The organism is Paraburkholderia sp. BR10954, assembly GCF_040965775.1.
GTDB lineage: Bacteria > Pseudomonadota > Gammaproteobacteria > Burkholderiales > Burkholderiaceae > Paraburkholderia > Paraburkholderia youngii.
The window spans coordinates 1-57,671 of the sequence record NZ_JBFRCK010000017.1 but is presented as its reverse complement, the minus strand read 5'-3'; the positions used below and the strand labels follow the sequence as shown (position 1 = coordinate 57,671).

The 57,671-nt window shown below is 65.4% G+C and carries 47 protein-coding genes and 1 pseudogene (1 of these 48 running past the window's edge); 21 read left to right on the top strand and 27 right to left on the bottom strand.

The window, feature by feature from the left end; genetic code table 11:
• From AB4Y34_RS22805 to AB4Y34_RS22775, 7 genes are all read left to right on the top strand, one after another.
• Positions 1-389: the end of a TetR/AcrR family transcriptional regulator gene (locus AB4Y34_RS22805; protein ID WP_368717267.1), read on the top strand. It extends 403 nt beyond the left edge of the window; the window shows 389 of its 792 coding nt (coding positions 404-792); its start codon lies beyond the left edge, outside the window; it ends in the stop codon at positions 387-389.
• A gap of 125 nt (positions 390-514) precedes the next feature.
• Positions 515-3,013, top strand: coding sequence for an acyl-CoA dehydrogenase (locus AB4Y34_RS22800; protein WP_368717266.1), 2,499 nt, complete (start codon positions 515-517; stop codon positions 3,011-3,013).
• A gap of 146 nt (positions 3,014-3,159) precedes the next feature.
• Positions 3,160-4,581, top strand: coding sequence for a 3-oxoacyl-ACP reductase (locus tag AB4Y34_RS22795; protein ID WP_368717265.1), 1,422 nt, complete (start codon positions 3,160-3,162; stop codon positions 4,579-4,581).
• A 14-nt stretch (positions 4,582-4,595) separates the two neighbouring features.
• The gene (locus AB4Y34_RS22790; RefSeq protein ID WP_368717264.1) at positions 4,596-5,531 is read left to right on the top strand and encodes a MaoC/PaaZ C-terminal domain-containing protein; all 936 of its coding nucleotides are present in this window, start codon (positions 4,596-4,598) and stop codon (positions 5,529-5,531) included.
• A 76-nt stretch (positions 5,532-5,607) separates the two neighbouring features.
• Positions 5,608-6,909, top strand: a complete 1,302-nt coding sequence (locus tag AB4Y34_RS22785; RefSeq protein WP_368717263.1) for an acetyl-CoA C-acetyltransferase — start codon at positions 5,608-5,610, stop codon at positions 6,907-6,909.
• A 35-nt stretch (positions 6,910-6,944) separates the two neighbouring features.
• A complete protein-coding gene (locus AB4Y34_RS22780) occupies positions 6,945-8,747 on the top strand; it encodes an AMP-binding protein (protein ID WP_368717262.1) in 1,803 nt (600 codons plus the stop codon).
• Between the two features lie 97 nt (positions 8,748-8,844).
• Entirely contained in the window at positions 8,845-9,798 is a 954-nt protein-coding gene (locus AB4Y34_RS22775; RefSeq protein ID WP_368717261.1) for a DUF1571 domain-containing protein, read from the top strand.
• A gap of 7 nt (positions 9,799-9,805) precedes the next feature.
• Here the strand turns inward: AB4Y34_RS22775 and AB4Y34_RS22770 are convergent, their stop codons facing one another.
• From AB4Y34_RS22770 to AB4Y34_RS22750, 5 genes are all read right to left on the bottom strand, one after another.
• Positions 9,806-10,237 carry a hypothetical protein gene (locus tag AB4Y34_RS22770; RefSeq protein WP_176377989.1) on the bottom strand — a complete coding sequence of 144 codons (432 nt, stop codon included), beginning with the start codon at positions 10,235-10,237 and terminating at the stop codon, positions 9,806-9,808.
• A 51-nt stretch (positions 10,238-10,288) separates the two neighbouring features.
• Positions 10,289-11,866 (bottom strand): FAD-binding protein, encoded by a 1,578-nt coding sequence (locus AB4Y34_RS22765; protein ID WP_368717260.1) that lies wholly within the window; start codon positions 11,864-11,866, stop codon positions 10,289-10,291.
• 100 nt (positions 11,867-11,966) lie between these two features.
• Positions 11,967-12,875, bottom strand: coding sequence for an anti-sigma factor (locus AB4Y34_RS22760; RefSeq protein WP_368717259.1), 909 nt, complete (start codon positions 12,873-12,875; stop codon positions 11,967-11,969).
• Positions 12,872-13,435: a sigma-70 family RNA polymerase sigma factor gene (locus AB4Y34_RS22755; protein WP_368717258.1), complete on the bottom strand. Its 564-nt coding sequence runs from the start codon at positions 13,433-13,435 to the stop codon at positions 12,872-12,874. The genes AB4Y34_RS22760 and AB4Y34_RS22755 overlap by 4 nt, the downstream gene beginning before the upstream one ends.
• A 26-nt stretch (positions 13,436-13,461) precedes the next feature.
• Entirely contained in the window at positions 13,462-13,599 is a 138-nt protein-coding gene (locus AB4Y34_RS22750) for a hypothetical protein (RefSeq protein ID WP_176108899.1), read from the bottom strand.
• A gap of 466 nt (positions 13,600-14,065) precedes the next feature.
• On the opposite strand from AB4Y34_RS22750, the gene hfq reads away from it, so the two are divergent.
• Positions 14,066-14,539 (top strand): RNA chaperone Hfq, encoded by a 474-nt coding sequence (gene hfq / locus AB4Y34_RS22745; protein ID WP_176108900.1) that lies wholly within the window; start codon positions 14,066-14,068, stop codon positions 14,537-14,539.
• A gap of 30 nt (positions 14,540-14,569) precedes the next feature.
• On the opposite strand, the pseudogene AB4Y34_RS22740 reads toward hfq, so the two are convergent.
• Positions 14,570-14,763: pseudogene (locus AB4Y34_RS22740) on the bottom strand (hypothetical protein).
• Positions 14,764-15,020: 257 nt separating this feature from the next.
• Here AB4Y34_RS22740 and AB4Y34_RS22735 point away from each other — a divergent pair.
• A complete protein-coding gene (locus AB4Y34_RS22735; protein WP_368717257.1) occupies positions 15,021-15,212 on the top strand; it encodes a hypothetical protein in 192 nt (63 codons plus the stop codon).
• 227 nt (positions 15,213-15,439) lie between these two features.
• On the opposite strand, the gene AB4Y34_RS22730 is transcribed toward AB4Y34_RS22735, so the two are convergent.
• Positions 15,440-16,156, bottom strand: a complete 717-nt coding sequence (locus AB4Y34_RS22730) for a DUF2968 domain-containing protein (RefSeq protein ID WP_176365766.1) — start codon at positions 16,154-16,156, stop codon at positions 15,440-15,442.
• Between the two features lie 415 nt (positions 16,157-16,571).
• On the opposite strand from AB4Y34_RS22730, the gene AB4Y34_RS22725 reads away from it, so the two are divergent.
• Entirely contained in the window at positions 16,572-17,057 is a 486-nt protein-coding gene (locus AB4Y34_RS22725) for a DUF2147 domain-containing protein (protein WP_368717256.1), read from the top strand.
• Positions 17,058-17,219: 162 nt separating this feature from the next.
• Here AB4Y34_RS22725 and AB4Y34_RS22720 read toward each other — a convergent pair whose 3' ends face one another.
• The 6 genes from AB4Y34_RS22720 to typA form a co-directional block, all read right to left on the bottom strand.
• On the bottom strand, positions 17,220-17,657 hold the full coding sequence (locus AB4Y34_RS22720) for a transposase (protein WP_368717255.1): 438 nt from the start codon (positions 17,655-17,657) through the stop codon (positions 17,220-17,222).
• A gap of 98 nt (positions 17,658-17,755) precedes the next feature.
• Positions 17,756-18,853, bottom strand: a complete 1,098-nt coding sequence (zapE, locus tag AB4Y34_RS22715) for a cell division protein ZapE (RefSeq protein ID WP_176108906.1) — start codon at positions 18,851-18,853, stop codon at positions 17,756-17,758.
• 88 nt (positions 18,854-18,941) lie between these two features.
• Positions 18,942-20,372, bottom strand: coding sequence for a dihydrolipoyl dehydrogenase (lpdA, locus tag AB4Y34_RS22710; protein WP_368717254.1), 1,431 nt, complete (start codon positions 20,370-20,372; stop codon positions 18,942-18,944).
• Positions 20,373-20,511: 139 nt separating this feature from the next.
• Complete coding sequence (gene odhB / locus AB4Y34_RS22705) at positions 20,512-21,792, bottom strand: 2-oxoglutarate dehydrogenase complex dihydrolipoyllysine-residue succinyltransferase (protein ID WP_176108908.1); 1,281 nt, start codon at positions 21,790-21,792, stop codon at positions 20,512-20,514.
• A 141-nt stretch (positions 21,793-21,933) separates the two neighbouring features.
• Complete coding sequence (locus AB4Y34_RS22700; protein WP_368717253.1) at positions 21,934-24,795, bottom strand: 2-oxoglutarate dehydrogenase E1 component; 2,862 nt, start codon at positions 24,793-24,795, stop codon at positions 21,934-21,936.
• A 405-nt stretch (positions 24,796-25,200) separates the two neighbouring features.
• On the bottom strand, positions 25,201-27,030 hold the full coding sequence (typA, locus tag AB4Y34_RS22695) for a translational GTPase TypA (RefSeq protein WP_176108910.1): 1,830 nt from the start codon (positions 27,028-27,030) through the stop codon (positions 25,201-25,203).
• Positions 27,031-27,355: 325 nt separating this feature from the next.
• On the opposite strand from typA, the gene AB4Y34_RS22690 reads away from it, so the two are divergent.
• The 4 genes from AB4Y34_RS22690 to AB4Y34_RS22675 all read left to right on the top strand — a co-directional run bounded on the left by AB4Y34_RS22690 (position 27,356) and on the right by AB4Y34_RS22675 (position 32,366).
• Positions 27,356-27,871, top strand: a complete 516-nt coding sequence (locus tag AB4Y34_RS22690) for a MarR family winged helix-turn-helix transcriptional regulator (RefSeq protein WP_176377999.1) — start codon at positions 27,356-27,358, stop codon at positions 27,869-27,871.
• Between the two features lie 52 nt (positions 27,872-27,923).
• Entirely contained in the window at positions 27,924-29,444 is a 1,521-nt protein-coding gene (locus AB4Y34_RS22685) for an efflux transporter outer membrane subunit (RefSeq protein WP_368717252.1), read from the top strand.
• Positions 29,445-29,527: 83 nt separating this feature from the next.
• Entirely contained in the window at positions 29,528-30,769 is a 1,242-nt protein-coding gene (locus AB4Y34_RS22680; protein ID WP_176378001.1) for an EmrA/EmrK family multidrug efflux transporter periplasmic adaptor subunit, read from the top strand.
• A 34-nt stretch (positions 30,770-30,803) separates the two neighbouring features.
• On the top strand, positions 30,804-32,366 hold the full coding sequence (locus AB4Y34_RS22675; RefSeq protein WP_368717251.1) for a DHA2 family efflux MFS transporter permease subunit: 1,563 nt from the start codon (positions 30,804-30,806) through the stop codon (positions 32,364-32,366).
• Between the two features lie 122 nt (positions 32,367-32,488).
• Here AB4Y34_RS22675 and truB read toward each other — a convergent pair whose 3' ends face one another.
• The 9 genes from truB to AB4Y34_RS22630 form a co-directional block, all read right to left on the bottom strand.
• Entirely contained in the window at positions 32,489-33,424 is a 936-nt protein-coding gene (gene truB / locus AB4Y34_RS22670) for a tRNA pseudouridine(55) synthase TruB (protein ID WP_176108915.1), read from the bottom strand.
• A gap of 78 nt (positions 33,425-33,502) precedes the next feature.
• Positions 33,503-33,868, bottom strand: coding sequence for a 30S ribosome-binding factor RbfA (gene rbfA / locus AB4Y34_RS22665; protein ID WP_008922231.1), 366 nt, complete (start codon positions 33,866-33,868; stop codon positions 33,503-33,505).
• 220 nt (positions 33,869-34,088) lie between these two features.
• The gene (gene infB, locus AB4Y34_RS22660; protein ID WP_368717250.1) at positions 34,089-37,016 is read right to left on the bottom strand and encodes a translation initiation factor IF-2; all 2,928 of its coding nucleotides are present in this window, start codon (positions 37,014-37,016) and stop codon (positions 34,089-34,091) included.
• A gap of 94 nt (positions 37,017-37,110) precedes the next feature.
• Positions 37,111-38,586 (bottom strand): transcription termination factor NusA, encoded by a 1,476-nt coding sequence (gene nusA, locus AB4Y34_RS22655; protein ID WP_176378004.1) that lies wholly within the window; start codon positions 38,584-38,586, stop codon positions 37,111-37,113.
• Positions 38,583-39,041 carry a ribosome maturation factor RimP gene (gene rimP, locus AB4Y34_RS22650; protein ID WP_006052964.1) on the bottom strand — a complete coding sequence of 153 codons (459 nt, stop codon included), beginning with the start codon at positions 39,039-39,041 and terminating at the stop codon, positions 38,583-38,585. The genes nusA and rimP overlap by 4 nt, the downstream gene beginning before the upstream one ends.
• A gap of 624 nt (positions 39,042-39,665) precedes the next feature.
• A complete protein-coding gene (gene rluB, locus AB4Y34_RS22645; RefSeq protein ID WP_368717249.1) occupies positions 39,666-41,435 on the bottom strand; it encodes a 23S rRNA pseudouridine(2605) synthase RluB in 1,770 nt (589 codons plus the stop codon).
• A gap of 63 nt (positions 41,436-41,498) precedes the next feature.
• Positions 41,499-42,551 (bottom strand): SMC-Scp complex subunit ScpB, encoded by a 1,053-nt coding sequence (gene scpB / locus AB4Y34_RS22640; RefSeq protein WP_176378006.1) that lies wholly within the window; start codon positions 42,549-42,551, stop codon positions 41,499-41,501.
• A 376-nt stretch (positions 42,552-42,927) separates the two neighbouring features.
• A complete protein-coding gene (locus AB4Y34_RS22635; protein ID WP_368717248.1) occupies positions 42,928-44,148 on the bottom strand; it encodes a pyridoxal phosphate-dependent aminotransferase in 1,221 nt (406 codons plus the stop codon).
• Positions 44,149-44,346: 198 nt separating this feature from the next.
• Positions 44,347-45,249, bottom strand: a complete 903-nt coding sequence (locus AB4Y34_RS22630; RefSeq protein ID WP_176378008.1) for a LysR family transcriptional regulator — start codon at positions 45,247-45,249, stop codon at positions 44,347-44,349.
• A 406-nt stretch (positions 45,250-45,655) separates the two neighbouring features.
• On the opposite strand from AB4Y34_RS22630, the gene AB4Y34_RS22625 reads away from it, so the two are divergent.
• Together AB4Y34_RS22625 and AB4Y34_RS22620 are read left to right on the top strand one after the other, a co-directional pair.
• On the top strand, positions 45,656-46,057 hold the full coding sequence (locus tag AB4Y34_RS22625; RefSeq protein WP_013089147.1) for a transposase: 402 nt from the start codon (positions 45,656-45,658) through the stop codon (positions 46,055-46,057).
• A 317-nt stretch (positions 46,058-46,374) separates the two neighbouring features.
• Positions 46,375-46,626 carry a hypothetical protein gene (locus tag AB4Y34_RS22620; protein ID WP_176108922.1) on the top strand — a complete coding sequence of 84 codons (252 nt, stop codon included), beginning with the start codon at positions 46,375-46,377 and terminating at the stop codon, positions 46,624-46,626.
• Between the two features lie 369 nt (positions 46,627-46,995).
• Here AB4Y34_RS22620 and AB4Y34_RS22615 read toward each other — a convergent pair whose 3' ends face one another.
• Positions 46,996-47,319, bottom strand: coding sequence for a hypothetical protein (locus tag AB4Y34_RS22615; RefSeq protein WP_176378009.1), 324 nt, complete (start codon positions 47,317-47,319; stop codon positions 46,996-46,998).
• 346 nt (positions 47,320-47,665) lie between these two features.
• Between AB4Y34_RS22615 and AB4Y34_RS22610 the strand changes: the two genes are divergently transcribed.
• From AB4Y34_RS22610 to AB4Y34_RS22600, 3 genes are all read left to right on the top strand, one after another.
• Positions 47,666-48,304, top strand: a complete 639-nt coding sequence (locus AB4Y34_RS22610) for a YdcF family protein (RefSeq protein WP_368717334.1) — start codon at positions 47,666-47,668, stop codon at positions 48,302-48,304.
• A gap of 173 nt (positions 48,305-48,477) precedes the next feature.
• A complete protein-coding gene (locus AB4Y34_RS22605; protein ID WP_018432260.1) occupies positions 48,478-48,717 on the top strand; it encodes a hypothetical protein in 240 nt (79 codons plus the stop codon).
• 235 nt (positions 48,718-48,952) lie between these two features.
• The gene (locus AB4Y34_RS22600) at positions 48,953-49,210 is read left to right on the top strand and encodes a hypothetical protein (protein WP_008923870.1); all 258 of its coding nucleotides are present in this window, start codon (positions 48,953-48,955) and stop codon (positions 49,208-49,210) included.
• An 83-nt stretch (positions 49,211-49,293) separates the two neighbouring features.
• Here the strand turns inward: AB4Y34_RS22600 and AB4Y34_RS22595 are convergent, their stop codons facing one another.
• Positions 49,294-49,584, bottom strand: coding sequence for a putative quinol monooxygenase (locus AB4Y34_RS22595; RefSeq protein WP_176108925.1), 291 nt, complete (start codon positions 49,582-49,584; stop codon positions 49,294-49,296).
• Positions 49,585-50,184: 600 nt separating this feature from the next.
• Between AB4Y34_RS22595 and AB4Y34_RS22590 the strand changes: the two genes are divergently transcribed.
• Positions 50,185-51,504 (top strand): EAL domain-containing protein, encoded by a 1,320-nt coding sequence (locus AB4Y34_RS22590; protein WP_255208657.1) that lies wholly within the window; start codon positions 50,185-50,187, stop codon positions 51,502-51,504.
• 12 nt (positions 51,505-51,516) lie between these two features.
• On the opposite strand, the gene arfB is transcribed toward AB4Y34_RS22590, so the two are convergent.
• Positions 51,517-51,921 (bottom strand): alternative ribosome rescue aminoacyl-tRNA hydrolase ArfB, encoded by a 405-nt coding sequence (arfB, locus tag AB4Y34_RS22585; protein ID WP_013089140.1) that lies wholly within the window; start codon positions 51,919-51,921, stop codon positions 51,517-51,519.
• Between the two features lie 191 nt (positions 51,922-52,112).
• Between arfB and AB4Y34_RS22580 the strand changes: the two genes are divergently transcribed.
• Positions 52,113-52,754, top strand: a complete 642-nt coding sequence (locus AB4Y34_RS22580) for a VC0807 family protein (RefSeq protein ID WP_176378010.1) — start codon at positions 52,113-52,115, stop codon at positions 52,752-52,754.
• Between the two features lie 54 nt (positions 52,755-52,808).
• Here the strand turns inward: AB4Y34_RS22580 and AB4Y34_RS22575 are convergent, their stop codons facing one another.
• Together AB4Y34_RS22575 and AB4Y34_RS22570 are read right to left on the bottom strand one after the other, a co-directional pair.
• Complete coding sequence (locus tag AB4Y34_RS22575; protein ID WP_368717247.1) at positions 52,809-54,899, bottom strand: AAA family ATPase; 2,091 nt, start codon at positions 54,897-54,899, stop codon at positions 52,809-52,811.
• A partial coding sequence (locus tag AB4Y34_RS22570) for a UvrD-helicase domain-containing protein (protein WP_368717246.1) occupies positions 54,896-57,671 on the bottom strand: 2,776 nt, incomplete at its 5' end. The genes AB4Y34_RS22570 and AB4Y34_RS22575, both read right to left, overlap by 4 nt.

Genomic DNA, 57,671 nt, shown 5'->3' with positions numbered 1-57,671 from the left:
TTCTGAACGCGCATTACGAGTCGGTGGCGATGCGCTTCTTCGACGCGTTCCAGCGCGCGCTGCCACATTTGCCGCGCGAGGAGCTCGGCTGGCGGCTGCATTTCGCGATCGGCGCGCTGTCGGGCGTGCTCGCCGGCACCGATACCGACAGCCTGATTGGCGAGTTCTCGCAAGGCAAGCCGATGAACGATCTGCGGCTGATCGCACGCCTCGCGTCGCTGATCGTCGCCGCGCTGAAGGCGCCGCTGCCGGACGGCACGCAACTGGCCGCATTCGCGGCGGTACTCGGCGATGCGACCGACGACCGCGGCGCGCTCGGCACGTTAGCTAGTGCGCACCGAGACACCAGCGGCGAGGCGGCTGCGTGCGCCGCGGCATGTGACGCATAGCGCGGCTCACAGGTGGCCCGGCGATTGCATCACCACGGAAAAGGCAGCGAGGAAATCAGCAGAGCGCGAGCGGTCCGCGCCCGTGGGACGCACTCGCCCGCAGCATCGACAGAGGAGGAAGCATCATGCCGTGGTTCATCCTGGCGCTCGTCGTCGCCGCATTCGCTCTCGTCTACGTACAGGCGCGCGCCTCGTGGTGGCTCGCGGCGCTAATCGTCTGGGTCGCGGCCGCGCACCTGAGCGGCGCGGCCGGCCCGCTGCTGACGACCCTGCTCGCGCTCGTGTTCGTGATCCCCGCCCTCGTGCTGACGATCAAGCCGCTGCGCCGCGCATGGCTCGCGAAACCGGTGCTCGACACGTTCCGCAAGATCCTGCCCGAGATGTCGCCGACCGAGCGCGACGCGATCGAAGCCGGCACGGTGTGGTGGGACGCCGAGCTGTTCTCGGGCCGCCCGCACTGGGACACGCTGCTCGGCTACGGCCCGGCCACGCTCAGCGCCGAAGAACAGGCGTTTCTCGACGTCGAATGCGAGCAGCTGTGCGAGCTCGCGAACGACTGGGAAACCACGATGGTCTGGCAGGACCTGTCGCCGCAAACGTGGCAGTTCATCAAGCAGCACGGCTTTCTCGGCATGATCATTCCGAAGCAGTACGGCGGCAAACAGTTCTCCGCGTACGCGCATTCGCAGGTGATCATGAAGCTCGCGACGCGCTGCACGGCCGCCGCCGTCTCGGTGATGGTGCCGAACTCGCTCGGCCCCGCCGAGCTGCTGATGCGCTACGGCACCGACGCGCAGAAGAACCACTATCTGCCGCGTCTCGCGCGCGGCGACGAAATCCCCTGCTTCGCGCTGACGAGCCCGTATGCCGGTTCCGACGCCGCTGCGATTCCCGATGTCGGCATCGTCTGCAACGGCATGCACGAGGGTCGCGAGACGCTCGGCTTTCGCGTCACGTGGGACAAGCGCTACATCACGCTCGGACCGATCGCGACCGTGCTCGGCCTCGCGTTCCGCGCGCTCGATCCCGACCATCTGCTCGGCGCGAACGACGAACCCGGCATCACCTGCGCGCTGATTCCGACCAACCACCCTGGCGTGAATATCGGCCGCCGTCACTGGCCGTTGAACGCGGTGTTCCAGAACGGCCCGAACTCGGGCAAGGACGTGTTCATTCCGCTCGACTGGGTGATCGGCGGACGCGCGCAGGTCGGCAACGGCTGGCGCATGCTGATGGAGTGTCTGGCGGCGGGCCGCGCGATCTCGCTGCCGTCGTCGAATGTCGGGATGGCGAAGGTCGCGGTCCGCAGCACCGGCGCATACGCGGCGATTCGCCGCCAGTTCCGCGCCGCCGTCGGCAAGTTCGAGGGCGTGCAGGAAGCGCTCGGCCGCATGGGCGGCAACCTGTACGTGATGGACGCCGCGCGCCGCCTGTCCGCGCTGGCGGTCGACCTCGGCGAAAAGCCGTCGGTCATTTCGGCGATCGCCAAATATCACATCACCGAGCGAGCGCGCAGCGTCATCAACGACGGCATGGACGTCGTCGCCGGCAAGGGTATTTGCATGGGGCCGTCGAATTTTCTGGCGCGCGCGTATCAGCAGATGCCGATCTCGATCACCGTCGAAGGCGCGAACATTCTGACGCGCTGCCTGATCATCTTCGGCCAGGGCGCGATCCGCTGCCACCCGTACGTGCTGAAGGAAATGACGGCGACGCGCGAGCCCGATCGCGCGAAGGCCTTGCGCGAATTCGACGCGGCCTTCTTCGGTCACGTGAACTTCACGGTATCGACCGTGCTACGCAGCGCCGTGTATGGGCTGACCGGCGGCGCGCTGATCGCGAAGCCGCGCCGCGCGTATGCGCCGCTGCAGGCGTACTACCGCGCGGCGACCCGTCTGTCGACCGTATTCGCGCTGCTCGCCGACGTGTCGATGCTGGTGCTCGGCAGCGATCTGAAGCGCCGTGAACGCATCTCGGGACGTCTCGGCGACGTGCTGTCGCAACTGTTGCTGATCTCGGCCACGCTGAAGCGTTTCGAGGACGACGGCCGTCAGCGGGACGACCTGCCGCTCGTGCGCTGGGGCGTCGAGGATGCGCTGTACAAGGCGCAGCATGCGCTCGACGGCGTGCTCGCGAACTATCCGAACCGGCTCGCCGCGACGCTCGTGCGCGTGCTTGCGTTCCCGCTCGGCCTGCCGCATCGCGAGCCGTCGGACCGCCTCGGCAGCGAGATCGCCGAACTGATGCAGACGCCCGGCGCCGCGCGCGAGCGGCTCGTCGCGGATTCTTACGTGCCGCATCCCGACGTCGACGCGCTCGGCTACGGCGAGCTCGCGTTCGCGCTGAATCCGCAGTTCACGCTAATCGAGCACAAGCTGCGCGACGCGGTCGAACAGGGCCTGCTCGAACCGCTGCCGCAAAGCCTGCCGCAGCTCGCCGCATGGACCGATGCGGCGCAACGCCAAGGCCTGATCGACGCCGACGAGCGGCGCGTGCTCGACGACTACGCGCGCTACGGCGCGCAGGTCGTCAAGGTCGACGATTTCCCGGCCGATTTCGACCTGCTCGCGAGCTTGCAACAGCGCAAGCAGGCGCTGGAAAAGGCGCTGGATCTGGCGGCCTGACGCGCGCGCTCACGCAGAAAAAACTACCGATGCGGCGCGGCAAACCGTACCCGAGTCACGCAACTCAAGGCACACTGACACACGTCCGGCGCCCCTGAAACATCGATGGGGCTGCCCGCGGCGCGTCCAGCGGAGCAACCGATAACATGAACGACTCCTACCTGAAGTTCGTCAACTCGCCGTTCGGCGGCCGCCTCGCGCGCTCGCTCGGCCTGCCGAAGCCCGAGGTGCTGCGACGCTACCGCGCGGACCGGCCCGAGTTCGACGGTCTGATCGCGATCGGCGCGGGCCGCGAGCCGCGCCTGTTCGACGCGCTCGCGAGTCTGATCGCCAGCATCGGCATGACGAGCGTCGCGCACGAAAGCGCCGGGCTGTGGGTGCCGCTCGCCACTCGCCACGGCCTGATGACCGGCCGCTTCGAGCCGGCCGAAGCCGGTGCGCCGGGCAAGCTCGCCGCGCTGCTGTTCGACGCGAGCGGTATCGACGACAGCAGCCAGTTCCAACCGCTGCACGGCTTTTTCCACGACACGCTGCGCTCGCTCGGCAAGTGCGGGCGCATCGTCGTGCTGGGGCGGCCGCCCGAGGCCTGCGCGCGCCCGCGTCAGTGGACCGCCCAGCGCGCGCTCGAAGGGCTCGTGCGCTCGCTCGGCAAGGAAGCGCGTCGCGGCATCACCGCGAACCTCGTGTACGTCGAGGACGGCTCGGAAAGCGCCCTCGACGCGACGCTGCGTTTCTTCCTGTCGCCGCGCTCGGCCTATGTGTCGGGTCAGGTGGTGCGGATCGCGGGCAGCCGCAACGAAGCGCCGCCGCCCCACGCGCCCGCGTTCGACTGGCGCCAGCCGCTCGCCGGGAAGCGTGCGCTCGTCACGGGCGCCGCGCGCGGCATCGGCGCTGCTATCGCGAGCGTGCTTGCGGCCGAGGGCGCGCATGTGATCGGCGTCGACGTTCCGTCCGCGCGCGACGCGCTCGATGCGACGACGCGTCAGCTGAACGGCAGCGCGCTCGCGTTCGACATCGCCGCGCCCGAAGCACCCGCGCAGATCGCAGCGGCGCTCGATGAGCTCGGCGTCGACATCGTCGTGCACAACGCCGGCATCACGAAGGACAAGACCATCGCGAGGATGACCGACGCCGCATGGCAAAGCGTGATCGACATCAATCTGAGCGCGCAGGAGCGCATCGACGACGCGCTGCTCGCGGGCGGCATCCTGTGTGATGGCGGGCGCATCGTCGCGGTGTCGTCGATCAGCGGCATCGCGGGCAATGCCGGCCAGACCAACTATGCGACCTCGAAGGCCGGCGTGATCGGCCGCGTAGAGAGTATGGCGCCGCAACTGCGCGCGCGCGGCATCACGATCAACGCGGTCGCGCCCGGCTTCATCGAAACGCAGATGACCGCGAAGATTCCGCTCGCGATCCGCGAGGCCGGCCGCCGCATGAACTCGATGAGCCAGGGCGGCCAGCCGGTCGACGTCGCGCAAACCATCGCGTGGCTCGCGCATCCGGGCTCGGCCGGCGTGACGGGCCAGGTCGTGCGCGTGTGCGGTCAAAGCCTGATCGGCGCCTGAACGGGAGCATGGGCATGGACGAACCGCGTGATCCGTTCGGCAGCCGTCATCTCGCACCCGCGCCGGGCGGCGACGGCGCGCGGCCGAAAACCGTCGTGATCGAAACGCTGCCCGCGCCGGCGAAACTGTACGGGCGCGCGCTGACGGGCATCGTCAAGCGCGGCCGCGAAGCGCGGCTGCCGCCGTTGCGGCTCGTGCGCCCCGCCGTCGTGCTCGAGCCCGGCCCCGCGTGGCGCTATGCGCGCGTGTGCGGCTTCATTCCCGAGCACGGCGTGCCGCTCACCTACCCGCATCTGCTGGCGTTTCCGCTGCATCTGCTGATGCTGACCGACCCCGCGTTTCCGTGGCCCGCGCTCGGTCTCGTGCATCTGGCCAATCACGTGCGGCTGCGCCGGCCGCTCGCCTACAAGGATCTGTTGCGCATCGAGGTCGAATTCGGCGCGCTGTTGCGTCACGACAAGGGCCAGGCGTTCGTCGTGCATACGCGCATCTATCGACGCGGCGAGGCGGTGTGGGACGGCGACAGCATCTATCTGAAGCGCGCGGTGCCGGCGCTCGGCCATCCGCTCGAAGCGCTGACGCTCGGCCCCGACGCGCTGCAACGGATCGCGCGCTGGCAGCTCGCGCCGCAACTGGGCCGCGACTACGCGAGCGTGTCCGGCGACTACAACCCGATCCACCTCAGCGCGTTGTCGGCGAAGGCGTTCGGCTTTCCGCGCGCGATCGCGCATGGCATGTGGACGCTTGCGCGCGCCGCGTCGTCGCTGCAGCCGCCGAAGCCGCTCGCCGAAGCGACGCTCGCCGCCGAGTTCAAGCTGCCGATGCTGCTGCCCGGCGAAGCGTCGCTGTGGAGCGCCTCGCCTTCGCTGATCGAGCGCGATCTCGAGGTGCGCGATCTCGCCGGGGTCAAGCCGCATTTGCGCGCGCGCATGCAGTGGCGGCTGCTGTGAGCCGCGAGCGCGCCGTTCGTGGCGTTTGCATCGTTTGCTTCCACCAATAATCTGGGTACGACCCAAGGAGCCGAGCATGTCCCACCCGCAACCCGCCGTGCGCCGTGTCGCCGTCATCGGGGGCAACCGGATTCCGTTTGCGCGCTCGAACACCGCGTACGCGAGCGCATCGAATCAGGACATGCTGACCTTCACGCTGCAAGGGCTGGTCGATCGCTACGACCTGCACGGCGTGCGTCTTGGCGAAGTCGCGGCGGGCGCGGTGATCAAGCATTCGCGCGACTTCAACCTGACGCGCGAGTCCGTGCTGTCCACCACGCTCGCGAAGGAAACCCCCGCCTACGACGTGCAGCAGGCCTGCGGCACCGGCCTCGAAGCCGCGATCCTCGTCGCCAATAAGATCGCGCTCGGGCAGATCGACGCGGGCATCGCGGGCGGCGTCGATACCGCGTCCGATGCGCCGATCGGCGTCAACGAGCGGATGCGCAAGATCCTGCTCGAAGCGAATCGCGGCGAGAGCACCGGGCAACGTGTTGCCGCGCTCAGCAGGCTGCGGCCCGGCATGTTCTTCAAGCCGCTGTTGCCGCGCAACGTCGAGCCGCGCACGGGGCTGTCGATGGGCGAGCATTGCGAGCTGATGGCCAAGCGCTGGAACATCTCGCGCGAGGCGCAGGACGTGCTCGCGTACGAGAGCCATCGCAAGCTCGCCGAGGCGTATGCGCGCGGCTTCGTCAACGATCTGATGACGCCGTACAAAGGCCTCGCGCGCGACAACAACCTGCGCGCCGACCTGTCGCTCGAAAAGCTGTCGAACCTGAAGCCGGTGTTCGACCGCGACGCCGGCACGCTGACCGCCGGCAACTCGACGCCGCTGACCGACGGCGCATCCGCGGTACTGCTCGCGAGCGAAGCATGGGCGGCCGAGCGCGGCTTGCCGGTGCTCGCGTATCTGAGCTGGTCGGAAACCGCGGCGGTCGACTTTTTCGACAAACAGGAAGGCCTGTTGATGGCGCCCGCCTACGCGGTGCCGCGCATGCTCGCGCGCGCCGGCCTCGCGTTGCAGGACTTCGATTTCTATGAAATCCATGAAGCGTTCGCGGCCCAGGTGTTGTGCACGCTCGCGGCATGGCAGGATGACGAATATTGCCGCACGCAGCTTGGCCTCGCCGGCGCGCTCGGGTCGATCGATCGCACCAAGCTCAACGTGAACGGCGGTTCGCTCGCGACCGGCCATCCGTTCGCGGCGACGGGCGGACGTATCGTCGCCGCGCTCGCGAAGATGCTGGCGCAGCTCGACAAACCGGCTGGCGGCGCACGCGGGCTGATCTCGATCTGCGCGGCGGGCGGCCAGGGGGTCGTCGCGATTCTGGAACGCTAGCGCGGCAGCGGATACCAACATCTCAGGAGCAACCGATGATCGAGCCCACCCAGGCGCAGCAGCACGTGCCGGATCCAGGCGGCACTCAGGTGCCAAACCCGGTGCCAAACCCGGCGCCAAGCCCGGCGCCAAACCCCGCGCCGAACACCGACGGCATCTGGTATGCGTCCTACCCGGACGACGTGCCGCGCGACATCGACGTCACGCAATACGAATCGCTCGATCAGTTCTTCGACGAATGCACCGCGCAGTTCCGCGAGCGCGTCGCGTACGTCAGCGTCGGCGCGAGCCTGACGTACGGCGAGCTGGCCCGCAAGGCGAGCGCGTTCGCGGCCTACCTGCAAAGCATCGGCGTGGAGCCCGGCGAGCGCGTCGCGATCATGCTGCCGAACACGTTCCAGTACCCGGTCGCACTGTTCGGCACGATCAAGGCGGGGGCCGTAGTCGTCAACGTGAATCCGCTCTATACGGTGCGCGAACTCGCGCACCAGCTAAAGGACAGCGGCGCGCAGACGATCGTCGTGTTCGAAAACTTCGCGAAGACGCTCGAAGACGCGTTGCCCGGCACCAGGGTGCGCAACGTGATCGTGACCGGCCTCGGCGATCTGCTCGCCGACGGCGTGAACCTGAAGGGCCACCTGCTCAATTTCATGCTGCGTCACGTGAAAAAGATGGTGCCCGCGTACCAGCTGCCGCAGGCTGTGCCGCTGCTGAAAGCGCTTTCGATCGGTTACGCGCGGCCGCACACGCCGGTGCGCGCGAGCCACGAAGACATCGCGTTCCTGCAATACACGGGCGGCACCACCGGCGTCGCGAAAGGCGCGATGCTCACGCACCGGAACATCATTGCCAATCTGTTGCAAGCGAAGGCCTGGGCCGCGGGGCAACTGTCCGGCGAAGGAGAAACGGTGCTCACGCCGCTGCCGCTTTATCACATCTACTCGCTGACCGTGAACGCGCTGATCTTCATGGGGCTCGGCGGGCGCAACATCCTGATCGCGAATCCGCGCGACATGAAGCGCGTGATGATGATCCTGCGTCACGAAAAATTCACCGGCATGACCGCGGTCAACACGCTCTATAACGCGTTCCTCGACAACGAGGAATTCTGCCGGCGCGACTTCTCGGACCTGAAGCTCGCGATGGCGGGCGGCATGGCGACGCAGAAGAGCGTCGCGGAGCGCTTCAAGGCGGTGACGGGCAAGCCGATCGTCGAAGGCTACGGGCTGACCGAGTGCTCGCCGATCGTGTCGATGAATCCCGTCGATCTGCGCGACTTCGAAGGCTCGATCGGCTTGCCAGCGCCGTCCACGCAGGTGCGCTTCAGGAAAGACGACGGCAGCTGGGCCAATATCGGCGAGGCGGGCGAGCTGTGCGTGAAGGGCCCGCAGGTGATGAAGGGCTACTGGAACCGTCCCGACGAAACCGCGAAGGTGATCGACGACGACGGCTGGCTCGCAACCGGCGACATCGGCGTCATGGACTCGCGCGGCTTTATCCGTCTGATCGATCGCAAGAAGGACATGATCCTCGTGTCGGGCTTCAACGTGTATCCGAACGAAATCGAGGATGTGATCGCCGCGCATCCGGACGTGCGCGAAGTGGCGGCGATCGGCGTGCCCGATCCCGCGCAGGGCGAGCGCGTGAAGGTGTTCATCGTGCGGCGCACGCCGACACTGACCGCCGAGCAGGTGATCGCGTACTGCCGCAAGAATCTGACTGGCTACAAGGTGCCGAAGCTCGTGGAGTTTCGCGACGAGCTGCCGCAAACCAATGTCGGCAAAATTCTGCGCCGTGCGTTGCGCGACGAGGAACTCGCGAAACAGGGGTCTGCCTGACGGGAATAAACATTGCTTCAATGCGTTATAGCTTTGTTGCCTGGCGTTATTGCCTTGCATGTTGCATGAGCGGCCGCGTCACTTTCTGGAGAAATTCATGAAGCACCGCATGTCCGCCCGTTCGCATCGTCTGCGACCCCGCTTGCGACCCCGCTTGCTGCCGGGTGCGCTGCTCGTCATGCTCGCCCTGCTTTCGGGACCGATGGCGTTCGCGCAGAACGACGACCGTCCGCCCCCGCTCGACACCGCGAGCGCCGTCAAGCCGCCCACCACGCCGCCCGCGCAGGTCGGCAAGCTGACGCTCGACCAGCAGGTCAAATGGCTGCGCGCCGCGCAGCAAAGCGGCACGCTCGAAAAACTCGACGACGCGCAACTGGTCGCGCTGTTCAAGTCGCTCGATCCGCTGACGCTGCCGCGCTATATCAAGGAAGGTCCGAACGGCTACCCGTCGTACGAATTCACGATGTCGCGCTCCGAGCGCATTCGCGGCATCTGGCCCGACAAGCCCGATCACATGCTCGTGCGCGTCGCGCACGACCCGCTGCGCATCTACGCCAAGTGGCTGCCCGACGGCGCGCACGCGGGCCAGGAAATCATCTACGACGAGTCGAAACGCAGCGACGAAACGTTCGGCCACCTCGGCGGCATCATGAACGTGATGCCGTTGTGGACGTCGCTGACCGGCGCGCTCGCACGCTCGCAATCGAATCACAGCGTGCGCGATCTCGGCACCGAGTACGTGGCCGACCAATACCTGAATGAAGGGAAAAAATACAGCCAGACCGGCTTGCCGCGTTCGGTGCAGATCGAAGTGAAGACGATCGACGATGTGCGCGTCGTCGCGTTCACGTTCGAAACACCGGTCGGCCAGCCGCAGTTCTACGCGAAAAAGGAAACGCTCGGGCTCGATTTGCGGCATCCGTTCTTTCGCACCATCGAGTCTTATGACAACGACGGCAAGATTTTCGAGCAGATCGTGTTCGAGAGCATCACGCCGAAGACGTTCGACGATTCGACCTTCGATCCGAGCAACAAGGACTATAAGTTCTAGCCGGGTTCTAGCCGCGCCCGCTGCGCGGCGTCAGCGCGAAGGCCACGTGGGCGGGTTGCGCAAGCAGCCCCTCGCGCGCTTCGTGACGATGCTCGACGAAGCGTCCGGTGCCGAGCGCGAGGTGTTGCAGCACGAAGTAGTCGGACGCGCGCGTGAAGCCGATCAGCGCGGGCATCGCGTGCGGGGTCCGGCCGTCGTCTAGCAAAGGCGCGAGGGTGGTGAACCACAGCGCGCCGGCATCGTCGCCGGTTTCGAAGGTCGGCAACCGCAGGTGCGCGGCATAGCGCGCGAACGACGCGCCGCATCCGAGCGTCGAGTCGACGATCGCGAACGCGCGCGCATCGTCGGCGCACGCGGCGGCTCGCGCGAGCCACGGCCATGCGCCGCCCGCCGCCGTCGCGAGCCATGCACCGGTGAGCATGAAAGTGCGTCGATCCATTGGCGTGTACGTTCCATTCACGCGTTGTTCACGCGTTGTTCACGCGCTTGTTCACGTATAGCCTCGCCGGTCGCGCCACGCCGCCGGCCAGATGCCCTGCTTGCCCGGCGCGAGAATGCCGTTCGGGTCGAGCGCATCCTTCAGCGTTTCCGCGAAGCGCAGCGACGCACCGTCGTTGAAGCTGTATTGCGCGGCCGCGAAATCCATATACGCGAGATGCGCGCGGTATTCGCCGTAGCCGGCCGCGCGCGCGTCGCTCATCAGCGAGCGCAGCAGTTCGCCGGCCTGCTCCACCTGGTTCGCGTCGTTGCGGTCGAAAATCGCCGCGAAAATGTGATGCAGATGCCGCGTACCTGCCGTGAAGCCGCCGTAGTAGTCGAAGCCGTATTCGGCGGCGCGTGCTTTGACCATCGTGTACTGGCGCATCGCGTCGCGCCCGGTCGCCGGACAGATCGGCGCGAAGTCGACGTGCGCACCCGCGCCGCCGCGCCAGTCGAGCATGCGAAACGCCGTCATCGCGGGAATGCCGGCCATGTTGCGGTCGCCGCCGCCGCTCGGCTGCGCGTCGCCCGCATAACGCGCCGCCGCGAGCCGCGCATCCGGCACCCGCGCGAACGCGCGTTCGATCAGCGCGTAGCGCGCGTCGATCAGTTCGGGCGTGCCGTATAGCGCGAAATGAAGGTTCCAGCGGCCGACGCCGAGTTTGTCGAGCATCGCCTGCACCGCGCTCTCGGGCATCGCGCCCGCGCCGACGTACCACTGCCGGCGTGGCGACAGGCCCGCCGCGCGCCGCAAGCCGCCCTCGATCACCGCGTGATTGCGGATCGTGCCGTCGAGCCGCAACGGCCGCAGAGTCTCGACGATCGACTCCAGATCGGCCTCGCGGCGAAACTGGATTTCGCCGAGCAGATACGCGGGCGGTGCGGGCATCAGCCACACGCCGAGCTTGGTCACGATGCCGTAGTTCGACTGCATGAACAGGGTATCGAACGACGGCCCGTAGCCCGGCTGATACAGCTGCCACGCAGTGCCGATCTCGACGCCGCCCATGCCGGTGCGCAGCAGGTCGCCGTTGGCGAGCATCACCTCCATCCCGCATTGCGTGGCCGCGTGGTCGCCGTAGTCGGTATAGCCGAAGCCGCGCTCGAGCGTATTGCCGACCACGCTGCCCCAGCCGGCGGCCGGTGGATCGACCCACAGCTTGTAGCCCTTGTCGCGCAGATGCGCGTACAGATCGAAATAGCTGACGCCGGGTTCGACGAGCGCATAGGCGAGCGTTTCGTTGACTTCGAGAATGCGGTTCATGCGCTGCAAGTCGAGCACGACCGACCCGGTCAGACGCGGCGCGGCGCCGCCGTACGCGAAGTTGCGCCCGGTCGACACCGTCCACAGTGGAATCCGGTACTGATTGGCGACGCGCAGCACCGCGCGGATTTCATCGACCGACGCGGGCAGCACCGCGGCGCTCGCGGCAAACGCACCCGGCTCGCCGGGCGCGAACGGATCGATATAGACGGCGAGGCCGGCGTCGGAACTCAGCACGTGCGCGCCCCCGACGATCGCGCGCCAGCCGGCAAGCGCACGGTCGAACTGCGCGGCGGTCAGGTTGGGCGGCAGCGTTGGGGGCAAGGCGTCTCCTTGTCGGTCGGGTAAGCCGAGGGTGCGGTCCCGCATGGCAGCAGCCATGCGTGCGTGGCCGCCAACGGCCTTTACGACACGCTACCGCCCGCTACTGCTGCCACGTCTCTGGCTTACCGCCGAGGTCGCTGCAAACGTCGATCGCGATCTCGCGCAGCTTGCCTTCCGCGATCGCGCCGGACAGCGCGTAGCCCATGCGGTCGCTGATCCAGTAGAAGGTGCGGCGGTTGCCGTCGCGAAACAGGCGGAACGCGGTTTCGTCGCGCGTGACGCCCGTCACGTACAGCGTCAGGCGCGCGCCGTCCTGGTTTTCGTACATGAACTGCGCGGCCGGCCCGGCCTCGCCGGGCAGCAGCCGGCCGCCCACCAGCGAATAACCATACTCCTGCAGCGACGGCACCGACAGCGGACGATTCAGCCGCTTCGACAGCCACGCGATCAGATGCTCCTCTTCGCTCGCCGCGACTTCGACCGGATGACGCCGCTCCGGCGAGTACACCGCGTACGCGACATCCGCGCGCTGCGCAAAACCGGGCGGCTGGCCGCCGAAGCCGCTCCACGCGCCGCCGCTCAGCCGCGGCGCGAGCGGGCCGAGCACCAGCGCGAGCCCCGCGCCGGCCGCGAGCCAGCAGGCGGCGAGACCCGCGCGCTGCCACCACGGCCGCGCACGCCGCACCACGATAAACGCGGGCTCCTCCGCCTCCGCGGGCTGGCTGCGTGCGTAGCGTCGCTCGCCCGATTCAGCGGCTTGCTGCTCAAAGTCGGCCCCGTGCCCCGCTTGCGCTTGCCATGCATCGCTGCCCGGCACGCCGCACAGCGCGCGCAGCGCCGCCTTCTGCGCGCGCCACGCCGCGACGCGCGCGGCGGCCTGCGGATGCTGGCGAAGCTGAGTTTCGACCGCGGCGCGCTGCTCATCCGTCAATTCGCCGTCGACATAGGCCGACAGCGAGCGCAGATCGGGCTCGTCGGGCAATCCGGATTCGGGGTTATCGTTGTTCATTCTCGGTTTCTCACCACTTTCAGCGGCGCTACTTTGTGCGCCGTCCGCGGCGCACGTGGCTGCGGTCCGTGCATTGGCCCCGGTGGCTCCTCGCACAGCAACGCGCGCATATGCTCGCGCGCCCGCGACAGCCGCGACATCACTGTACCGATCGGCACCCCCAATGCACTCGATGCCTCCTGGTACGACAATTCCTCCACGCACACCAGCAGCAGCACTTCACGCTGCTCGAGTGGCAGGCAGTACAGCGCGCGCTGCACGTCGCGCAGTACCAGACCGTCGACCTCGCCGTGCGGCGCCTCGAGATTGCGCCACGGCGCGCTTTCCTCGTCGACGGCGATCTCGCGCCGCCCGCGCAGTTGGTCTATATACAGATGCCGCAGGATCGTCAGCAACCACGCGCGCAGGTTGCTGTTCGGCCGGAATGCCGACCAGCGCGCAAGCGCGCGCTCCGCCGTATCCTGAACGAGATCGTCGGCCCAGGCGCGGTCGCCCGTCAGTGCGCGCGCATAGCGGCGCAGCTGGGGCAGCCACGCGATCACTTCCGATTCGAAGGTCACCCGGTGTGCCAGGCCCGGTCGCGGCTCTAGTAGCCGCCGCTGCTGTTGCTGTTGCCGCTCGAGCTCGACGCGGCGTTGTCGGTGTCGGCCGCGTGAGCAAGGGAGCCGCACGCGAGCGCGAGCAGGACGAAGAGCGCTGACAGAATACGGGATGCTTTCATCATGTTGAATCTCCTCGCGGATGCCCAGCGCGCGATCGACCGACGGGCGCGGCGGGCGGTGGGCGGCAGGCAGCGCAGTGCGGTGCTGCCATACTGGGCTTAACGCTGCGACCGCCTGGTTTATTCCACCGCGGTCGTGGCGCCGTGTCGCTGCGCTGCGGTTGCACTGCTTTCTCCGGAATTTTTGGCTTTTTTCGGGCGCTTCGACGCCGCCGCGGGTGCTCGCGCAGCACACCACTATGTTCTTCCTTTTCCGCCAACCTTGCCGGCAATGCCTGGAGAGACCGGAAGAAGACGCCATTGACCAGCAGATTCGTAACTCAACGTTACAGTCTCGCGGTATCGGATGCTTACGGGCTCACAAGCCGTTATAGTGGACGAAGTTCGCCCCGTCGACGCGTGCTGCCCCCGCCTGGAACAGAAAGGGTAGAATCGCGGCGAACCACCGTCTATCTAACCTGAATTGTCCATGGCTTCCGCAGAATCGCATCCGCAAAACGACTTCATGAACGCCGCGCGCAAGGAACGAAAGCGCGTCGAGATCTATCTGGTCAACGGCATCCGCCTGACCGGATGCATCGAGTCGTTCGATCAGTACCTGGTGATGCTGCGCACGCCGGTTGGCCTGCAAGGCATCTACAAGCGCGCGATCTCCACGATCCAGCTCGATACCGGCACGCGGCCGGCGCCGCGCACGGGCCGAACGTCGCATGGCGAACATGGCGCGCGCGGTCCGCATGGTTCGCGCGAACATCGCGAGCCGCGCGAGGGACGTGAACCGTATGGCGCGCCGGCGGCGGAACGCGCGCCGGGCGAGCGCAGCGGCAACTCCGAGGGCCCGGTCGTTGTCACGCGGCGGCGGCGTCTATTCGGCACCGGCGGCGAAGGCGGCAATCATGGCGGCAACCACGGCAGCGGCAGCCCCGGCGGCAATCAGGAATAAATACGAAGAAGCGGTAACGCCCGCGCCTCGCTAGTCCGCCGACAGACCGAGGCGCTGCAGAATTTTCTCCAGTTGGATCAGCTGCCGCTCGGTCAGCTCGAAACTCCCCTTGACCGCCAGCACGCGGCGCCGACGTAGCCGGCGTCGAACAGGTGCAGCGCCGGTTGCCGCGTCGCCCAATCCAGGTGTTCCAGTTCGGCGTCCACGACGTGGGCTGCGAGCACTCGTCGCGTAGTCGCCGGCTTTCCCGTTCATGTGGTTCGCTGTCTGATGGATCGATGGAGGTGTCGCTTGCGGCAAAAGCGCGGCTCAAGCGCGGCTCAAGCGCGGCTCAAGCGCGGCTCAAGCGCGGCCGGGACACTCGGAGCACGAATCGATGCGGGCCGGTTTCAAACGACGCGCGTGCGCGATTCGGCCGACGTTCGTCGATAGCCGCAATGCGCTATGCTGAATCATTGATCCTCTACCGATGGAGCGCGCCATGACCAGCAAAAGCCAGCATGCCTCCCGGCCTGCGCGCACGCGCCGGACACCACCGACGTCCGCCGACAGGCGGCTCGATGAAGCGCTGATGGAAAGCTTTCCCGCCAGCGATCCGATCGCCGTCGATCTGACGGAGCCGTTTCGCGAGCGAATGCGCAAGACTCAGGCGGATACGCGCAAGCGCCATTGAAGTCGCGCCGTCTTGGGTCGCACGGCGGCGCGGCAGCCAGCCATCGTGGCTTGCGAACAATGTCGAGTGGAAATGCCGAAAAGCCCGGCGGCCAGAGTGCGAGGCGCGGGTTGGCAGGTGCGGAAAGCACCCATCAGACTTAACGACGGCAACGCCCGCGGACGGGACGGACGGCGCATCGGTTTGCGCGCCGTCCCGCCCCTCCACCGAGGCTCACATCGTCGTGCTCAATGCAGCGGCAAGCCGCTCTCGAGCTGACGCTGCAGGTTGCGGACCTGACGCTGCGCGACGCGCAACTGATCCTGCGCGGCGGCCTTCTGCTGCGCCAGTTCGGTCGCCTCGGCGCGCTTCTGCTCCTGCTGGCTCGCGACGATGCTCTGCTGCTGACGCGCGACGTCGAGGTCGGCCTGCAGCCGGCTCGCGCGTTCCTGCGACAACGCGACCAGGCGCTGCGTGAACGCCTTCTGCGCTTCGAGTTGCGTACGGCGGATCTCAACGTCCGACAACTGCATCGTCTGCCGCGCGAAATCCTTGTAGATCAGCTCGGCGCGCCCGGCGTCCTGCGTCTTGATCACGCGCCAGAAGTTTTTCTGTTGGAACAGCGCGACGTAGTAGGTCATCTCCTTGCCGTAGAACAGCAGGCTCGCGCCATAGCTGCCGTTATACGTGGTGCGCAATTCGCTCAGATCCGAGCCGTGGATCATCTGCTGCAATTCAGCCACGTTCCCGGTGGCGGATTGCCGGCTTTCATCCGGCGTCAGCGCAGTGGTCTCTGCCTGGCCGCCCTGCGACGTGTCGGTTGGCGCGCTCGTGGGACCCGGCTGGGACACGATCGTACCGCTCGCATCACTGTTCTGCAGAGCCTGTGCATTCGCGCCCTGAAGAGCCCCCATTACGATGCATGCGGCCAGAGCAATCTTTCGTAGCTTTGACTTTCGGTCCATGTGACACCTGTTGAACAGATCTTGTTTTAGTAGGAAACGGGGAATTATTACTCAATTTCGCGAGTTCCGGGCTCTTCCTCGAAAATATGGCAGTTGCGCGTTTGCTCCCTTGGCGGCGCGGTACTACAGCCTCGATCTTTTCGTCGCGAAAGCGGTCATGGATGCGCTGGTGGACAGCGCATCAACGCGAGGCTCTTCCGAATAGCTGAATTGACACACCTCCGAAGTACCGCGTGCCGATTAGAAGCTCCTCTATCAAACGGCGCATGCACTTTCGCGTATTCTGCGCTGGCGATGCAAACGGCACGCCGTTAGCATCGTCCCGCATCGCGAAGACCGGTGCCGCAGATCCGACCACGATGCCCATAATGCCGCGCGACCACGATCGCGCCGTCTCATATCAAGGAGGAAGGTAATGACTCTATTCGCTCAACGTGCGCGCGCGCTCGCGCTGCGCACCGCCCGTCACGCCGCGCTCGCCGGCGCCCTGCTCGCCAGCGCCGTGACCGCGATGGCGCAGACTGAGACACCGATCGGCACGTGGCAAACCATCGACGATCATACGGGCCAGCCGAAAGCGCTCGTGCAGATCACACAAGACGCCAATGGCGAATTGAACGGCAAGGTCATCAAGGGTCTCGGCGCGAACGACCAGCCGGATCGCCGCTGCAGTGCATGCACCGACGCGCGCAAGGACCAACCGATCCTCGGCATGACCATCATCAACAGCATGAAGAAAGATGGCGACGCGTGGGATCATGGCCAGATTCTCGATCCTGAAAACGGCAAGGTCTACAAGTGCAAGATGCATCTCGAAGACGGCGGCAACAAGCTCGTGGTGCGAGGCTATATTGGCGTCGCGCTGCTCGGCCGCTCGCAGACGTGGATCCGGCAGCAGTGAGCTTCGACGTGGGGCCCATGTGCGGCGCCTCGCACATTGCCTGAATGAGCGCCTCATGCCGCAACGATGGCACGCTCAGCCCCAGCAGGTACAGCATAAAAAAACGGCCGGCGATCAACAATCGCGCGGCCGTTCTTCATTGGGGCAAGTTGTTTGCGAGGGTCATGCTGCCTGCTTGAACGATGCAGCGTAACCTAACGGCGTCGCCGGCACCGACGTGGCGGGCGGAACACGGAACGCCGCGGCTGCGCGGCGGGCCGCGGCGCGCTTGTGCTGCGCGCTCGCGTGCGTGCGCATACGCGCTTCCATCAATCTGCAGAGATCTTCGCTCGCGGTACCGAGCAGTTGTTCCGTGACGTGTTTGAGCACGCCCGATTGGTACCAGGACTTGAAGCGGCGATGACAGGTCTGATACGACGGGTAGCGGCGCGGCATGGTGGACCAGGTGGCGCCGCTATACATGACCCAAAGCACGCCGTTGAGCACTGAGCGGGTATTGGCAAGCGGACGGCCACGCATTTCGCTACGCGGCCGGAGTTCGGGCAGCAGTGGCGCAACGCGCTGCCATTCTTCATCGGTGATTTCGCGGTACGAGTTCATGCTTCCTCCTTTGTCAGAACAACGACAAAAGATAGCCAGTCACCCGCGCGCGGAATATAAGACCACTCCGATTCCTAAAAACTGTCGTACGCCGATGCTCAGGTTAGAGAAGTGTCGACGATCCGGCGAGGTGTATCGAGATACTCCTTCGACTGCATCTCGACGATTCGCGACACCGTCCGCGTGAATTCGTTGGCCATCGGGCCATCGACGTACAGCTCCTCCGGCGGCACCGCGGCCGACATCAGCAGCTTGACCTTGTGGTCGTAGAACACGTCGATGAGCCACGTAAAGCGGCGCGCTTCCGACGCCATGCGCACCGACATCTGCGGCACGTCCGACAGGATCACCGCGTGAAACCGGGTCGCGAGTTCAAGGTAGTCGTTTTGCGAGCGCGGCCCGCCGCACAGCGTCGCGAAGTCGAACCAGACGACGCCGTCCGCGCGGCGCAGCGCCTTCAGCTCGCGCTTCTCGATATGCAGCAGCGGACTTTCGTCGGGCACCGCGGCGAGGCGCGCGAAAGCGTCGCGTAGCGCCTTGCCGGCAGCGGCGTCCAGTGGCGTGTGATAGACCTCGACCTGGGCCAGCGTGCGCTGGCGATAGTCGATCCCCGCATCGACGTTGACCACGTCGAGCTTCTGCTTGATCAGCTCGATCGCGGGCAGCATGCGGTCGCGATGCAGGCCGTCCGGATACAGCGTGTCGGGCGCGTAGTTGGACGTCATCACGAACTGCACGCCATTCTCGAACAGCTTGTCGAGCAGGCGATACAGGATCATCGCGTCGGCGATGTCCGACACGTGGAATTCGTCGAAGCAGATCAGCCGATAGCGCTTCGCGATGCGGCGCGCGAGTTCGTCGAGCGGATCGGCGCGGCCCTTGAGTTCTTCGAGCTCGCGATGCACTTCGCGCATGAACTCATGGAAGTGCAGACGGGTTTTGCGGTGCAACGGCACGATCATGTAGAAGCTGTCCATCAGGAAGCTCTTGCCGCGGCCCACGCCGCCCCACATGTACACGCCGCGCGGCAGATCCGGGTGAATGATCAGCTTCCTGAACGCGTTCGAGCGGCGCGCCTTGTATTCGGTCCACTCTTCATAGCACCGCTGCAGGCGGTCGACCGCCGCGCGCTGCGCCGGATCGGATTGATAACCCCGCGTCTGCAGTTCTTTTTCGTAGTATTCGGTGACGTTCATCGTGTTGCAGCAAAAAGAAAGGCGGGAGGGAGTGAACCCCGCCCGCCTTTGGTGATGCCAAGGTTGCGTTTCGGTCGGGCGTGCGCGCTTACATGTTCAGCGCGCGCTTGTCGACGGCGAGTGCCGCTTCACGCATGACTTCCGACAGCGACGGGTGCGGATGGCAAATCCGGCCGATGTCTTCCGACGCCGCCTTGAACTCCATCGCCACCACGGCTTCCGCGATCAGGTCCGATGCGTTTGCCGAGATGATGTGCACGCCGAGCAGTTCGTCGGTCTTCGCGTCGGCGATCATCTTGACGAAACCGTCCGCCTTGTTGATGCCGAGCGCGCGGCCGTTCGCCATGAACGGGAACTGGCCCGTCTTGATCTCGCGGCCCTCGGCCTTCAGCTGCTGCTCGGTCTTGCCGACCCACGCGATTTCCGGCTCGGTGTAGATCACCCACGGAACGCAGTTGTAATCGATGTGCGGCTTCTGGCCGTCGATCACTTCCGCGACCATCACGCCTTCGTCTTCTGCCTTGTGCGCGAGCATCGGGCCACGCACCACGTCGCCGATCGCGTACACGTTCGGCACAGCCGTCGCGCAGTGGTCGTCGACGTCGATGAAGCCGCGCTCGTTGGCCTTCAGGCCGATCGATTCGAGGCCGAGGTTGTCGGTGTTCGGCACCCGGCCGACCGACACGATCAGGCGGTCGGCTTCGAGCGTCTGCGCGTTGCCGTCCTTGTCCGTGTAGGCGATCGTCACGCCGTTCGCGCCCGTCTTCACTTCGCCGACCTTCACGCCGACGTGGATGTCGAGACCCTGCTTCTTGAACTGCTTGGCCGCTTCCTTCGACAGCGCCTGGTCAGCCGCGCCGAGGAACTCCGGCAGCGCTTCGAGCACGGTCACGTCGGCGCCGAGACGGCGCCACACCGAGCCGAGCTCCAGACCGATCACGCCTGCGCCGATCACGGCGAGCTTCTTCGGTGCCGTGTCGAACGACAGTGCGCCTTCGTTGTCGGCGATCAGCTTGTTGTCGACCGGGATGCCCGGCAGATGACGCGCCTTCGAACCCGTCGCGATGATCACGTTCTTCGCGCTGACGACTTCTGTTTCACCCTCGCCGCTCACTTCGATCTGCACGCCGGCGTCGGTCTTGCCGGTGAACTTGCCGTGGCCCTTGAGCCACGTGATCTTGTTCTTGCGGAACAGGAATTCGATGCCCTTGGTCATCTTCTCGACGATGCCGTCCTTGCGGGCCATCATCTTCGAGATATCGACCGAGACGTTATCCACCGAGATGCCGTGGTCGGCGAGGTGATGCGACGCGTTTTCAAACTCTTCCGACGACGCGAGCAGCGCCTTCGACGGAATGCAGCCGACGTTCAGGCAGGTGCCGCCGAGCTTCAGCGCGCCGGCCGGGTTCTTCCACTTTTCGATACATGCGACGGTCTTGCCGAGCTGCGCTGCGCGGATGGCGGCGATGTAACCGCCAGGGCCTGCGCCGATCACGACGACGTCAAATTCTTTGGACATGACAATCCCTTTGATAGCGGAACGGCGCCGGACCACCCAAGGTGGCGCGCGCCGTTCCTGTACTGCGGAATGCGAGATACGTACTGACTAGATGGCGCCGGTTTGCGGATTCACAAGCCGGCGCGGTCCGAGCGGGGGCTTACAGGTCGAGCAGCAGGCGCGCCGGATCTTCCAGCGCGTCCTTCATCGCGACCAGCGACAGCACGGCTTCGCGGCCGTCGATGATACGGTGGTCGTACGACAGCGCGAGGTAGTTCATCGGGCGGATCACGATCTGGCCGTTTTCGACCACCGCGCGTTCCTTGGTGGCGTGCACGCCGAGAATCGCGGACTGCGGCGGGTTGATGATCGGGGTCGACAGCATCGAGCCGAACACGCCGCCGTTCGAGATTGAGAACGTACCGCCGGTCATTTCTTCGATCGACAGCTTGCCGTCCTTGGCCTTCTGACCGAACTCGGCGATCTTCTTCTCGATGTCGGCGAGGCTCAGCTGATCCGCATTGCGCAGGATCGGCACCACCAGACCACGCGGCGAACCGACCGCGATACCGATGTCGAAGTAGCCGTGATAGACGATGTCGTTACCGTCGATCGATGCGTTCACGAGCGGGAACTTCTTCAGCGCGTGAACAGCCGCCTTCACGAAGAACGACATGAAGCCGAGCTTCACGCCGTGTTCCTTCTCGAACTTGTCCTTGTACTTGTTACGCAGATCCATGACCGGCGCCATGTTCACTTCGTTGAACGTCGTGAGGATGGCGTTGGTTTGCTGCGACTCGAGCAGACGCTCGGCGATACGCGCACGCAGACGCGACATCGGCACGCGCTGTTCCGGACGGTCCTTCAACCACTGGTCGGCCGATGCCGGAGCCTTGACGTCCGGCAGCGACGGCTTCGCAGCCTTCGGTGCGGCAGCCGGAGCCGGTGCAGCCTTGGCAGCCGGAGCGCCTGCGGTCAGCACGTCGCCCTTGGTGATGCGGCCGTCGCGGCCCGTGCCGGCGACGTCGCCAGCGGCCAGACCCTTCTCGGCCATCAGCTTGCCGGCAGCCGGCGAAGCTGCGGTGTTCGAGCCCGTTGCGGCAGCCGCCGCAGTTGTCGACTGCGCCGCCGGCGCGGGAGCCGCTGCGGCGACCGGAGCCGGCTTGACTTCGGCTTCGACAGCGGCGGCGCCTGCGGTGCCTTCGGTGTCGATCTTCGCGATCACTTGGTCCGCCGTGACCGTGTCGCCGTCGTTCGAGATGACTTGCGCGAGCACGCCTGCTGCCGGAGCCGGCACTTCGAGCACGACCTTGTCGGTCTCGATTTCGATGAGGATTTCGTCCTGAGCGACAGCCTCGCCGGGCTTCTTCTTCCACTGCAGCATGGTCGCTTCCGAGACCGACTCGGAGAGCTGGGGAACCTTGACTTCAACAATAGCCATTATGAGTATCCTGAATACGTATCGGGTGACGGCGCTTCATCGCGACCGCCTGCGAACCACGAGCGCCGCGCCTGAATCTCATGGGATCGTTCGGCGCGGCGCGGGAAAACGCACTGCGTTTTCCCGGGCTCGTCTGTTTCTTTACTTGGCGAGCGACGCGCTCTTGAGGCGGCCGAAAGCGCCTTCGACCAGCGCCTTCTGCTGCTCGTAGTGCTTCGCGTAGTAGCCCACCGCAGGCGAAGCCGAAGCCGGACGGCCGCTGTACGCCAGCTTCTGCCCTTCCTTCATGCCTTCCTTCAGATGGTGCTCGATGTAGAACCACGGGCCCTGATTCTGCGGCTCGTCCTGCACCCACACCACTTCCGTTGCGTTGTCGTACTTCTTCATTTCCGCTTCGAACTGCTTGTGAGCGAACGGATACAGCTGTTCGATACGGACGATCGCGACATCGTTCACCTTCGCTTCGCGGCGATGCGCGACCAGGTCGTAGTACACGCGGCCCGAGCAGACCAGCACGCGCTTGACCTTCTTCGCGTCGATGGTTTCGTCCACTTCGCCGATCACCGGCTGGAACGAACCCTTCGCGAGTTCCGACAGATCCGACACGGCTTCCTTGTGACGCAGCAGCGACTTCGGCGTTGCGACGATCAGCGGCTTGCGGAACAGACGGATCATCTGGCGACGCAGCAGGTGGAAGATCTGCGCCGGCGTGGTCGGCTGTACGACCTGCATGTTGTGGTCTGCGCACAGTTGCAGGAAACGCTCGATACGCGCCGACGAGTGCTCCGGACCCTGGCCTTCGTAGCCATGCGGCAGCAGCATCGTCAGGCCCGACACGCGGCCCCACTTCACTTCGCCCGACGAGATGAACTGGTCGATTACGACCTGCGCGCCGTTCACGAAGTCGCCGAACTGCGCTTCCCACGCGACGAACGTATTCGGTTCAGCGGTCGAGTAACCGTATTCGAAGCCAAGCACCGCTTCTTCCGACAGCACCGAGTCGATCACCGTGAACTTCGCCTGACCTTCGGCGATGTTCTGCAGCGGCACGTAGGTGCCGTCGTTCCAGCGCTCGCGGTTCTGGTCGTGCAGCACCGCGTGACGGTGCGTGAACGTGCCGCGGCCCGAATCCTGGCCGGTCAGACGAACTGCGTAGCCCGATGCGACCAGCGATGCGAACGCGAGGTGCTCGCCCATGCCCCAGTCGAGCTTCGCTTCGCCGCGGCCCATCGCGCGACGGTCGTTGATCACGCGCTCGACGAGCGGGTGAACCTTGAAGTTTTCCGGGATCGTGGTGATGCGCTCGGCGAGGCGCTTCAGTTCCGCCAGCGGCACGGCCGTGTCGGCCGCGTCGGTCCACTTGCGGTTCAGGAACGGCACCCAGTCCACCGCGTACTTGCTCTTGTAGTTCGAGAGCACCGGGTCGACCGTGTGATGGCCTTCGTCCATTGCCTTACGGTAGGCCTTGACGAATTCCTCGCCTTCGTCGGCCTTGATGACGCCCTGCTGCACGAGCTTTTCAGCGTACAGCGCGCGCGTGCCCGGGTGCTTCGAGATCGTCTTGTACATCAGCGGCTGCGTGACCGCCGGGGTGTCCTGCTCGTTGTGGCCGAGCTTGCGGAAGCAGACGATGTCGACGACGACGTCCTTGTGGAACTGCATGCGGAAGTCGATCGCCATCTGGATGGCCAGCACGACCGCTTCGGGATCGTCACCGTTCACGTGCAGCACCGGCGCTTCGATCATCTTGACGACGTCCGAGCAGTACAACGTGGAGCGCGAATCGCGCGGGTCCGACGTCGTGAAGCCGATCTGGTTGTTGATGACGATGTGCAGCGTGCCGTGCGTGCCATAACCGCGCGTTTGCGCGAGGTTCAGCGTTTCCATCACGACGCCCTGGCCTGCGAACGCCGCGTCGCCGTGGATCTGCACCGGCAGCACCTGGACGCCGTTTTCGTCGCCGCGGCGGTCCATACGCGCCTTCGCCGAGCCCTCGACCACCGGGTTGACGATTTCGAGGTGCGACGGGTTGAACGCGAGCGACAGGTGAACCGGACCGCCTTCGGTCGCGACGTCCGACGAGAAGCCCTTGTGGTACTTCACGTCGCCGGCCGGCAGATCGTCGACGTGCTTGCCTTCGAATTCGGCGAACAGGTCGGCCGGCATCTTGCCGAGCGTATTGACCAGCACGTTCAGACGGCCACGGTGAGCCATCGCGATGACGATTTCCTGAACGCCGCGCAGACCGCCGTGACGCACGACTTCGTCCATCGCCGCGATGAAGCTTTCGCCGCCTTCGAGCGAGAAGCGCTTCTGGCCGACATACTTGGTGTGCAGGAAACGCTCGAGGCCTTCGGCGGCCGTCAGGCGGTTCAGGATGTGCTTCTTCTTGTCGTTGCTGAAGTTCGGCGTCGAGCGGATCGATTCGAGGCGTTCCTTCCACCAGCGCTTCTGTTCCGGATCGCTGATGTACATGTACTCGGCGCCGATCGTGCCGCAGTACGTGTCGCGCAGGGCTTTGACGATCTCGCGCAGCGTCGCGCGCTCGAAGCCGAAGTACAGATTCGTTGCGCTGAACTCCTGGTCCATGTCGGCTTCGGTGAAGTCGTAGAACGCGGGCTCAAGCTCGGGGATCGCGGGACGTTCGCGGCGCTTCAGAGGATCGAGATTGGCCCATTGCGAGCCGAGGAAGCGATATGCGCCGATGAGGGACTGGACGTAAACCTGTTTGCGGGCAGTTGCGAGATCTTCGCCGCCGGTAGCTGCGCGCGGCAGGAAGGCATTTGCCTTGGCGCGCTGTGCAAACGATTCGACGATCGGGCCGTGGGCCACGTCGTTGGCGTTGCTGCCATCCGATGCAGGTACGTTCTGCAACGCATCGAAATAGCTGCGCCAGGTCTCGGGCACTGACGCCGGATTATCGAGATACGCTTCGTACATTTCTTCAACGTACGGAGCATTGCCGCCGAACAGATAAGAGTTCGACTGGAATTGCTTCATCATTTTTACGCTCACCTTTCTTCGAGTTTCTCGAGAAATAGCGGGTTACAGAACCTTCCGCGACACGGCCTGACCGTTTAGCGGATTGCGCGAATCAAGTCTTGCTTGGAAGGACCTAAAACTTTGCACCCGGGAGCATAGCACAGAACGAATAGCCCAGATAGCGGACAGCACACGCGGCAAAGCCAGTGATGGCGGGCGTTTCGCGGGTGACGTGGTGCTTCTTCACAGCGCGCAATAGTGTTCTGTAGAAAATGAGAAGGCGAATTGTGCAATAGGTGTCTACACCTGTGCCGCCCGGACGGTGCCGGGCATGATGCAGCGCCACAAGTATCGATGCGCCGAAAACGAAAAAGCCACCCGAAGGTGGCTTCCGTTTCCTGCTATACAGACGGATTCGAAACCCGCTTATTCGCCGGCAACCTTGTTGCGGCTCGCGCTGCGGCGCTCATGTTCCTTCAGGTAGCGCTTGCGCAGACGGATCGACTTCGGCGTGACTTCGACCAGTTCGTCGTCGTCGATGAACTCGACCGCGTATTCGAGCGACAGCTGAACCGGCGGCACGAGACGCACGGCTTCATCGGTGCCCGACGCGCGCACGTTGGTGAGCTGCTTGCCCTTGATCGGGTTCACGACGAGGTCGTTGTCGCGGCTGTGAATGCCGATGATCATGCCTTCATACAGCGCCTCGCCCGGCGACACGAACATGCGGCCGCGATCCTGCAGCTTCCACAGTGCGTACGCGACTGCCGCGCCGTCGTCCTGGGAGATCAGCACACCGTTGCGGCGCTCGCCGACCGCACCTTCCTTGACCGGCTGGTATGAATCGAACGTGTGGCTCATCAGACCCGTGCCGCGCGTCAGCGTGAGGAATTCCGACTGGAAGCCGATCAGACCGCGTGCCGAAATACGGTACTCGAGACGCGTGCGGCCACGGCCGTCCGACGCCATGTCGAGCATTTCGCCCTTGCGGCGGCCGAGTTCTTCCATCACGCCGCCCTGGTGGGTGTCCTCCATGTCGACGGTCAGGTTTTCGTACGGCTCGTGCTTCTCGCCGTTGATTTCCTGCATCACGACACGCGGACGCGACACGGCCAGCTCGTAGCCTTCGCGGCGCATGTTTTCGACCAGAATGGTCAGGTGCAACTCACCGCGGCCTGCCACTTCGAACGTGGTTTCGTCGCCGGTATCGCGCACGCGCAGCGCGACGTTGTGGTTCAGCTCCTTCATCAGGCGATCGCGAATCTGACGGCTCGTGACGAACTTGCCTTCGCGGCCCGCGAGCGGCGACGAGTTGACGAGGAAGTTCATCGTCAGCGTGGGTTCGTCGACGGTGATCATCGGCAGCGCTTCCGGCTGTTCCGGCGAGCAGATCGTCACGCCGATGCCGACTTCCTCGATACCGTTGATCAGCACGATGTCGCCCGCTTCAGCCGAATCGACCTGGACGCGATCGAGACCCTTGAACGACAGCACCTGGTTGATCTTACGATTGAGGATTTCGCCTTCAGGGCCCGAGCGCACCGCGACGGCCATGCCCGGCTTGATGCGGCCGCGCGTGATACGGCCAATGCCGATACGGCCGACGTACGACGAGTAGTCGAGCGACGTGATCTGCAGTTGCAGCGGACCTTCTGGGTCGGCCGGGCGCACCGGCACGTGCTGAAGGATTGCCTCGAACAGCGGACGCATGTCGCCGTCGCGCACGTCAGGCGTAAGACCCGCATAGCCGTTCAGCCCCGATGCGTAGACGATCGGGAAGTCGAGCTGCTCTTCGCTCGCGCCGAGCTTGTCGAACAGGTCGAAGGTCTGGTTGATCACCCAGTCGACCCGCGCGCCCGGACGGTCGACCTTGTTGATCACGACGATCGGCTTCAGGCCGAGCGCGAGCGCCTTCTTCGTGACGAAGCGGGTTTGCGGCATCGGGCCTTCCACCGCGTCGACGAGCAGCAGCACCGAGTCGACCATCGACAGCACGCGCTCCACTTCGCCGCCGAAGTCGGCGTGCCCCGGCGTGTCGACAATGTTGATGTGCGTGCCTTCGTACTCCACCGCGCAGTTCTTCGACAGGATCGTGATGCCGCGCTCTTTTTCGATGTCGTTCGAGTCCATCACGCGCTCGGCGATCTGCTGGTTCTCGCGGAACGTGGCGGTCTGACGGAGGAGCTGATCGACGAGCGTGGTCTTGCCGTGGTCGACGTGAGCAATGATGGCGATGTTGCGTAGGGCGCGGGTCATAGGAAACCTGAAGACGGTTGAGTGCGCCGCTTGCTTATGCTGCTGGTTGAGGAGCCAAACCACGACAACAAGCCCAAAGCGCACTTTTGGGAACCCAAAATTATAGCACGCGCGGATGATCCTTTCTGGTATTCCCCGATAGACCGTACGCCCTCCGCGTCCCCGCTGACTTCGCGAATACCCGTCGCCCGCGCCCTACGCCGATCCGTACGGCATCTTACTTGAGCAGGAAATAATCCTTGCCTAAGCTGTATTTACGCTTGTCGTGTCAATCAACAGCCAGCTATACTAATGCCTAGTCAACCATTGCAATCGCACGAGAATCATGACGGAGCCGTCCAACGAACCCACGCCGGATCTCAGCGAGTATCAACTCGGCGAAAGCGTCGGTTATCTCATCTCGCGGGTGAAATCGACTCTGCACAATCTGGTTACGCAGCGCAGCATGGCCGAGCTCGGCATCACTAGCCAACAAGGCAGCATCCTGTTCATGGTGGCGAGCGGCAAATGCCTGCTCGCGGCCGAGTTGGCGCGTGAATATGGTATCGACGCAAGCGCCGTCACGCGCCTGATCGACCGGCTCGAAAAGCGCGGCCTGCTCACGCGGGTGCGCAGTAACGAAGACCGGCGCGTCGTGCGCCTCGCCTTGACGCCGGAAGGCAATGCGATCGCGGCCCGCATGCCGGCAATTTTCAACGGCGTGCTCGATACCCTGCTGAACGGGTTCACCCCGGAGGAAGTGGGCTTCCTGAAGAGCATGCTGCGCCGCGTGCTCGCCAATTCCGGCGAACACACGGGACTTTCCCGCGATGCCTCAAGCCATTCCGATAACAAATCGTAATAGCTTGCTTGCTGCATCCATCAATACATTCCACTCAAAGAAGAGTCGAGCGATGAAATCCCTTTCCCTGTCCGCGCCCGCGCTGTCGAGCCGGGCTGCTGTCGCCGCCGCGGTGACGGCGCTCGCCCTCACAGGCTGCGCGAACTACATCGGCGTCAAGAGCGACAAGCAGATCGCCTCGCCGACGCAGTATGAGTCGACGCAGAGTCTGCCCAACGAGGGCGGCCAGTGGCCATCGCTCGACTGGGCCAACCAGTTCGGGGACCCGCAACTGCCGAAGCTGATCGCGGAAGCGCTGGAGGGCAGCCCGTCGATCGCCCAGGCGCAGGCGCGGCTCGCGAAGGCTTCGTCGTATATCGAAAGCTCGCGCTCGGCGCTGTTCCCGAAGGCCGAACTAAGCTATTCGTGGACCCGCGAACTGTACTCGGCGAACGCCCTCTTCCCGCCTCCGTTCGGCGGCAGCTGGTTTAGCGAGAACAACGTGCTCGCGAGCGCCTCGTGGGATCTCGACCTGTGGGGCAAGAATCGTCAGCGCCTCGGCCAGGCCGTATCGCAGCAGAAAGCCGCCGAAGCCGACATGCAGCAGGCGCGCGTGACGCTCGCCGCGTCGGTCGCGAGCACCTACAACCAGCTCGCGCAACTGTATGCGTTCCGCGACATCGCCGCGCGTGAAATCGCGAACCGCCAGGACGTCGGCCGTATCACGGATAACCGCGTGACGGCCGGTCTCGACACCAACGTCGAGAAGCAGACCGCCGCCGGCAACATCGCGACGAGCCAGTCGAACCTGACCGACCTCGACGGCCAGATCACCGTCGTGCGCTACCAGTTGGGCGCGCTGCTCGGCAAAGGCCCGGACCGTGGCCTGCAGATCGACAAGCCGGTGCTCACCGGCGGCAACGTGGTCGCGCTGCCGGACAACATCCCGGCCGACCTCGTGGCGCGTCGCGCGGACATCGTCGCCGCGCGCTGGCAGGTCGAGGCCGCGATGCACGACGTCAAGGAAGCGAAAGCCGAGTTCCTTCCGGACGTGAATCTCGCGGCCGGCTTCGGCTTCGACGCCTTCGGCTGGGGCCGTTTCCTGACCTCGTCGAGCCGTCAGATCCAGTTCGGCCCAGCGATCCATCTGCCGCTCTTCGACGCCGGCGCGTTGCGCGCGCAGTTGAAGGGCCGCTACGCCGACTTCGAGGGCGACGTCGCGAACTACAACCAGACGCTGATCAACGCGCTGCAGGACGTGTCCACGCAGGTGTCGTCGATCCGCTCGATCGACCGCCAGGAAGGCGACGCCCAGCGCGCGCTCGAGGCGTCGAGCAAGGCGTATCAGCTGGCCGTGATCCGCTATAAGGCCGGGTTGTCGCCGCAACTGCAGGTGCTGACCGCGGACGACAACCGCCTCGCCGCCGAGCAGACGGTCACCGGTCTGCAGATGCGCCGCCGCAGTCTGCAGATCGGCCTGATCAAGGCACTGGGCGGCGGCTTCGACGCGACCCAGACCGGTCTCGTCGTGCCGACCGATGCTCCCGCATCGGCCAACGCCGCGAACCACGCCACGAGCACCGCCGCGAACTGAGCGAGACCGCCCGCGCCAACCCACACGCATACACACGAACACCCGAATAAACGACGACGTTCAAAAGAACCCGGAGCACATCAATGAGCACCCCCCAGCAGCCCGCCACTCCACCGCAAGCGGCCAACAACGGCAAACGCAAGCGCATGATGACGCTGCTCGTCATCGTGATCCTGATTGCCGCGGTCGCGTACGGCCTGTACTACTTCCTCGACGCACGCTTCCATGAAGACACCGACGACGCCTACGTGAGCGGCAACGTCGTGCAGATCACGCCGCAGGTCACGGGCACCGTGATCGCGGTCAATGCGGACGACACCCAGGTCGTCAAGGCCGGCGACCCGCTCGTCGTGCTCGACCCGGCCGACGCGCGCGTCGCGCTCGAACAGGCCGAGGCCAATCTTGCGCAGGTGGTGCGCCAGGTGCGTGGCCTGTTCGCCGACGACAGCCAGTACGAAGCGCGGGTCGCAGCGAGCCAGGCCGACCTGTCGCGAGCCCAGGACGACCTGAAGCGCCGGATGACGGTGGCGCAGACCGGCGCGGTATCGCAGGAAGAAATCTCGCACGCACGCGACGCCGTGAAGAGCGCACAAGCCGCGCTCGACGCCGCCAAACAGCAACTCGCGGCCAACCGCGCGCTGACCGCGAACACCACGATCGCCAGTCACCCGAACGTGCAGGCCGCCGCCGCGAAGCTGCGCGACGCGTACCTGAACCACGCTCGCAATACGCTGCCCGCGCCGGTCACCGGCTATGTCGCGAAACGCTCTGTGCAGGTCGGCCAGCGCGTATCGCCGGGCACGCCGCTGATGGCGATCGTGCCGCTGCACGACGTGTGGGTCGACGCGAACTTCAAGGAAGTGCAACTGAAGCACATGCGCATCGGCCAGCCGGTCGAACTGACGGCCGACGTCTACGGCTCGTCGGTGCCCTATCACGGCAAGGTGATTGGCTTCTCGGCCGGCACGGGCTCGGCGTTCTCGCTGCTGCCCGCGCAGAACGCGACCGGCAACTGGATCAAGGTCGTGCAGCGTCTGCCGGTGCGTATTTCGCTCGATCCGCAGGAACTCGAGAAGCATCCGCTGCGTATCGGCCTGTCGATGCAGGCTGACGTGAACATCAAGGACGACACCGGCGGCCAGCTCGGTCAGGCGCCGTCCACGGCTTACCAGACCAACGTCTTCGACAAGTACGGCGCGGAAGCCGACGCGGAAATCGCGCGCATCATCGCGGAAAACGCTGGCCAGAACGCGAACGGCGGCGCGCAGAAGTCGACCGGCGCGAGCGCCGCGGCCGCCACGAAACCGGCAGCCCACAAGAGCTAAGGCTCCGCCCGACGATTCCTAGAAGGCTCTTTTAATGGCTCAGGCTCAGGCGCAAGTCCCTCACCCGCCGCTCGAGGGCGCGCAACTGGTGATCGGCACCATCGCGGTGTCGCTCGCCGTGTTCATGAACGTGCTGGACACGTCGATCGCCAACGTGTCCATCCCGTCGATTTCCGGCGACCTCGGCGTGTCGTCCGACCAGGGCACCTGGGTGATCACGTCGTTCGCGGTGGCCAACGCGATCTCGGTACCGCTGACCGGCTGGCTCACCGACCGCATCGGCCAGGTGCGGCTGTTCATGGCGTCCATCGTGCTGTTCGTGCTGTCGTCATGGATGTGCGGGCTGTCGCCGAACCTGCCGTTCCTGCTCGCGTCGCGCGTGCTGCAAGGCGCGGTGGCCGGCCCGATGATCCCGCTGTCGCAGACGCTGCTGCTCGCGAGCTATCCGCGCGCGAAGGCGCCAATGGCGCTATCGATGTGGGCGATGACCACGCTGATCGCGCCGGTTGCCGGTCCAATTCTCGGCGGCTGGATTTCCGACAACATCTCGTGGCCGTGGATCTTCTACGTCAACATTCCGGTCGGCGCGGTCGCGGCCGCCGCGACGTGGATGATCTTCCGTAACCGCGACTCGGTGATCAAGAGGGCGCCAATCGACGGCGTCGGCCTCGGTCTTCTGATCGTCTGGGTCGGCTCGCTTCAGGTCATGCTCGACAAGGGCAAGGACCTTGACTGGTTCTCGTCGACGACGATCGTCGTGCTAGCGCTCGTCGCGGTGATCGCGCTCGCGTTTTTCATCGTGTGGGAGCTGACGGCCGAGCATCCGGTGGTTGACCTGTCGCTGTTCAGCCGGCGTAACTTCACCGGCGGCACGATCGCGTTGTCGATCGGCTATGGGCTTTACTTCGGCAATCTCGTGCTGTTGCCGCTGTGGCTGCAGACCGATATCGGCTACACCGCGACCGAAGCGGGACTCGTGATGGCGCCCGTTGGCGTGTTCGCGATCCTGTTGTCGCCGATCACCGGCAAGGTGTTGCCGCGCACCGATCCGCGCTATATCGCGACGCTGTCGTTCCTGATTTTCGCGCTGTGTTTCTGGATGCGCTCGCGCTATACGACGGGCGTCGATACATACTCACTGATGCTGCCGACGCTGATTCAGGGAATCGGCATGGCCGGCTTCTTCATTCCGCTCGTGTCGATCACGCTGTCGGGCTTGCCGGGCCATCGGATTCCGGCGGCCTCGGGGCTGTCGAACTTCGTGCGGATCATGTGCGGCGGTATCGGCACGTCGATTTTCCAGACCGCGTGGGATCACCGCACGATCATGCATCACGCACAACTGACCGAGCAGGCCAACGCTTACAACCCGGTGTTTGGTCAGTCGATTCATCAGATGGGCGCAGCGGGCCTGGATCAACAGCAGACCTATGGTCTCTTCAATACCATGGTCACGCAGCAGGCGGCGCAACTCGGCGTGAACGATCTGTTCTTCATTTCGGCCGGTATTTTTGTCGCGCTGATCGCGCTGATCTGGATCACGCGGCCGGAACGGGCGGGTGGTGACTCGGGAGCGGCGGCGGCCGCGGCGCATTGAGTGGGTTGTTCGCGGTGTTGCTTGAGTTCGACCCGCTCCACTGTAGGGCATAAAAAAGCGGGATCGCACGACGGCGTTCCCGCTTTTTTATTGTCTGCGCCGTGCTGGCAAAACGGCGGCCTTTAGCTCTCCGTCGTCACGACCAGACGTTCGGGTGCGAGCACGCCTTCGCCCGGTTTCGCGACCCCCAGAAGCCGCCCTTGCGCCGAGTACACCCTCACCCGCGGGGCATTCACGGCATCGGCGGCGATCGTCAACGACGACAGCTTCAGGCGCTGGCCGTGCAAGAAGCGACGCGTGTCGTCGTCGTTCAGCGTGACCTGCGGGAACGTCGACAGCAACGCGTCGACCGGTTGCAGCCATGCGTCGCGTTCGGGTAGGGTCGCGTCGCTCAACGCATCGAGCGTGACCGAATGATCGAGCGTCAACGCGCCGACGCCCGTACGGCGCAGCGCGACCAGATGCGCACCGCAGCCGAGCGCCTCGCCGATATCCTCGGCAAGCGTGCGCACGTACGTGCCCTTGCTGCACGTCACGCGAAACGTGACATCCGGCAGCGCGCACGCAATCGGCTCGAGCGCGTGAATCGTCACGTGCCGCCCCTCGCGCTCGACCGTTTGGCCGGCGCGCGCGTACTCATACAGCGGCTTGCCGTCGCGCTTGAGCGCCGAGTACATCGGCGGAACCTGAACGATCTCGCCGATGAATCTCGGCAAGGCCGCCCGCACCGCCGCTTCGTCGCAGTCGACGGCGCGGATGTCGAGCGCCTCGCCCTCGGCATCGCCGGTGGTCGTGCGGATGCCGAGGCGCATCGTGGCCTCGTAGGTCTTGTCGGCTTCGAGCAGGTCTTGCGAAAACTTGGTCGCCTCGCCGAAACACAGCGGCAGCAAGCCGGTGGCGAGCGGATCGAGCGTGCCGGTGTGGCCCGCCTTTTTCGCCAGATAGAGACGTTTCGCGCGAACCAGCGCGTCGTTGCTCGACAGGCCGAGCGGCTTGTCGAGGAGCAGCACGCCGTCGAGCGCGCGACGCGGCACGCGGGGGCGTTGAGGTGCGGTCATGTCGAGGGAGGCAGAACGTTCGGGAAACACGAAAAACGGCGCCGCGCGCTCCATGGAACGCGACGGCATGGCAGACGCTCAGTCGTCTTTCGCGCGCGTGGAATTTGCCTCGTCGATCAACCGCGACATCTCCACGGCGCGCTCGATCGTCTTGTCGTAATGGAAATGCAGCGTCGGCACCGTATGGATATGCAGGCGCTTGAACAGCAGATTGCGCAGATGGCCGGCCGCGTGCGTCAGCGCTTCGAGCGTCTGCTGCGGGTCGCCCGTCAGCGTCGTGAAGTAGACCTTCGCGTGCGCGTAGTCGGGTGTCAGCTCGACGCTCTGAAACGTGACGATGCCGATGCGCGGATCCTTGACCTCGCGCAGCAGCTCGGCCAGGTCGCGCTGGATCTGATCGGCGATCTGCACGTTGCGATTGGGAGTAGTACGTTTCTTAGGCATGGTGTTAAGTGCTCCGCTATAACGGATGCAAAAATTGGTTCGCACGAGCCGTGTTCGTTATCCGTCCGATACGACGGCGTCGCGCTCGCCGCGGCCAGTGAGAGTCCATTTGCGACGAACGCAGCAACGAAGCCAGCGACAAACTCGACGCAGCGGGCTCAAAAACAACGGGCGGAGCGGGCGTCAAGCCCGTTCCGCCCGTTGTGCCGTGTCGCGTGGATTACAGCGTACGCGCGACTTCGGTGACCTCGAAGACTTCGAACTGATCGCCTTCGACGATATCGTTGAAGTTCTTGATGGACATACCGCACTCGAAGCCCTGACGGACTTCCTTCACATCGTCCTTGAAGCGCTTGAGCGAATCGAGCTCGCCCGTGAAGATGACGACGTTGTTGCGCAGCACACGCACCGACGACGAGCGCTTGACGAAACCGTCCGTGACCATACAGCCTGCCACCGTGCCGACCTTCGGTACCTTGAAGACCTGGCGCACTTCGACCGTGCCCGTCACGATTTCGCGCTTCTCCGGCGCCAGCATGCCCGACATCGCCGCCTTCACGTCATCCACGGCGTCGTAGATGATGTTGTAGTAGCGGATATCGACGCCATTGGCTTCCGCGAGCTTACGAGCCTGCGCATCCGCGCGGGTGTTGAAGCCGATGATGACCGCCTTCGACGCCGTCGCGAGGTTGACGTCCGACTCGCTGATGCCGCCGACCGCGCCATGCACGATCTGCACGCGCACTTCGTCGGTGGAGAGTTTCTGCAGCGACTGCACCAGCGCTTCCTGCGAACCCTGCACGTCGGCTTTGACGATGAGCGGCATGTACTGCACTTCGCCTTCGCCCATCTGCTCGAGCATGGTCTCGAGCTTCGCGGCCTGCTGCTTGGCGAGCTTGACGTCGCGGAACTTACCCTGACGGAACAGCGCTACTTCACGCGCCTTGCGCTCGTCCGGCATCACGATCACTTCTTCGCCTGCCTGCGGCACTTCCGACAGACCCTGGATTTCGACCGGGATCGACGGACCCGCGGACTTGGTCGGCTTGCCGGTTTCGTCGAGCATAGCCCGCACGCGACCGTAGGCGCTGCCTGCCAGCACGACGTCGCCACGGTTCAGCGTACCCGACTGGACGAGGATCGTTGCAACCGGACCCTTGCCCTTGTCGAGCTTCGCTTCGATCACGAGGCCCTTGGCCGGCGATTCGACCGGTGCCTTCAATTCCAGCACTTCGGCCTGCAGCAGCACGTTTTCGAGCAGATCGTCGATGCCCGCGCCGGTCTTCGCCGACACCGGCACGAACGGCGAGTCGCCGCCGTACTCTTCCGGCACGACGCCTTCCGTGACGAGTTCCTGCTTCACGCGCTCCGGATTCGCTTCCGGCTTGTCGATCTTGTTGATCGCGACGACGAGTGGCACGCCGCCAGCCTTCGCGTGGGAGATCGCTTCCTTTGTCTGCGGCATCACGCCGTCGTCGGCGGCCACCACCAGAATCACGATGTCGGTCGCCTTCGCACCGCGGGCACGCATCGCCGTAAAGGCTTCGTGACCCGGCGTGTCGAGGAACGTGATCACGCCGCGCGGCGTGTCCACGTGGTAAGCGCCGATGTGCTGCGTAATACCGCCCGCTTCGCCTGCCGCAACCTTCGCGCGGCGGATGTAGTCGAGCAGCGAGGTCTTGCCGTGGTCGACGTGACCCATCACGGTAACGACCGGCGGACGCGGCAGCGCTTCGGCATCGCTCGCTTCGCCTTCGACCAGCATGGCTTCCGGATCGTCCAGCTTCGCCGCGAGCGCACGGTGGCCCAGTTCCTCGACGATGATCATCGCCGTTTCCTGGTCCAGCATCTGGTTGATCGTGACCATCTGGCCGAGCTTCATCATCACCTTGATGACTTCCGAAGCCTTCACCGCCATCTTGTGCGCGAGATCCGCCACCGTGATGGTTTCCGGCACGTGCACTTCACGCACGATCGGTTCGGTCGGCGCCTGGAACGTAGTGGTCTGCTCCTGATGCTTGCCACGACCCTTCGGACCGCCGCGCCAGCCGCGATCGACCCCGCCGCTCGAATCGCCGCGCGTCTTGATGCCGCGGCGCTTCGCTGCGTCGTCCTGCCAGTTGCCGCCGCCCTTGCCGCCGGCGCCGGGCTTCTTCTTGTCGCCCGCGGACGGAGCGCTTGCGGGTGCCGGAGCCGCGGCTGCCGGCTTCCTGGCTGCCGGGCGAGCCGGTGCTTCGCCAGCCGGACGCGCCGGCTTGTGCAGCGTACCCTTGGCTTCGGCCGCCTTGGCCGGCTCAACGGGCTTCGGTGCCGGTTCCGGCGCCTTCACCTGCGCCTTGCGCGGCGTGTTCATCATTTCGCGAATCGCGCGCGCTTCGGCCTCGGCTGCCGCGCGGCGCTTGGCGATTTCTTCCTGTTCGGCGCGCGCCTTTTCGGCCGCGACACGCGCGGCGTCTTCCGCTTTCTTCGCGGCTTCGCGTTGCGCTGCGCGTTCAGCTGCCGCGCGCTGGTCGTCCTGCTCGCTCGACTTCGCGGCCGCCGGCGCTGCCGCTTGCGCGGCCGCCTGCTGGGCCTTCTCGCGAGCCGCCGCCTCGGCCGCAGCCGCTGCGCGCTTCTTCGCTTCGTCTTCCGCACGTTGACGCTCGGCTTCCGCAGCCTGCTCGCGCGCCTGACGCTGCGCCTCTTCGCGCTCGAGCTGCTCCTGACGAGCCTTCAGCTCCTGCGCCTGCTTTTCGAGCAGTTCGGCTTCGTGACGTGCTTCTTCCTCACGACGCTGCAGTTCGAGATCTTCGGCGTCCGCATTTTCGGCCACATGATTCGATGCATCTCCGCCTTCCGCGACAGTCTCGTCGCGGCGGACGAACGTGCGCTTCTTGCGCACCTCGACCTGAATGGTGCGAGCTTTACCCGTCGCATCGGACTGCTTGATTTCCGACGTATGCCGTTTCGTCAGCGTGATCTTGCGCTTGTCCGCGTCAGTCGAGCCGTGAGACTTGCGCAAGTGGTCGAGCAGACGCGCCTTATCCGCCTCGGACAGGTTGTCGTCTTCGCTCGCTTTTGTGACGCCCGCCGCCTGCAGCTGCTCGAGCAGCACGCCTGCAGGCATTTTCAGTTCCGCGGCAAATTGGGCTACGTTGTTACTCGCCATTCATTCCTCTTAATGCAAGGACCGATTCCTTGCGGTTAGCATCGTGTCATGCGGCCTAACGGCCGCGTTCAATTTAGTGCGCCATGGTCATTTCTCACTGGAACCAGTGTTCACGTGCTTTCATGATCAACGCCTTAGCGGCATCCTCTTCCACTCCGGTCATCTCGACCAGTTCATCCACGGCCAGCTCGGCGAGTTCGTCGCGCGTCTGGATCTGATGTTCGGCCAGTTTCGCGAGCAGGTCGGCATCCATGCCGTCCAGGCTCTTCAGGTCGAGCGCTACATTCTCGACCTTTTCTTCGTTCGCGATCGCCATCGTCAACAGCGCGTCGCGCGAGCGGTTGCGCAGTTCGTGAACGGTGTCTTCGTCGAATGCCTCGATTTCGAGCATTTCGTTGAGCGGCACGTAGGCGATCTCTTCCAGGCTCGTGAAGCCTTCGTCGATCAGGATGTCGGCGACTTCCTCGTCGACATCGAGACGCGCCATGAACAGGTCACGCAGAACGCCGCGCTCCTGATTCTGCTTCTGCGCAGATTCGTCCGGCGTCATGATGTTGATCTGCCAACCGGTGAGCTCGCTGGCAAGTCGCACGTTCTGGCCGCTGCGGCCGATCGCGACCGCGAGTTCGTTCTCGTCGACGACGACGTCCATCGAATGCTTTTCTTCATCGACGACGATCGACTGCACGGCTGCCGGCGCGAGCGCGCCGATCACGAACTGGGCGGGGTCTTCCGACCATAGCACGATGTCGACGTTTTCGCCACCGAGCTCGTTGCGCACTGCCTGCACGCGCGAGCCGCGAATACCGACGCAGGTGCCGATCGGATCGATGCGCTTGTCATAAGCGACCACGCCGATCTTCGCGCGCACACCCGGATCGCGAGCCGCCGCCTTGATCTCGAGCAGGCCCTGCTCGATTTCCGGCACTTCCATCTCGAACAGCTTCATCAGGAATTCCGGCGCCGTACGCGACAGCTCGATCTGCGGACCACGCGCGGTGCGGTCGACCTTCGCGATATACGCGCGCACGCGGTCGCCCACGCGAAGGTTTTCCTTCGGGATCAGCTGGTCGCGGCGCAGCAGCGCTTCGACGCGGCCCGACTCGACGATGAAGTTGCCCTTGTCGAGGCGCTTCACCGAGCCGGTCATGATGTGTTCGCCGCGCTCGAGGAAGTCGTTCAGGATCTGCTCGCGCTCGGCATCGCGCACCTTCTGCAGGATCACCTGCTTGGCGGCCTGCGCGCCGATACGGCCGAATTCGATCGACGGCACCGGCTCCTCGATGAACTCGTCGAGCTGGATGTCGGGCTGCTGCTCGCGCGCCTCGAACAGCAGGATTTCCTGATCCGGCTCCTGCAGACCGGCTTCGTCCGGCACCACTTTCCAGCGGCGAAACGTTTCGTGCTCGCCGCTTTCACGGTCGATGTGGACGCGGATATCCGCATCTTCTTCGAAGAGTTTCTTGGAGGCCGAAGCGAGAGCCGCTTCGAGCGCGGCAAATACCACGTCCTTGTCGACATTCTTCTCGCGTGCCAGCGCATCCACCAGCATCAACACTTCGCGACTCATTGTTTGCGGCTCCTAAAGTCAACTTTCGGAACAAGGCGCGCCTTGTCCATGTCCGCGAGCGTGAAATCGAGCATCGCGGCGCCTTCTTTTCCTTCAAATTCCAGACCGATCGTCTCGCCCTGCGGAGCATGCAAAATACCCCGGTACGATTTCCGACCGTCCAATGGCTTTTTCAGTGTGATAACCGCTTCGCTGCCCGCGAAACGTTCAAAATCCGCCAGTTTTTTCAGCGGGCGGTCGAGACCGGGCGACGAAACTTCGAGCCGCTCGTAATCGATATTTTCGACCGTCAGAACGTGCTGGAGCTGACGCGTGACTTTCTCGCAGTCTTCGATTGCGATGCCGGCTGGCTGGTCGATATAGATACACAACATGCCGCGCCCGGTGCGCTCGAGATCGACGAGCTCGTAGCCGAGTCCCACGACCGTGGTTTCAATCAGTTCCGTCAGTTGCACAGTGCCCTCTTAGATGTTCGCGCAGCGAGCCTCGCCTCTTCTGCAAACAACCAATGCGGGCCGCGCGCCAAGCCGGCGCACGTTGGTGCGAACCCGAGATGCCGAACCACGATGAACTGAGCGGCAAAAAAAAATGGGCTGAACGCCCATCATCTTATTGCCGGTGGTCGCACCTGAGCCGCACATGAAACCGTACGCCCAGCGACTTCGCGATTGTAGCCATTTTTCGGCCCAAAGGCAATCTGCAGAACGACGGGCGATGCGCATTTCCGCTTGATTTGATAGGAATCTTTCGACAATGTGGCGGCAAATCCGGGGTTTTGCAAGGTCGCGCGATCCGTGCCGAAAGGGACCCGGACAGGTTACCCAGCGCGTTGCGGTGAATCGTGCTTATGGCATTCGGCGCCGTCTCGCACGGAGTTTGACGCATCGGAAAGCCGCTCGCATGAACGCAGCAAAAGAGAGGCGGCATCAAACCGGCAAGAACAAAAAAACGGCTCGTCCGGCAAGCACTCCGCATTGACGTGCGTCGCGTTTGCCGAACGAGCCGTCTGAAGCAGCCGTACCCTTGCAGGTCGTACGAACTGCACCGAAGGGTATGACCGCATCGGTACAGCGCCCCGCTTAACGGCCCCGCGAGCGACCGCGCGCCGTGCCACCACCACGATTCGCGCCACCCGGACCCGCGTTACCACCGGCGCGGTTGGTGTTGCCGCCACGATTTCCACCCGGCCCGCGATTGCCGCCGCTGTTGCCGGCCGGGCCAGCACGCTTGGCGCCCGTGCGCGCACGATTGCCGTTGGGCGACGGCGCGCGATTGCCGTCGACGTCGCGGCCGCGCTGCCCCCCGCTGCCACGATTGCCTGCGCCGGCACCGAAACCAGCGCCGCTCCCCATGCCCGCGCCGAAGCCGCCGCCCGCCGCGCCGCGGCGGCCCTGGCCGCGCGGCTGCTGCTCGAAGCGGCTATGCGACATCAGCACTGGCTCGCGGCTGATGAAGCCCATCGACGTCTGCATCGGATCCGGCTGACGACGCTCCGGCGCCGCATTGCGGCTACCGCGTTCCTCGGTCGGCGCCTTCAGGCCGACCGAGGCCATCAGCGCGCGCACTTGATTGTCCTCGAGCTCTTCCCAGCGGCCGCGCTTCAGACCACGCGGCAGCGAGATCGGGCCATGACGCGTGCGGATCAGCCGGCTGACCATCAGGCCGGCCGCCTCGAACATGCGGCGCACTTCGCGATTCCGCCCTTCGGCGAGCGCGACGTGGTACCAGTGGTTAGTGCCTTCGCCGCCGCCATCGCGGATGCGCAGGAAGTTCGCCGGGCCGTCCTCGAGTTCGACGCCGTGCAGCAGTTTCTGGCGCATACCCTCGGCCAGTTCGCCGACGACACGCACCGCATATTCGCGCTCGACGCTATAGCGCGGATGCATGAAGCGGTTCGCGAGATCGCCCGATGTGGTCAGCATCAGCAGACCTTCGGTGTTGAAGTCGAGACGCCCGACCGCAACCCACTTGGCGGTTTTCATCGGTGGCAGCTTGTCGAACACCGATGGACGGCCTTCCGGGTCCGCGTGGCTGACGATTTCGCCGGTCGGTTTGTGGTACAGCAGCACCCGCGGCGGCTTGCTGGCGAGCTTGCGCTTGACCGGCTTGCCGTTGATGCGGACCTGATCGGTCGGCATGATGCGCTGGCCGATGTGCGCCGGCTCGCCGTTCACCGACACGCGGCCGGCGATGATCAGCTCTTCCATGTCGCGGCGCGAGCCCATGCCCGCCTCGGCGAGCACCTTATGCAGCTTCGGCGCGTCGTCATCGGGCGACAACACCCGCTTCGGGCCCGCTGCCTTGCCACGGCGCAACATCGGCGCGCGTACGCCGCCAGTCGTGGTGTTGTCGGCATCGAATGCAGGCGACGTCACGTACGAGAACAGATCGTCCTGAGCCGATTCGGTAGCCGCGGCCGCATCGGCGCCGCGTCGATTCTGGCGCTGGCCCTCACGTTGACCTTCGCTCGGCTGACGCTCGCGCTGGCCTTCGCGCGACGCGCCCTCGCGCTTCGCCGCGCCGCCGGCATTGCGACGTCCGCCCTGTTTCGCGCCCGCGTCCTTGCGCGGCGCACGCGCCTGGGCGCCAACCTCGCTGTCCGGCGGTGTTTCGGCGACGACCGGCGCGCCCTCGGCTGCCTTCGTCTTCGCGCCGGCGCGGCGTCGCGCGATCAGGCTGCGCGGCCCGCGACGCAGACCGCGGCGGGGTCGCTCTTCGGCCTCTGCTTCCGCGCCGTGAGCCGGGCGCTCGCCCTCGCCTGCCGACGCTTGCGTAGTGCGTTCGTCGGTCCGCGCCGACGGCACGGGGCGCTCGGATTCGGACGAATCAGTGTCGTGGGTATGTGTCAAAACAACCTCAAAATGTCAGGTCGCGCGCGCCCGTTGCGGGCGCGGCAAAAAAGTTCGGTTACGTCAGGCGCTGCGCGACTCGGTTTCGTCGTCGGTCAGAAAACCTGCGTCCTGCGCGGCATCCCGGCGGTCCTCGGGACCGTCGTGCGCCGCCTCGATCGGGTTCGGCTCGGCGGCGTGCTCCGTATTGCGAGCCACGCCCGAGTCGTGCGCGGGTGTTGCCGGATCGGTCGGGGTGACCGGATCTTGATGCTGTGCCGAACCGGCGACGCTGGTCTGCGGTGCCGTGGGTGCCGGTTCGGGCTGTTGTTGCGCGTCGTGCGGCGCGCTCGACGCGTCTGATGCACTTGACGCATTCGTCGTGCCGGACTGCCCAGTCGCTTCTGCACGGGGCTCCGACTCGAACGTCGACGCGGCTACGGTCTCGGGCGGCGCTGCTGCAAATCCCGACGCCGACTGCTGCCCCGCTTCCGGCGAAGCCGGCTCGCCCGCGTCACCCGCCGTGTCGAGTCCTGCATCCTGATCCGGCTGCGGCACGCTATGCGCGTCGCCTTCGGCAAATTCGATTGCGTGCTGACCCAGCAGATCCGCGTTCAGTTGCGCGGACGGATCGGCCAGCGGCGGCAATTCGTCGAGCGCTGTTAGGCCAAGGTCATCGAGGAACTGACGCGTGGTCGCATACAGCGCTGGACGCCCCGGCACGTCGCGATGACCGATCACTTCGATCCAGCCGCGATCCTCGAGCTGCTTGACGACCTGCGTATTCACAGTCACACCGCGAATTTCTTCGATATCGCCTCGCGTCACCGGTTGCCGGTAGGCAATGATCGCGAGCGTTTCGAGCACCGCGCGCGAATATTTCGGCGGTTTTTCCGGATGCAGTCGATCCAGATACGAACGCATCGCGGGCTTGCTTTGAAACCGCCAGCCCGACGCCAGCCCGACCAACTCCACACCGCGCCCGGACCAGTCCCGCTTCAGGTCTTCGAGCAAAGTCCGAACAGTGTCTGCCGACACGCCGTCGGCAAAGAGCTTGCGCAATTCGCCGAGCTTTAACGGCTCCTGCGCGCAGATCAAGGCAGTCTCGAGGACGATCTTCGCCTCTTGGGTATTCATGCAGCTAGGTCAGACCCTGTGGTCAAAGAACCGGATCAAACAGACGATGTGGAACTGAAGACGCGCTCGCCCGATTCTGATCGGTCATATTGATGGGAGCACGCACCGGGGGGGTGGCGAACAGACTTATCGAGCCAGACCCAGCCGGACGGAGCGGCGATATCCTGAAGGGATTCGCGTGAACTGAGCGCCATATTACGCAAAAACGACCGGGGCGTAAAGCCGCGATCCTCCGTGCATCTTCTGCCGCGGCGGCGACCAGTGTGCCCGCGCTCGCCGGGACGGGGTCGCCAGTGAGAAGATTTCCACGATTCGCGGCCTTTCGCCGCTTGCGGCGCGCCAGGACAATACGCGACGGACACGCGACGCCATGCGCTCACGCGCCGGCGTGGCGCGCCAGAAACCGCATCAAGCGCTCGACGCCCGCATCGAGCCGCGCCGTATCGCACGCATAGCACCAGCGCACGAACCCCTCGCCTTGCGGCCCGAACGCGCTGCCCGGTGCAACGCCGAGCCCGACCTCACGCACCATCGCCTTGCACAAATCGAGACTGCGCGTCGAGCCCGGCATCGCGAAGAACAGATACATCGCGCCCAACGGAGCCTTCACGTCGACGCCGGGAACTGTCGACAGCGCGCGCACCAGATGATCACGCGAGCTCCTCAGGTCGCGCACCAGCTCCCGCGTAAAGCGCTCGCCCTGTTCGAGCGCCGCGATGCCCGCCTGCTGCACGAACGACGGCGCGCATGACGTGTTGTACTCGACCAGCTTCGCCAGGTCATCCATCAACGCGGCCGGGGCGACGATCCAGCCAAGCCGCCACCCGGTCATCAGCCATGCTTTCGAAAACGAATTCACGCAGATCACGCGTTCGTCGCGCGTCGCGAGATCGAGAAACGAAGGCGCCGTGCGCGCGCCGGCCGCCTGCGCCGCGTCATCAGCGGGATAGTAGAGCCGCTCGTAGACCTCGTCCGCGACGATCCAGATACCGTGCCGCCGGCAGTGTTCGAGCACGGTGCACTGGTCGTCGCGATTCATCACCCAGCCGGTCGGATTGTTCGGCGAGTTGATCATCAGCATCTTCGTGTCGGGTGTCAGCGCGGCAAGCAATTGCCCGACGTCGAGCGCCCAACCGCGTTCACCGTAGCCGAGCGCGACGGTTTCGACATGCGCGCCGAGAATCTTCGGAATCTCGACCAGATTCGGCCATAGCGGTGTCACCGCAACGACCCGGTCACCGGCGCCGACCACCAGTTGCGCGGCGAGCATCAGCGCGCTAACGCCCGCGCTCGTAACCGCGATGTGCTCCAGTGACGTTGCGCCATGCAGCTCGCTGACATAGCCCGCGAGCGCCGCGCGCAACGGCGCGATGCCGAGGTTGTGTGTGTAAAACGTTGCGCCGGCGGCGAGCGCGGTGCTCGCGGCATCGCGGATGAATGCGGGTGTGACGCGGTCGGACTCGCCGAACCAGAACGGCAGCACGTCGCCGACGCCGAAACCGGCGTTCGCGACTTCCCGGATTTGTGATGGACGCAGCGCGCGCACGGCGTCGCGCGCATTCGGGATGGAGGGCACGGGCAGGTCCAATTCGCTCATCGAGGCTTCCGGGAGGGTGGAGGATAAGGGGCTCTGGGCGCAACCGCGAAGGCGTGCGCGATGACGGCGGTAGTTTAGCGCGCCGGGTGACCGGACAGCGGCTAAGCAGACGCCGGGTGGGCGGCGGGCCAGGCCTACAGGTCCACCGACAGGTCCACCGCCTCCACCAGTCGGACAGACCGCACACGATCCCGCCCGTTAATTCAACTCCTCGGCCCGCCCGGGCAACTGCCGGATCAGATCCCACACCGCCTCGGCCGCGGGCGACAGCGACCGGTCGCGCCGTCGCACCAACTCGACGCGGCGCTCCGCGCGCGGCACCAGCGGACGCGCGACCAGCGACGCCCCCGCCGGCAGCGGCAGCGCGAGCCACGGCAGCACGCTGATGCCGACGCCCGCCTCGACAAGCCCGAACACCGTCGCCGAATGGCCGAGTTCCTGCACCACGGTGGCGTTCACGCCCTGCGCCTGCATCACGGCGTCGATGAGTGGGCGGCTGCCGGACGCATAGTCGAGCATCACGAGTTGCTCACCGTCGAGGTCCTTCCACGTAACCTGTTTGCGCGCGGCGAGCCGGTGATCGTCACGCGACACGATGCAGAACGAGTCGGTCATCAGCGTCTCGCTGAGCAGGTCGTCGTCGGAGAACGGACCGATGATCACGCCGAAGTCCACTTCACCCGACTTCACCTTGCGCACCACGTCGCTTTGCACGTCGTCGCGCAAGCTAAGCGTCACATAAGGAAACTGCTGCCCGCACGATGCGACTACGCGCGGCATCAGCCGGCACGCAACGGTCGGGCTCGCCGCGACCACCACGCGTCCACGGCGCTGCTCGCCGATTTCGCGGATCTCGCGCAACGCGTCGTCGAGATCCGACAGCAGCCGCGACACGCTCGACACCAGATTGCCGCCGACGTCGGTTAGTTGCACTTCGCGCGTCGTGCGATCGATGAGCTTCAGGCCGATTTCGCCTTCGAGCTCGCGCACGCAGCGACTGACCGCCGACTGTGTGAGGCCGATTTCATCGCCGGCCCGACTGAAGCTTTGCAAGCGCGCCACCTCGATGAAAACCCTGAGCTGTCGCAGCGTGACATTCATTTGTTGACCTCATCAATAAGGCAATTTAATGCACATTGTAGGTTAAGTCCGCGCGGCATAGCCCCGGTCACAACGGGCATCGCGATGCAGCAAAAAGGCGCGAACGCCCGCTGGCCGGGCCCATCTGCACAAGATTGGTGATTGTCCCGATTTGCGGGATGGGCTTTTTGGATTCATATACGGCCCTGGTTGGCGCCCGCGTTGGCCCGCCGCCACGGGGCTTTCAGGCAATCGATATCGTATTGGCACACTTCGTGCGTCACGAGACGCGCAGGGTGGGCGCCATGATTTCCGACTGAAATGGCAATCCGTGGCAAGCCCGTCCCCTTTGGCACTCGCCTATCGAGTGTATGAAGAGTGCGCGGCGCGGGGCAGCGCACCGGAGTTAGCTTCGCTGAGGTGATACATGATGCTGTTCGACGATTTAAGAGATAACGAGTGGGCGCTGGTCGAGGCTTTGTTCTGTGCCGAGCCGGCGCGCAGCGAACGGCGCGGTCGACCGCGCGTGGAAGCTCGGGCGGTGGTCAACGCCGTACTTTGGGTGTTGTCGACGGGCGAAGGCTGGTCCAAGCTGCCGGGCCGCTATCCGTCCCCGCCGACTTGCCGCCGGCGTTTCGACGAGTGGCAGGCCGATGGCACGCTCGCTGAAATTGTGAAGCGGCTCGGCACCAGCGGCCGTGAGATCTCGTTGCGCGGCAGGATCGGCGCAACCGCCGCGAAACCGCCGGCACCACCGAGCCGCGACCGTATGCGCGGCGCGTTCTGGACCAATCCGGAATCGTGGCGCGCGCCGGTCAAGATGGCCTGACGTGAAACTACGTTGTCACCGGGCGCCTGCGGGCGCCCGGTTTTTATCCAGCCGCCTTATTCTCGAGTGCGTGCACGCCACGACCCGCCAGCATTTGACGGTCGCCGCGGGACGCTCCCTGGTTTCGCACCCGCTTTCGGCGCGTCATCCGCACAGAGCGATCATTGCGCCTGCCTCAGACTCGTGAACTGCCCGATAGCTCCGGGTGAAACATCCATTTACTATTAATTACAGCACCCTTTCTTACCCCGGCATAACTTAATACCTATGCAAACAGGCCTTGAGTCAACGGGCTCGAGGTTGAGGGGGATTTCGGAATGAAACCAATGTCACTGCTGTTGTGCGGCATTGTGATTTCATCGATGGCCGCGCCGGCATTTGCCCAACAACGCCCGCAAGGGTGGAACTGGCGCCCGGACCGTCAGGCTACGCTGGAAGCGTGGCAGCAAAGCGAGGCCCACAATCGCGACTTCACGCCGCCGACGCCGCGAGGCGATCTGCGCGGCGATATCGCCAGCAATGTGCGGGCACGGCCCGATGCGCCGCGCGCGGAACAGCGACGGCGTTGATGTCGTGTGTCGCCGCGTGGATGGCCCGTCGTGCGACGCGGCACCAAGTCTCGCGCATTCCGTATGCACGATCGGGGAACCACCGGACGCGGCACCAGTCTGACTCAACGCCATTAGCACAGCGTGGCAGTAGTAATTCCGGTATGCCCGTATCCTCGTGATACGGGCTTTTTTTCGCCCCCGTGGCGTTGATGGCATGACAGGCGCGCAATGGCAAACGGCCGGCGCGCAACGCGTCGCCGCATCGTCGATGGGGAAGCCGAGAGTCGCCCGCGGACGCGCACAGCGACCGGCCGACGGTAGAAACCGCCCGCCGTGGGGGTGACAGGCCCGGGCGGACAGTGATTCAGATAAGCGATGAACCTTGAGCTAAGGCCTGACTTCGGCTGTCGCCGCGGACTGCGTTTCAGCCGCGCCGAGAACGTAATCATTCATGCGTTGCGCTGTCCATGTGAGCAGACGCTCGTCGTGCTCGAGCCGCGCAAACTCCGCTTTGCCGCGTTCGGTGAGCACGGCGATGTCGACGGGGGCATGAAAGCCCGGCGCCGGTGCGACGGTTCGCTGACGAACGGTGTCCATCAGCCCCAGCGCGCGAAGATATTGGAAGACACCCGGCCTTCTGGCCCAAGGAACCTGGCGATATTGCGCTCGCCGCAGCGCTTCAAGTACCGCTTCGTTGGAATACGTGGTCATCTCACTTCTTTCTTAAAGTGCAGCTATGACACATTCATGCCCACGCGTCGCTGCGCCACCGGCGACGCGCGTAGCACCCGCTCCTGGTCAGAAGCTCGCCGCCTGTTCGACAGCGGATTTCCGCCAGATGCTGCCTGGTCTCGTTTTCGGAACCCCCGTCAGAACGGCATGTTAGCGTTCTCTCCCCGAACCGACGATGCAACCGCCGCGGCGCGATGGCTGGCCCGTGGATTTATCCCGAAAGACATACGTTACCCCATTTAAATTGATTCTATTCACTTTATTAGCGCTTTTTTTTGCAGCAATCGTGCTATGGAAACGTGCGCGACGGCCGCTCATCGTCTGCATGATCGCGCTGTTCTGGCTGCTCTCGGCCGGCTGGCTGAGCGCGCCACTGCTCGATCTCGCGCAGCCGCAACGACAGAGCGCCGAGGCCGCGACCTTCGCGCCACGCACCGCGATCATCCTGCTCGGCGGCGGCACGATCTACGACCATGACCACGTGCTGGTGCCACCGCGCGACGTGCTTTCGCGCATCGAAGTCAGCGCGCAGAACTATGCGGCCTGCAAGCGCACGGCGATCGTCTGCCAGGTGATCGTGAGCGGCGGCAATCCTCAGCGGCACAGCGCGACGGAAGCCGACACCTACCTGCCCTATCTGCTGCGCCAGCAGGTGCCGCGCTCGGACATCGTGCTCGAGAAAAGCAGCCGCACGACCTACGAGAACGCGCGCAACGTCTCGGTCATTGTCGGCCAATCACATTACGACACGTTGATACTCGTCACTTCCGCGTATCACATGCCGCGTGCGCTGCTCGACTTTCGCCGTTTCGGCGTCGAGCCACAGCCGCAGATTTCCAGCGCGCGGCGCGTGCGGCTCGGCGTGTTGCCGCGCTTCGGTAATCTCGTGGCGGCGGAGATAGCGTTGCATGAGCTCATCGGCCTCGCGCAGTTTCATCTGTATCGCGCGATCGGCTGGTTCTGACGAATGATGTCGGCCGACCGCTCTCGCAGATCGACGAATCCATTACAAAACGTAACAAATGTTGAGCGCGGTTACAAAGCCATCGGCTGGGGCGGAGTTTGCTCGATAGAATGAATTGTCTTTCCCACTGGACGGGCAATACTCGGGTCCACCACCACTCTATGGAGGTAACGATGAAGAAAGTGTCCATGGCGATCCTGGTTTCCCTGTGTGCCGCGGCCGGCGCAGCTTACGCGCAGGACCAGGGCATCACGACGAGCACCGATCCGGCCAAGGCCGCCGACGTCGAGCAGCGTGCGCAAGCTTTGCAAAACCGCGAGCAGTCGATGGAAAGCGCACCCGCCGCCCCGGCCAAGCATCACAAGATGGCTCCGCATCATCCGAAGAAGGGTGCGGATACGTCGGGTACCTGAGCGACTTCGCGGAGCTCGCCTCGCGGCCTCGTCGTGAAGGTGAAAAAGCCGAAGCCGGCAGCGCCGGTTTCGGCTTTTTTATTTGCGTGATCGGCTCGCTGCCGACGAGGCCCTCCGAACGCACACCGGTCTGGCGAAGCCTCCGGCGCACAGCATTCTGTATGCTAAAGTCGCGCACCGACCGGCGAGCCGCCGGCATCCCCTAACCCGTGCGCACCCTGGTGCGGAGGACAGCATGAGCAACATCCAGCTTGATATCGAATGGACCGAAGCAGCATCTCGCAAGATCGAAAAACTGATGCCGCGCGGCGGTCAGGAAGCGTACCTCGCGCTGCCGCCCGTCGAATGCCTGCCGATGGAAGGCGACGTGCTGTTTCTCGGCCCGGCGGGCAAGCAGCAGCCGTTCATCGTCGCGGAGCGTCAGTATCACCATGACGGCGACGCCGACTGGACCATCATCCTGATTCTCGATGTCCCGCAAGCAACTCACTAATCGCTGACGGCGCGCCGGCGGCCGCGGTGCCGCCGCACCTGGCCGGCGTGTTGTCCGCGCGCCGCTGACGCCCGCACCCGGACTCAGGCGATCTTCGACACTACGCGAATCTCCGCGTGCTCGATCCAATCCGCGGCCGCTTTCTTATAAGCCTGGATATGCGCGGATTTCGCATGCGCCGCGAGCGCGTCCTGGCTTTCCCATCGCTCGACGAACACGAACCGGCGCGGCTCCTGCACGTCGCGGTGCAAGTCGTACTGCAGCACACCCGCTTCTTTGCGCGTCGGCCCGACGATGCCTTCGAGCGCCTCGCGCAACAGCTCCTCGTGCCCCGGTTTCGCTACCGAAATTGCGACCACCGCGATTTCCGCCATGCCTGATCTCCTCCTTAAGAAAACCAGCAGCATACCCGCCGGTCGCTGAACCTGCCGACGACGGCGCCAACCAGCCTGGCGACGCACGAATCTCGCCTTTGGCCGCCATGCCGGACCACCGTCGCGTCAAGCCAGAATCCGCCCGGCGAAGCAGTGCGAAGCCCGCCGCCCGAACCGCCACATCAGCCACCGCACCGGCACTAATACATGTGCACCGTCGGCGCCTGGAGTTTGGCGGGCGACCACTGGGCGCCCTGCTACCCTCGGCGTGGTACGGCAACTGATTGCGATTGAGAATCGGTTTCACGCGTGGCAAGCGCGCGAAACACTCCGGCGCATGACCGCAACGGGTTGCCGCACGGCCGTTGGCAGCCGTTTTGCGGACAATTTTCGCGCTTATGCCTCTGTGATAACCCGCACATTGATGCACGCTGCAAACTGCTAGACTCATTTTGACCAATTCGCCGGAGTCCAGCGTAGCTGGTACTGCCCTCCGTGTTCGCGGGACGCACTCCTGACGTCCCGGCGACGTTTCGGGTGTGCGAGCGCTGCGCGCCGAATGGGTTTGCGAGCCCCTTCACCCCTTGCCGCAACAATCCCATGTCAGCTCTGATGCCCGCTTCTATGCCATCCGTCAGCGAATTGACCGTGAGCGGCGTGCTCCCGCACCTGGTCCGCGGCGAGTCGGGCTGGACCGCCACCTGGCGCGCATTGACATTGCACAGTGTGTTCCAGCCGGTGCTGTCGGTCACGCATCAGTGCGTGGTCGGCTACGAGGGGCTGTTGCGCGCGTTCGATCCGGTCGGCCTGCCCGTCTCGCCCGAAGTACTGTTCTCCGGCACGCGCTCGGCCGCCGAAGCGCGCGAACTCGACCGCATCGCGCGCTGCCTGCACGTGGCCAACTTCATGGAGCAAGGCATCAGCACCGGGTGGCTGTTTTTGAACACGCGCCCGCAGGTATTCGAGACCGGCTGGCCGCAGCGCGCGTTCATCGACGAGTTGTCCGCGCATTTCGGGCTGCCGCAGGAGCGCATCGTGATCGAAGTGCTCGAGCAACCCGCCGACGATGAATCCGCCGTCGCCAGCATGCTCGCCGCCTCGCAGCCGCGCGATTTCCTGATTGCGATCGACGACTTCGGCACCGGCTTCTCGAACTTCGACCGCGTGTGGCGCTTCCGCCCCGACATCGTCAAGCTCGACCGTTCGCTCGTTGCGCGCGCGGGCAAACGCGAGGGCGACGAATCGATGATCAGCCATCTGATCGCGATGCTGCATCAGTCGGGCACGCTGGTGCTCGCCGAAGGCGTCGAAACCGATGAAGAGCTGATGATCCTGATGCAGGCCGACGTCGATTTCGTGCAGGGCTTCTGGTTCGGCCAGCCGAAGAGCAGCGTGCGGGCCGCCTGCACGAAGGTGCCCGCGCTCGTCGAGTCGATCTGGAGCAAGTTCGCCGACTACGAGCGCGCGCACGCCGGCCACCAGCGGCTCGGCTTCGAGGGCTTCGCGGAAGCGGTGCTGGCCGCCGCCGACACCTACAAGGCGACCGGCGACCTCGAGCAGGCTGCGCAAAAAGTCTGGCATCTGCCCGAAGCGCGCCGTGTATTCCTCACCGACGGCCACGGGGAGCAGACCCAGCCTTCGGTGACGGCAGCCTCCGTCTCGCCGCCCCCGAAGCGGCTCGCGCCGCTCTATACGGAGACGCGCAGCAACTGGTCGCGTCGTGCGTATTTCCGGCACGCGCTGGCGGCGCCGGGCCGCGTCGCGATGATGGGGCCGCATTATTCGCTCGCCGATGGTCAGGACTGCTACACCGCGGCGATCGCGTTCGAGCGCAACGGCACGAACGTGCTGTGCGTCGACTTCGTGCCGGAGGCATCGCCGCCGGATGTGCGCACCGGCAGACGCGGCGCGAAGCGTTAGCGAACCGCGCCGCTACTCGTGCACGCGGCCGCGCCCCGACTTCACCTCGCTGCGCTTTGCCTTGCTGTCGAGCCGTCGCAGGTTCGACGCGCGGGTCGGCCGCGTCGCGACCCGATGCTTGCGGGTCACGCTGACACTTTCGATCAGTTCATCGAGCCGCGCGAGCGCCGCCGCGCGGTTCATCTCCTGGGTTCGATGCTCCTGCGCCTTGATGACCACGACGCCGTCGCGCGTGAGCCGATGGTCGGACAGCGCGAGCAGACGCATCTTCAGCACTTCCGGCAGCGACGAGGCGCGCACGTCGAAACGCAGGTGGATCGCGCTCGATACCTTGTTGACGTTCTGCCCACCCGCCCCTTGGGCGCGCACGGCGGTCAATTCGATTTCGTTGGGCGGGATCGGGTAGCGGGATGTCATGGGCGGTCGGGAAGAGAGATGCATCAGTGTACAAGCGCGCGGCGCGAGATGCCCGAGGTCGCCGGAGCACGCCAGAGCGCCAGGTGCAGTGCTCGGCGGCGCCGGCTTGCGATCGCGTTACGAAAAAAACCAGTTGCGTCGGCGCGACCGATTCATCGATACTGGCTCTTTCGCTTACGGCGTAAATTCAAATGAAAATCCGTCCCGGTTTCGTGCTCGAACTGGCGGTCAACTTTCTGCTGCCGTGGCTGGCCTACCGGCTCGCGTTACCGCGGGTAGGCGAGACCGGCGCGCTGATCGCGTCCGCCGTGCCGCCGCTCATCTGGAGCGCGATCGAGCTCGCGCGCTTCAGGCGCGTCGATGCGCTCAGCGTGATGGTGGTTGCGGGCATCGTGTTGTCGGTGGCGGCCATGGCGCTCGGCGGCAGTCCGCGCATGCTGCTGTTGCGCGAGTCGCTGGTATCCGGCGCGGTCGGCGTCGTGTTTCTGCTGTCGCTGCCGATGCGCCGTCCGCTGATCTTCTACCTCGCGCGCGCGACGGTCGCGCGCGAAATGGAAGGCGGCGCCGCGCATTTCGAGGCGCTGTGGCGCGAACGCCCCGGTCTCGCCCCCGCGATGCGAACCATGACGCTCGTGTGGGGCGTCGGCCTGACCGCCGAAACCGCGCTACGCGCGTGGATGGCGCTGACGTGGCCGATCGAACGCTTCCTCGTCGTGTCGCCCTTTATCGGCTACGGCATCTACGCGGGACTCGCGCTGTGGACGCTGTGGTATCGCAAGACGATGCGCAGCCGCGTCGAAGCCATCGAGCGGGCGAGTGGCATGGCCGGTTGAGCGCCACTCGCACTTTGGGCCCCCACTCCGCGTGTTCCGCCCGCGCTCGCGTGATCAACGCGACGCCTCCGCAATTCGCGCGGCCAGCCCCGAATCACGCTGCGTCGGCGTCGCGATCGCCTGCGCGAGCACGGCCCGCGCGCCGATCACCTCGACGCGTTCGCGCGCGCGAGTAATCGCCGTGTACACGAGCTCGCGCGACAACACCCGGCTGAACGCCGACGGCAGCACCAGCACCGCGTGCTCGAACTCCGAACCTTGCGACTTGTGGACCGTCAGCGCGAACGCGGTATCGTGCGGCGGCAGCGCGGCTGGCGACACCGCGCGCACCCGGCCGTCGCCGGTGCGGAAGTACACGCGCAGCGCGCCGCCCGCACCCGGCAACGCAATGCCGATGTCGCCATTGAACAGCCCCAGCGCGTAGTCGTTGCGCGTAACCATCACTGGACGTCCGGCAAACCACTGCGCGCCGACCGCGAGCGTGAGGCCCGCAGCACGGCGCACCTGGGCCGCCATCGCCGCATTGACCTGATCGACGCCACGCGGTCCGAGCCGCGTCGCACAGAGGATGCGGAAGCGGTTGAGCGCGTCGAACAGCGGCAATGGATCGGGCGTATCGGTGGCGAGCGCCGCGGCAAGTGCGTCAGCGTACGGCGTGAAGCCGGCGGCAAGGCGCGTGACGGTGCGTTCGGCCAGCGTCGTGTGCGCGTCCTCGTGCAGCGCCGCGGCGCAGTCCTCGGTCGGGTCGGTCCGCAATACGTCGAGCGCCGCGCTCGCTGAGCCGTTGCGAATCGCAACCGACAAACGCCCGATCGGTGACTCGAGGCCGAACCGGTAGTTGCGCTCGAGCCAGACGACGCAGTCCGCGAGCGGATTCCGTTCGTTCGCCAACTGCATATCGCGATCGGCCTCTTCGTCAGCCGCCGCCGTCGCGACACCGGCGAACAGATCGCCCGATGCATCCGGCCCGAACGTGTGCAGCGCCTCGGGTGGCACAAAAAAATCATCGACCGGCGCTTCATCGTCCTGACGCGACGCACGCGGCAAAGCCCGCGCGAGCCGCGCCTCGTCGATGTCGAGCGCCTGCGCGACCCGTCGCAATCCGCTCGCGCTCAACGCCGGCCGCGCACTGAGTTCGGCGAACACCGCGCCGGCTTCGACTGCGGCGAGCTGGTCCTTGTCACCGAGCATCACGAGCCGCGTTTGCGGCCCGATCGCGTCGAGCAGATGCGTGGCCATCGCGACGTCGATCATCGACGCCTCGTCGATCACGACCACGTCATACGGCAACGGATTATCGCGATGATGCCGAAAGCGTCCGCCCGGCCCCGAGCCCAGCAATCGATGCAGCGTGTACGACGTCTGCGGCAAACGCTCGGCGAGTTCCGGCGGCAGCTCGCCCGCGCGCGTGAGCAATGCTTCCTGCATCCGTTGCGCCGCCTTGCCGGTCGGCGCCGCGAGCGCAATGCGCAGATCGGCGCGCGCATCGAGCAGACACGCGAGCACGCCGACCACGGTCGTGGTCTTGCCGGTGCCTGGACCGCCGCTGACGATCGTCAGCCGCCCCGACAGCGCCATCACGGCCGCGACGCGCTGCCAGTCGACTTCGTCGTCTTTCGGCGGGCCGAAGTAGCGCAGCAGGCGTTCGCGCAACGCGGTGGGCGCGGAGTCGGCGTTGACATTCGCAGTGTTCGCGTCGGCTGTCGCCTGTGCGACCAGAGCGTGCGCCAGGCGCCGCTCGTAGTCGTAGTAGCGCGCGAGATAAAGACGCCCCTGCGCGTCGATCACGAGCGGCCGCAACGCCGCAGCGCCGGCCGCGTCCGCTGCGCCATCGCTTGCCATGCCGCTCGCGAGCAGCGCCGCGCGCACCTCGGCGCTCGATGCGTCGAAGCGGCGCGCAAGCGCCGCGAGCGGCACGCACACGTGCCCTTCGGCGGTCGCACGGCTCGCCGCGAAGGCGCCGCGCGCGGCCCATTTCACCACCTCGGTCGATGCACCACTGCGCCGCGCCAGCATGCCGATCCGACGCGCGAACCCTTCGGCCAGCGCGATGCTGAAATCGGCCGGCGCGGGCAGGTTGACGCCGATGTCTTCGAGACCGAGCGGCGCGGCCGCGCGCTCGCCAAGCGTGCCGCGCGTACTCATGCGCCACCTCCGACCATCGCCGCGTCGAGCAGCGCCACAAGTTCGAACGGCGCGCGCCGCCTATGCACGCCGGCGGCGCCGTCGACATCGCGCCAGTCCGGCCGCACGCCGCGCACGAACAGATACAGATAGCCGCCGATATGCGTGTCGTACGCATAGTCGCGCACGCGCGTCTTCAGATAGCGATGCAACGCGACCGTATAAAGCAGCGCCTGCAGGTGATACGCGTGGCTCGCCATCGCCGCTTCGAGCGGCGCAGCCGCGTAATCGGCCGCGGTGTCGCCGAGATGGTTCGATTTCCAGTCGACGATCCAGAAGCGGCCGTCGTGCTCGACGATCATGTCGATAAATCCTTTGATGTATCCACGCAGCACGCCTGGCTCCAGCGCGACGTCGGGATAGCCGTATTCGATCAGCAACTCGCGCAGCGCCGGAAAATCAAGCGACGGCGCCGCGAACAGAAATTCGAGTTCGTTCAGGCGCCGGCGCGGATCGAGCCGCGCGAGCGTCATGCCCGGCACCAGTTCGGTCGAGACGACGTCGGCGATCAGCCGATGCATCATCGCGGGCAAGCGCGCGGCGAGTTCGGGCGCGGCCGGCGCCGGTCGCTCGCGCAGCGCGCCGCGGATCGCGTCGGGCCAGCTGCGCGCGTCGCTGAAATCGGCGAGCTCGAACATCCGATGCAGGCAATCGCCAGCCGCCGCACCACGCGGGAATGCGAGGATGTCGTCGTCGGCATGCGCCGGGGCGTTGGTCGTGGCGACCGGTGCGAGCAACGGCGCGGACTGCAGCGCGTCGGCGATCTCATCGTGATCGGGCCGCACGTCTTCCTGCGGCGCATGCGCGTGCGCATCCCCGTTCCTCGCGCCGGACGCGATCAGGCCGCTGAAACTCGCCATGCGCCACTGATCGCGCAACGGCCGCCGATTCGCGCGCGCGTGCAGATGTGCGCCCTGGTCCTGCAGACTTTCGAGCGGCACGCGGCGCGTCACTTCGGGCAGCGCCCGCAACGTGACCGGTCCGCCCGCGAGTGCGTGCCAGCTCGCCGCGAGCGCGGCTTCGTCGGGCGGCTCGGCGAGCCATGCGTCGAACGTATGGCCGCTGCCGCCGACGAGCCAGTTCAGCACGCTGCGGCGCGACTCCCTGGTCGAGCGCGAAGACAGATAGGTGCCCGCGACCAGGTAGCAGCGATACACCGCGCGCGTGAGCGCCACATAAACGAGCCGCGCGCGTTCCGCTGCCTGCTCGCGCACCGCGTAACGCGACGCGTGCTCGGCTTCCTGTTCGTCGCAACCGTAGTGCAGCACCGCGTCGCCGCTGTCGTCGTGATACTCGCGCGCATCGGGTAAGCCCGACGACGGCGGCTCGCGCAAGCCACCATCGTTCAGGAACGGACAGAACACGACCGCGTATTCGAGTCCCTTCGATTTATGGACCGTGACGATCTGCACGAGATTGCGATCCGACTCGAGCCGCAGTTGCGCCTCTTCCCCGCCGCCCTGCTCGCGCTGCGCGGCGAGCCAGCGCAAGGTCGGCGCGATGCCGGGCTGGGTGGCCGCGCGCGCCTGTACGAGCTCGGCGAGATGGTTCACATTGGTCAGCCGGCGCTCGCCGTCGACACCCGCGACGAGCCGCTGCGCAACGCGCAGCTCGCGCATCAGCGTACGCCACATCACGGCGAAACCGCGTTCGTGCCACAGCATCCGGTAGCGCGAAAAACGTTCGACCCAGCCCATCGCGTCGGCGGCATCGAGTGCTGGCGCGGGTTCGTCAAAGGCCTCAGGCGCTGGCGCCTCGGCGACCTGCGTAAGACGCCACAGCGCGGCGGCGTCGAGCCCGAGCCAGTCGGTGGCGAGCGCGGCGCGTAGACGCCGCAGATCGCCGGGCGTGTCGATGGCGGCCAGCACGCGCTCGATCTGCTCGGCATCCAGCGTCGCGAACACCGACGCCTGGGCAAGCTCCACGCTGCCGACGCCCCATGCCGCGAGCACGCGTTTGACGAGGCTGCCCTGCTTGTGCGTCTGCACGAGCACTGCGATATCGCCCGGCGCGAGCGGCTTGTCGCCAATCGTCACGACGCCTGCACGCGCCCCTCGCAACAGCCGCACGATCTCGGCCGCGCACGCTTCGCTCGCCGCGCGCTGCGCGTCGCGTTTGCTCAGCGCGGTCTCGCCTTGCGGCAACGTCCAGATGCGGAAATCGCCGCCGCCCGCGTCGGGATCGGCGAACGGGGCACGCCGCCGCTCGCCCGCACGCACCGGCTGATAGTCGAGCCCGTCGAGCACGAACGCTCGAGGGTTCGCTTCGAAGATCCGGTTGCACGCGTCGACGATCGGTGCGGTCGAGCGCTGGTTGACCGCGAGCGTGTAGCACGCGGACGCCGCCTCGCGCGCCGCAAGGTACGTATGCAGATCCGCCGCACGGAAGCTGTAGATCGCCTGCTTCGGATCGCCGACGAGGAACAGCGGCCCGGCCGGCGCGAAGATGCGGCTGAAGATCGCGAATTGCAGCGGATCGGTGTCCTGGAACTCATCGATCAGCGCGGCCGGATAGCGGTTGCGCAACGCGTCGGCGAGCCACGGATGCGCGGCCAGCGCGCGATACAGATTCGCGAGCAGATCGTCGAACGACACGACGCGGCGCGTGCGCTTGCGCGTCACCAGCTCGGCCGGCGCGAACTCGAGCCATGTCTGCACGAGCCCGAGCCAGCGCGCGCGCTGCGCGGCCTCGGCGGCGACCACGGCCGCGGCCAGCGCTTCGGCATGCTCGAAG

Bases quoted from the DNA above. Each gene is read 5' to 3' on its own strand.
- AB4Y34_RS22800 (WP_368717266.1), top strand. From the start codon at position 515: ATGCCGTGGTTCATCCTGGCGCTCGTCGTCGCCGCATTCGCTCTCGTC.
- AB4Y34_RS22795 (WP_368717265.1), top strand. From the start codon at position 3,160: ATGAACGACTCCTACCTGAAGTTCGTCAACTCGCCGTTCGGCGGCCGC.
- AB4Y34_RS22790 (WP_368717264.1), top strand. From the start codon at position 4,596: ATGGACGAACCGCGTGATCCGTTCGGCAGCCGTCATCTCGCACCCGCG.
- AB4Y34_RS22785 (WP_368717263.1), top strand. From the start codon at position 5,608: ATGTCCCACCCGCAACCCGCCGTGCGCCGTGTCGCCGTCATCGGGGGC.
- AB4Y34_RS22780 (WP_368717262.1), top strand. From the start codon at position 6,945: ATGATCGAGCCCACCCAGGCGCAGCAGCACGTGCCGGATCCAGGCGGC.
- AB4Y34_RS22775 (WP_368717261.1), top strand. From the start codon at position 8,845: ATGAAGCACCGCATGTCCGCCCGTTCGCATCGTCTGCGACCCCGCTTG.
- AB4Y34_RS22770 (WP_176377989.1), bottom strand. From the start codon at position 10,237: ATGGATCGACGCACTTTCATGCTCACCGGTGCATGGCTCGCGACGGCG.
- AB4Y34_RS22760 (WP_368717259.1), bottom strand. From the start codon at position 12,875: ATGAACAACGATAACCCCGAATCCGGATTGCCCGACGAGCCCGATCTG.
- AB4Y34_RS22750 (WP_176108899.1), bottom strand. From the start codon at position 13,599: ATGATGAAAGCATCCCGTATTCTGTCAGCGCTCTTCGTCCTGCTCGCG.
- hfq (WP_176108900.1), top strand. From the start codon at position 14,066: ATGGCTTCCGCAGAATCGCATCCGCAAAACGACTTCATGAACGCCGCG.
- AB4Y34_RS22735 (WP_368717257.1), top strand. From the start codon at position 15,021: ATGACCAGCAAAAGCCAGCATGCCTCCCGGCCTGCGCGCACGCGCCGG.
- AB4Y34_RS22730 (WP_176365766.1), bottom strand. From the start codon at position 16,156: ATGGACCGAAAGTCAAAGCTACGAAAGATTGCTCTGGCCGCATGCATC.
- AB4Y34_RS22725 (WP_368717256.1), top strand. From the start codon at position 16,572: ATGACTCTATTCGCTCAACGTGCGCGCGCGCTCGCGCTGCGCACCGCC.
- AB4Y34_RS22720 (WP_368717255.1), bottom strand. From the start codon at position 17,657: ATGAACTCGTACCGCGAAATCACCGATGAAGAATGGCAGCGCGTTGCG.
- zapE (WP_176108906.1), bottom strand. From the start codon at position 18,853: ATGAACGTCACCGAATACTACGAAAAAGAACTGCAGACGCGGGGTTAT.
- lpdA (WP_368717254.1), bottom strand. From the start codon at position 20,372: ATGTCCAAAGAATTTGACGTCGTCGTGATCGGCGCAGGCCCTGGCGGT.
- odhB (WP_176108908.1), bottom strand. From the start codon at position 21,792: ATGGCTATTGTTGAAGTCAAGGTTCCCCAGCTCTCCGAGTCGGTCTCG.
- AB4Y34_RS22700 (WP_368717253.1), bottom strand. From the start codon at position 24,795: ATGATGAAGCAATTCCAGTCGAACTCTTATCTGTTCGGCGGCAATGCT.
- typA (WP_176108910.1), bottom strand. From the start codon at position 27,030: ATGACCCGCGCCCTACGCAACATCGCCATCATTGCTCACGTCGACCAC.
- AB4Y34_RS22690 (WP_176377999.1), top strand. From the start codon at position 27,356: ATGACGGAGCCGTCCAACGAACCCACGCCGGATCTCAGCGAGTATCAA.
- AB4Y34_RS22685 (WP_368717252.1), top strand. From the start codon at position 27,924: ATGAAATCCCTTTCCCTGTCCGCGCCCGCGCTGTCGAGCCGGGCTGCT.
- AB4Y34_RS22680 (WP_176378001.1), top strand. From the start codon at position 29,528: ATGAGCACCCCCCAGCAGCCCGCCACTCCACCGCAAGCGGCCAACAAC.
- AB4Y34_RS22675 (WP_368717251.1), top strand. From the start codon at position 30,804: ATGGCTCAGGCTCAGGCGCAAGTCCCTCACCCGCCGCTCGAGGGCGCG.
- truB (WP_176108915.1), bottom strand. From the start codon at position 33,424: ATGACCGCACCTCAACGCCCCCGCGTGCCGCGTCGCGCGCTCGACGGC.
- rbfA (WP_008922231.1), bottom strand. From the start codon at position 33,868: ATGCCTAAGAAACGTACTACTCCCAATCGCAACGTGCAGATCGCCGAT.
- infB (WP_368717250.1), bottom strand. From the start codon at position 37,016: ATGGCGAGTAACAACGTAGCCCAATTTGCCGCGGAACTGAAAATGCCT.
- nusA (WP_176378004.1), bottom strand. From the start codon at position 38,586: ATGAGTCGCGAAGTGTTGATGCTGGTGGATGCGCTGGCACGCGAGAAG.
- scpB (WP_176378006.1), bottom strand. From the start codon at position 42,551: ATGAATACCCAAGAGGCGAAGATCGTCCTCGAGACTGCCTTGATCTGC.
- AB4Y34_RS22635 (WP_368717248.1), bottom strand. From the start codon at position 44,148: ATGAGCGAATTGGACCTGCCCGTGCCCTCCATCCCGAATGCGCGCGAC.
- AB4Y34_RS22630 (WP_176378008.1), bottom strand. From the start codon at position 45,249: ATGAATGTCACGCTGCGACAGCTCAGGGTTTTCATCGAGGTGGCGCGC.
- AB4Y34_RS22625 (WP_013089147.1), top strand. From the start codon at position 45,656: ATGATGCTGTTCGACGATTTAAGAGATAACGAGTGGGCGCTGGTCGAG.
- AB4Y34_RS22620 (WP_176108922.1), top strand. From the start codon at position 46,375: ATGAAACCAATGTCACTGCTGTTGTGCGGCATTGTGATTTCATCGATG.
- AB4Y34_RS22615 (WP_176378009.1), bottom strand. From the start codon at position 47,319: ATGACCACGTATTCCAACGAAGCGGTACTTGAAGCGCTGCGGCGAGCG.
- AB4Y34_RS22610 (WP_368717334.1), top strand. From the start codon at position 47,666: ATGATCGCGCTGTTCTGGCTGCTCTCGGCCGGCTGGCTGAGCGCGCCA.
- AB4Y34_RS22605 (WP_018432260.1), top strand. From the start codon at position 48,478: ATGAAGAAAGTGTCCATGGCGATCCTGGTTTCCCTGTGTGCCGCGGCC.
- AB4Y34_RS22600 (WP_008923870.1), top strand. From the start codon at position 48,953: ATGAGCAACATCCAGCTTGATATCGAATGGACCGAAGCAGCATCTCGC.
- AB4Y34_RS22595 (WP_176108925.1), bottom strand. From the start codon at position 49,584: ATGGCGGAAATCGCGGTGGTCGCAATTTCGGTAGCGAAACCGGGGCAC.
- AB4Y34_RS22590 (WP_255208657.1), top strand. From the start codon at position 50,185: ATGTCAGCTCTGATGCCCGCTTCTATGCCATCCGTCAGCGAATTGACC.
- arfB (WP_013089140.1), bottom strand. From the start codon at position 51,921: ATGACATCCCGCTACCCGATCCCGCCCAACGAAATCGAATTGACCGCC.
- AB4Y34_RS22580 (WP_176378010.1), top strand. From the start codon at position 52,113: ATGAAAATCCGTCCCGGTTTCGTGCTCGAACTGGCGGTCAACTTTCTG.
- AB4Y34_RS22575 (WP_368717247.1), bottom strand. From the start codon at position 54,899: ATGAGTACGCGCGGCACGCTTGGCGAGCGCGCGGCCGCGCCGCTCGGT.